At 53.2% G+C, this 55,338-nt stretch carries 51 protein-coding genes and 1 tRNA gene; 21 read left to right on the top strand and 31 right to left on the bottom strand.

Annotated features, from left to right (window positions below):
* Window positions 1-804 precede the first annotated feature (804 nt).
* Window positions 805-895: transfer RNA gene (locus tag DB48_RS13655), tRNA-Ser, on the bottom strand.
* A gap of 189 nt (window positions 896-1,084) precedes the next feature.
* Here DB48_RS13655 and DB48_RS13650 point away from each other — a divergent pair.
* Window positions 1,085-1,576, top strand: coding sequence for a type IV pilin protein (locus tag DB48_RS13650; RefSeq protein WP_041510786.1), 492 nt, complete (start codon window positions 1,085-1,087; stop codon window positions 1,574-1,576).
* A gap of 11 nt (window positions 1,577-1,587) precedes the next feature.
* Here the strand turns inward: DB48_RS13650 and yjjG are convergent, their stop codons facing one another.
* Entirely contained in the window at window positions 1,588-2,265 is a 678-nt protein-coding gene (yjjG, locus tag DB48_RS13645) for a pyrimidine 5'-nucleotidase (protein ID WP_041510785.1), read from the bottom strand.
* 163 nt (window positions 2,266-2,428) lie between these two features.
* Between yjjG and lepB the strand changes: the two genes are divergently transcribed.
* A complete protein-coding gene (gene lepB, locus DB48_RS13640; RefSeq protein ID WP_041510784.1) occupies window positions 2,429-3,112 on the top strand; it encodes a signal peptidase I in 684 nt (227 codons plus the stop codon).
* A 46-nt stretch (window positions 3,113-3,158) separates the two neighbouring features.
* On the opposite strand, the gene DB48_RS13635 is transcribed toward lepB, so the two are convergent.
* The gene (locus DB48_RS13635) at window positions 3,159-3,626 is read right to left on the bottom strand and encodes a hypothetical protein (protein WP_235375404.1); all 468 of its coding nucleotides are present in this window, start codon (window positions 3,624-3,626) and stop codon (window positions 3,159-3,161) included.
* A 179-nt stretch (window positions 3,627-3,805) separates the two neighbouring features.
* Between DB48_RS13635 and ubiD the strand changes: the two genes are divergently transcribed.
* Window positions 3,806-5,287, top strand: coding sequence for a 4-hydroxy-3-polyprenylbenzoate decarboxylase (gene ubiD, locus DB48_RS13630; RefSeq protein ID WP_041510782.1), 1,482 nt, complete (start codon window positions 3,806-3,808; stop codon window positions 5,285-5,287).
* A 134-nt stretch (window positions 5,288-5,421) separates the two neighbouring features.
* Window positions 5,422-6,120 (top strand): NAD(P)H-flavin reductase, encoded by a 699-nt coding sequence (gene fre, locus DB48_RS13625; protein ID WP_041510781.1) that lies wholly within the window; start codon window positions 5,422-5,424, stop codon window positions 6,118-6,120.
* 50 nt (window positions 6,121-6,170) lie between these two features.
* Here the strand turns inward: fre and DB48_RS13620 are convergent, their stop codons facing one another.
* The 11 genes from DB48_RS13620 to DB48_RS13570 form a co-directional block, all read right to left on the bottom strand.
* Window positions 6,171-7,451, bottom strand: coding sequence for a winged helix-turn-helix domain-containing protein (locus DB48_RS13620; RefSeq protein ID WP_041510780.1), 1,281 nt, complete (start codon window positions 7,449-7,451; stop codon window positions 6,171-6,173).
* 182 nt (window positions 7,452-7,633) lie between these two features.
* Window positions 7,634-8,482 (bottom strand): ABC transporter permease, encoded by an 849-nt coding sequence (locus tag DB48_RS13615; RefSeq protein WP_041510779.1) that lies wholly within the window; start codon window positions 8,480-8,482, stop codon window positions 7,634-7,636.
* Complete coding sequence (locus tag DB48_RS13610; protein ID WP_041510778.1) at window positions 8,482-9,405, bottom strand: ABC transporter ATP-binding protein; 924 nt, start codon at window positions 9,403-9,405, stop codon at window positions 8,482-8,484. Before DB48_RS13610 ends, DB48_RS13615 begins: the two co-directional genes overlap by 1 nt.
* Window positions 9,402-10,757 carry a nitrous oxide reductase family maturation protein NosD gene (gene nosD / locus DB48_RS13605; protein WP_052813790.1) on the bottom strand — a complete coding sequence of 452 codons (1,356 nt, stop codon included), beginning with the start codon at window positions 10,755-10,757 and terminating at the stop codon, window positions 9,402-9,404. Before nosD ends, DB48_RS13610 begins: the two co-directional genes overlap by 4 nt.
* Window positions 10,735-11,223 carry a nitrous oxide reductase accessory protein NosL gene (locus DB48_RS13600; protein WP_041510777.1) on the bottom strand — a complete coding sequence of 163 codons (489 nt, stop codon included), beginning with the start codon at window positions 11,221-11,223 and terminating at the stop codon, window positions 10,735-10,737. The genes nosD and DB48_RS13600 overlap by 23 nt, the downstream gene beginning before the upstream one ends.
* Before the next feature lie 54 nt (window positions 11,224-11,277).
* A complete protein-coding gene (gene nrfD, locus DB48_RS13595; RefSeq protein ID WP_041510776.1) occupies window positions 11,278-12,225 on the bottom strand; it encodes an NrfD/PsrC family molybdoenzyme membrane anchor subunit in 948 nt (315 codons plus the stop codon).
* 2 nt (window positions 12,226-12,227) lie between these two features.
* A complete protein-coding gene (locus tag DB48_RS13590) occupies window positions 12,228-12,932 on the bottom strand; it encodes a 4Fe-4S dicluster domain-containing protein (protein ID WP_041510790.1) in 705 nt (234 codons plus the stop codon).
* A 60-nt stretch (window positions 12,933-12,992) separates the two neighbouring features.
* A complete protein-coding gene (locus DB48_RS13585; RefSeq protein WP_041510775.1) occupies window positions 12,993-13,685 on the bottom strand; it encodes a tetratricopeptide repeat protein in 693 nt (230 codons plus the stop codon).
* A gap of 28 nt (window positions 13,686-13,713) precedes the next feature.
* Window positions 13,714-14,499, bottom strand: a complete 786-nt coding sequence (locus tag DB48_RS13580) for an FKBP-type peptidyl-prolyl cis-trans isomerase (RefSeq protein ID WP_235375403.1) — start codon at window positions 14,497-14,499, stop codon at window positions 13,714-13,716.
* 68 nt (window positions 14,500-14,567) lie between these two features.
* Window positions 14,568-14,993 carry a rhodanese-like domain-containing protein gene (locus DB48_RS13575; protein ID WP_041510773.1) on the bottom strand — a complete coding sequence of 142 codons (426 nt, stop codon included), beginning with the start codon at window positions 14,991-14,993 and terminating at the stop codon, window positions 14,568-14,570.
* A 72-nt stretch (window positions 14,994-15,065) separates the two neighbouring features.
* On the bottom strand, window positions 15,066-17,105 hold the full coding sequence (locus tag DB48_RS13570) for a multiheme c-type cytochrome (RefSeq protein WP_041510772.1): 2,040 nt from the start codon (window positions 17,103-17,105) through the stop codon (window positions 15,066-15,068).
* Between the two features lie 467 nt (window positions 17,106-17,572).
* Between DB48_RS13570 and DB48_RS13565 the strand changes: the two genes are divergently transcribed.
* Genes DB48_RS13565 through DB48_RS13555 form a run of 3 tightly spaced genes read left to right on the top strand, consistent with a single transcriptional unit; the run spans window position 17,573 to window position 20,567 of the window.
* On the top strand, window positions 17,573-19,531 hold the full coding sequence (locus DB48_RS13565) for a heme lyase CcmF/NrfE family subunit (protein ID WP_052813789.1): 1,959 nt from the start codon (window positions 17,573-17,575) through the stop codon (window positions 19,529-19,531).
* Window positions 19,528-19,965, top strand: a complete 438-nt coding sequence (locus tag DB48_RS13560; protein WP_082035640.1) for a cytochrome c-type biogenesis protein — start codon at window positions 19,528-19,530, stop codon at window positions 19,963-19,965. Before DB48_RS13565 ends, DB48_RS13560 begins: the two co-directional genes overlap by 4 nt.
* A complete protein-coding gene (locus DB48_RS13555) occupies window positions 19,962-20,567 on the top strand; it encodes a TlpA family protein disulfide reductase (RefSeq protein ID WP_041510771.1) in 606 nt (201 codons plus the stop codon). Before DB48_RS13560 ends, DB48_RS13555 begins: the two co-directional genes overlap by 4 nt.
* Before the next feature lie 121 nt (window positions 20,568-20,688).
* On the opposite strand, the gene nhaC is transcribed toward DB48_RS13555, so the two are convergent.
* Window positions 20,689-22,209, bottom strand: a complete 1,521-nt coding sequence (gene nhaC / locus DB48_RS13550) for a Na+/H+ antiporter NhaC (RefSeq protein WP_041510770.1) — start codon at window positions 22,207-22,209, stop codon at window positions 20,689-20,691.
* Between the two features lie 381 nt (window positions 22,210-22,590).
* On the opposite strand from nhaC, the gene DB48_RS13545 reads away from it, so the two are divergent.
* Together DB48_RS13545 and DB48_RS13540 are read left to right on the top strand one after the other, a co-directional pair.
* Window positions 22,591-23,169, top strand: coding sequence for a nucleoside triphosphate pyrophosphohydrolase family protein (locus DB48_RS13545; protein WP_041510769.1), 579 nt, complete (start codon window positions 22,591-22,593; stop codon window positions 23,167-23,169).
* A 226-nt stretch (window positions 23,170-23,395) separates the two neighbouring features.
* On the top strand, window positions 23,396-23,932 hold the full coding sequence (locus DB48_RS13540; protein WP_041510768.1) for a thioredoxin family protein: 537 nt from the start codon (window positions 23,396-23,398) through the stop codon (window positions 23,930-23,932).
* Window positions 23,933-23,986: 54 nt separating this feature from the next.
* Here DB48_RS13540 and DB48_RS13535 read toward each other — a convergent pair whose 3' ends face one another.
* The 3 genes from DB48_RS13535 to rhlB all read right to left on the bottom strand — a co-directional run bounded on the left by DB48_RS13535 (window position 23,987) and on the right by rhlB (window position 29,497).
* Entirely contained in the window at window positions 23,987-26,965 is a 2,979-nt protein-coding gene (locus DB48_RS13535) for a TonB-dependent receptor (protein WP_041510767.1), read from the bottom strand.
* 292 nt (window positions 26,966-27,257) lie between these two features.
* A complete protein-coding gene (locus tag DB48_RS13530) occupies window positions 27,258-28,190 on the bottom strand; it encodes a Ppx/GppA phosphatase family protein (protein WP_041510766.1) in 933 nt (310 codons plus the stop codon).
* Window positions 28,190-29,497 carry an ATP-dependent RNA helicase RhlB gene (gene rhlB / locus DB48_RS13525; protein ID WP_041510765.1) on the bottom strand — a complete coding sequence of 436 codons (1,308 nt, stop codon included), beginning with the start codon at window positions 29,495-29,497 and terminating at the stop codon, window positions 28,190-28,192. The genes DB48_RS13530 and rhlB overlap by 1 nt, the downstream gene beginning before the upstream one ends.
* Window positions 29,498-29,668: 171 nt before the next feature.
* Here rhlB and trxA point away from each other — a divergent pair, with 171 nt between their 5' ends.
* Entirely contained in the window at window positions 29,669-29,995 is a 327-nt protein-coding gene (gene trxA / locus DB48_RS13520) for a thioredoxin TrxA (protein WP_041510764.1), read from the top strand.
* 231 nt (window positions 29,996-30,226) lie between these two features.
* Window positions 30,227-31,492, top strand: coding sequence for a transcription termination factor Rho (rho, locus tag DB48_RS13515; protein WP_011864143.1), 1,266 nt, complete (start codon window positions 30,227-30,229; stop codon window positions 31,490-31,492).
* A gap of 50 nt (window positions 31,493-31,542) precedes the next feature.
* Here the strand turns inward: rho and DB48_RS13510 are convergent, their stop codons facing one another.
* The 5 genes from DB48_RS13510 to DB48_RS13490 all read right to left on the bottom strand — a co-directional run bounded on the left by DB48_RS13510 (window position 31,543) and on the right by DB48_RS13490 (window position 37,029).
* Window positions 31,543-32,454 (bottom strand): LysR family transcriptional regulator, encoded by a 912-nt coding sequence (locus tag DB48_RS13510; RefSeq protein ID WP_041510763.1) that lies wholly within the window; start codon window positions 32,452-32,454, stop codon window positions 31,543-31,545.
* Between the two features lie 242 nt (window positions 32,455-32,696).
* Complete coding sequence (locus tag DB48_RS13505; RefSeq protein WP_041510762.1) at window positions 32,697-33,428, bottom strand: fumarate reductase iron-sulfur subunit; 732 nt, start codon at window positions 33,426-33,428, stop codon at window positions 32,697-32,699.
* The gene (locus DB48_RS13500) at window positions 33,425-35,431 is read right to left on the bottom strand and encodes a fumarate reductase flavoprotein subunit (RefSeq protein WP_041510761.1); all 2,007 of its coding nucleotides are present in this window, start codon (window positions 35,429-35,431) and stop codon (window positions 33,425-33,427) included. The genes DB48_RS13505 and DB48_RS13500 overlap by 4 nt, the downstream gene beginning before the upstream one ends.
* 47 nt (window positions 35,432-35,478) lie before the next feature.
* Window positions 35,479-36,150 carry a fumarate reductase cytochrome b subunit gene (locus DB48_RS13495; RefSeq protein ID WP_041510760.1) on the bottom strand — a complete coding sequence of 224 codons (672 nt, stop codon included), beginning with the start codon at window positions 36,148-36,150 and terminating at the stop codon, window positions 35,479-35,481.
* 156 nt (window positions 36,151-36,306) lie between these two features.
* A complete protein-coding gene (locus DB48_RS13490; RefSeq protein ID WP_041510759.1) occupies window positions 36,307-37,029 on the bottom strand; it encodes a fumarate reductase cytochrome b subunit in 723 nt (240 codons plus the stop codon).
* Between the two features lie 357 nt (window positions 37,030-37,386).
* Here DB48_RS13490 and prmA point away from each other — a divergent pair, with 357 nt between their 5' ends.
* From prmA to ric, 4 genes are all read left to right on the top strand, one after another.
* Window positions 37,387-38,268 carry a 50S ribosomal protein L11 methyltransferase gene (prmA, locus tag DB48_RS13485; RefSeq protein WP_041510758.1) on the top strand — a complete coding sequence of 294 codons (882 nt, stop codon included), beginning with the start codon at window positions 37,387-37,389 and terminating at the stop codon, window positions 38,266-38,268.
* Between the two features lie 151 nt (window positions 38,269-38,419).
* Window positions 38,420-39,388, top strand: a complete 969-nt coding sequence (gene dusB / locus DB48_RS13480) for a tRNA dihydrouridine synthase DusB (RefSeq protein WP_041510757.1) — start codon at window positions 38,420-38,422, stop codon at window positions 39,386-39,388.
* A 17-nt stretch (window positions 39,389-39,405) separates the two neighbouring features.
* Window positions 39,406-39,711, top strand: a complete 306-nt coding sequence (fis, locus tag DB48_RS13475; protein WP_011864135.1) for a DNA-binding transcriptional regulator Fis — start codon at window positions 39,406-39,408, stop codon at window positions 39,709-39,711.
* A 256-nt stretch (window positions 39,712-39,967) separates the two neighbouring features.
* On the top strand, window positions 39,968-40,684 hold the full coding sequence (ric, locus tag DB48_RS13470) for an iron-sulfur cluster repair di-iron protein (protein WP_041510756.1): 717 nt from the start codon (window positions 39,968-39,970) through the stop codon (window positions 40,682-40,684).
* 49 nt (window positions 40,685-40,733) lie between these two features.
* Here ric and DB48_RS13465 read toward each other — a convergent pair whose 3' ends face one another.
* The 7 genes from DB48_RS13465 to lptM all read right to left on the bottom strand — a co-directional run bounded on the left by DB48_RS13465 (window position 40,734) and on the right by lptM (window position 45,948).
* Window positions 40,734-41,309, bottom strand: a complete 576-nt coding sequence (locus DB48_RS13465) for a HupE/UreJ family protein (protein WP_041510755.1) — start codon at window positions 41,307-41,309, stop codon at window positions 40,734-40,736.
* 93 nt (window positions 41,310-41,402) lie between these two features.
* Window positions 41,403-42,116, bottom strand: a complete 714-nt coding sequence (locus DB48_RS13460) for an HAD-IA family hydrolase (RefSeq protein ID WP_162484109.1) — start codon at window positions 42,114-42,116, stop codon at window positions 41,403-41,405.
* Window position 42,117: 1 nt separating this feature from the next.
* Window positions 42,118-43,011, bottom strand: coding sequence for a tyrosine recombinase XerC (xerC, locus tag DB48_RS13455; RefSeq protein ID WP_041510753.1), 894 nt, complete (start codon window positions 43,009-43,011; stop codon window positions 42,118-42,120).
* 7 nt (window positions 43,012-43,018) lie between these two features.
* A complete protein-coding gene (locus DB48_RS13450; RefSeq protein WP_041510752.1) occupies window positions 43,019-43,657 on the bottom strand; it encodes a DUF484 family protein in 639 nt (212 codons plus the stop codon).
* Entirely contained in the window at window positions 43,654-44,493 is an 840-nt protein-coding gene (gene dapF, locus DB48_RS13445; protein ID WP_041510751.1) for a diaminopimelate epimerase, read from the bottom strand. Before dapF ends, DB48_RS13450 begins: the two co-directional genes overlap by 4 nt.
* A 37-nt stretch (window positions 44,494-44,530) precedes the next feature.
* A complete protein-coding gene (gene lysA / locus DB48_RS13440) occupies window positions 44,531-45,775 on the bottom strand; it encodes a diaminopimelate decarboxylase (protein WP_041510750.1) in 1,245 nt (414 codons plus the stop codon).
* A gap of 5 nt (window positions 45,776-45,780) precedes the next feature.
* On the bottom strand, window positions 45,781-45,948 hold the full coding sequence (lptM, locus tag DB48_RS19940; protein ID WP_082035639.1) for an LPS translocon maturation chaperone LptM: 168 nt from the start codon (window positions 45,946-45,948) through the stop codon (window positions 45,781-45,783).
* Window positions 45,949-46,480: 532 nt separating this feature from the next.
* On the opposite strand from lptM, the gene cyaY reads away from it, so the two are divergent.
* The gene (cyaY, locus tag DB48_RS13435; protein WP_041510749.1) at window positions 46,481-46,813 is read left to right on the top strand and encodes an iron donor protein CyaY; all 333 of its coding nucleotides are present in this window, start codon (window positions 46,481-46,483) and stop codon (window positions 46,811-46,813) included.
* Between the two features lie 7 nt (window positions 46,814-46,820).
* Here cyaY and DB48_RS13430 read toward each other — a convergent pair whose 3' ends face one another.
* On the bottom strand, window positions 46,821-49,241 hold the full coding sequence (locus DB48_RS13430; protein WP_041510787.1) for a class I adenylate cyclase: 2,421 nt from the start codon (window positions 49,239-49,241) through the stop codon (window positions 46,821-46,823).
* A gap of 209 nt (window positions 49,242-49,450) precedes the next feature.
* Between DB48_RS13430 and hemC the strand changes: the two genes are divergently transcribed.
* The 5 genes from hemC to DB48_RS13405 all read left to right on the top strand — a co-directional run.
* Window positions 49,451-50,380 (top strand): hydroxymethylbilane synthase, encoded by a 930-nt coding sequence (gene hemC / locus DB48_RS13425; RefSeq protein ID WP_041510748.1) that lies wholly within the window; start codon window positions 49,451-49,453, stop codon window positions 50,378-50,380.
* Window positions 50,381-50,382: 2 nt separating this feature from the next.
* Window positions 50,383-51,114 (top strand): uroporphyrinogen-III synthase, encoded by a 732-nt coding sequence (locus DB48_RS13420; protein ID WP_041510747.1) that lies wholly within the window; start codon window positions 50,383-50,385, stop codon window positions 51,112-51,114.
* A 54-nt stretch (window positions 51,115-51,168) separates the two neighbouring features.
* Window positions 51,169-52,311: a uroporphyrinogen-III C-methyltransferase gene (locus DB48_RS13415; protein ID WP_041510746.1), complete on the top strand. Its 1,143-nt coding sequence runs from the start codon at window positions 51,169-51,171 to the stop codon at window positions 52,309-52,311.
* The gene (locus DB48_RS13410; protein WP_041510745.1) at window positions 52,308-53,474 is read left to right on the top strand and encodes a heme biosynthesis HemY N-terminal domain-containing protein; all 1,167 of its coding nucleotides are present in this window, start codon (window positions 52,308-52,310) and stop codon (window positions 53,472-53,474) included. The genes DB48_RS13415 and DB48_RS13410 overlap by 4 nt, the downstream gene beginning before the upstream one ends.
* Before the next feature lie 290 nt (window positions 53,475-53,764).
* A partial coding sequence (locus DB48_RS13405) for a retention module-containing protein (protein WP_160290150.1) occupies window positions 53,765-55,338 on the top strand: 1,574 nt, incomplete at its 3' end.

Raw genomic sequence — 55,338 nt, 5'->3', positions numbered from 1 at the left:
TAATTGTAGAATAACTACTTATCTAAAAATCCTGCTTTGTTCTCAAGCGTTTTTCCTGCGCTATTTCTGATCACATGTTTACTGTGATTGGTATAACACGGCTCCATAGGACAGAATGAAAAGCGCCGACAAGGCAGTGCCCAGCACTCGAAAGCTAGAACGAAAAAAGGCTTCCCTTTCTGGAAGCCTTTCCTCTTAAAGTGGCAAAGAGATAGTCGGGCACTCTGTTGAAAGGCATTAGCATTAGGAACCTTGGGTTCAAATAATCCCGATAGTCAGTCTTTAAGTATTTACTCGCTAGAACGAAAAAAGGCTTCCATTTCTGGAAGCCTTTTCTCTTAATATGATAGAGAGATAGCCAGATTTAAATATTAGGAACCCGGCTATGACTCAAATGCTATATGCTAGATAGCACCAAGCCCGCTATAAAGCGGGCTTGGTTAATGTGGCAGAGGGATAGCCGGATCTAAACATTAGGAACCCTGGGTTCAAATAATCCCGATAGTCAGTCTTTAAACATTTACTCGCTAAAACGAAAAAAGGCTTCCATTTCTGGAAGCCTTTTCTCTTAATGTGATAGAGAGATAGCCAGATTTAAATATTAGGAACCCGGCTATGACTCAAATGCTATATGCTAGATAGCACAAAGCCCGCTATAAAGCGGGCTTGGTTAATGTGGCAGAGGGATAGCCGGATCTAAACATTAGGAACCCTGGGTTCAAGTGATCCCGATAGTCAGTCTTTAAGTATTTACTCGCTAGAACGAAAAAAGGCTTCCATTTCTGGAAGCCTTTTTTCTTAATGTGGCGGAGAGATAGGGATTTGAACCCTAGACGGGCTATAAACCCGTGCCGGTTTTCAAGACCGGTGCATTCGACCACTCTGCCATCTCTCCGAACGCCGAGAATAGTAAGGAAATGGACTTTAAATGTAAAGCCTAAATTTCACTAACTGAGCAACAAATAATCCATTAAGGCATTTTTCGACAACAAATGCGTTAAAAACAACCTTTTTAAGCTTGTTTAGGGGATAAAATGCTCGCTCAGGGTGTAGTATAAACACAAAGAAAACTGCAGGTAGCAAGATGAAACCTAACGGATTTACCCTAATTGAACTTGTCATCACAGTGATCATACTGGCGATTCTGGCAACGATAGCCCTGCCACGCTTCATCAATATCCAGTCCGATGCCCGCGTTGCAGCCCTTCAGGGACTCAAAGGGGAGATGAGCGGCACCCTGCCCCTGGTCTTCACCAAGGCGAACCTGGAAAACCTGCAGACTCAGGCCAGCACCAATATCAGCCTCAACGGCGATCTGGTCGAGCTTGCCTATGGTTACCCCTCCGCCGACTCGGCCCACGCCTGGGCACTGTTATTAGAAGCCACCTTTGCCGATGCGGTATTCAATGCCGACGATCCGGCCGATTGGTACTTTCACAATAACAAGGCCGAGCCTTTTATCCGCTTCATGCACCCAAGCAGGAAATCCAGCGGCCAAAACTGCTACCTCAAATACACTCAGGCCCTGAGTACTACCCAGGGCCCGACCTTCGAGATTGTCGATTCAGGCTGTTAGCCCGAATTGAATTAGCCTTTAAGCAGCAGGTGTTGTAGCTCGGTGAGTGAAGTCACCTGATAGTGTGGCGTTATCCCCTCGGGTGCGGGCTGACTGGCAGGGTTCAGCCAACAGGTATCGAACCCGGCATTGAGCCCACCCTGAATATCCGAATGAGGGTTATCCCCCACCATCAACACATGCTCCCTGGGGGGATGAGCCATCTGCGACAAGGCGTGTTCAAAGATCGCCACGTCGGGTTTGGCAACGCCAACCTCTTCGGAGATCACCACGGGCGAAAAGGCATGCAGCAAGCCGGTGCGTTCTAGGCGCACCGTCTGCAGGTCGGTGAAACCATTGGTAATGATCCCCATCTTCACCTTGCCATAGAGGGCGTCCACTAGCTCGGCGGCGCCGGGCAACAAGGTACAGATATCGGCCATGGCCGAAAGAAACGCCGCGTTGAGATGCTCGGCGGTCACAGAGAGCTTCTCGGCCCAACGCTCGAAACGAGTCACCTGCAGGTGGCGGGCGCTGATCTTGCCGTCTTGATAATCCACCCACAAAGGCAGATTAACCGTTTGATACTCTTCGAAATCGCTAAGGGTGAAGTCCACACCGAAACGCGAAAACATCAGCTGTAATCCTTTAAAGGCGTCGAAATGAAACAGGGTTTCATCGGCGTCAAATAATATCCACTGGTACTTCATTCTCTCTCCATGGGATGGCCTCAGGACAAGTGGATGCACTATATCAATGCCACGCTGAGCAGAGCAAAAATATTTGCTTACGCTTATACGCTAATGCGGTTGGAACCACTCGGGCAAACAAGCGTCTGACTCTGCAAGACACTTTACTTTCCAAGGAGTTGGTATGCTAAAAAAAGTGATTCGTTCTATAAAACAACATCGCCAGTTCATCCTGTTTATCGGCCTGATGCTGGTGTTTCGCAGTGCCGTCGCCGACTGGAATCATGTCCCCAGCGGCTCCATGCTGCCCACCATAGTGCAGGGAGATCGCATACTGGTGAACAAGATGGCCTACGATCTGCGTCTGCCCTTTACCCATATCAGCCTGATGAAGCTGGCGGATCCAGAGCGTGGCGACATCATCACCTTCGACTCGGCCGTGGCCGACAAGAAGCTGGTCAAACGCATCATAGGCCTGCCCGGTGACACACTGGCCATGCGCAACAATCGCCTCTACCTGAATGGTGAGGCCTTAAGCTACCAAGAGACGCCCAATAACACTGACGAGCAGCAAGTCTTTGGCACAGAAAAACAAGCCTATAGCGAACGGCAAGAAGTCCTTCCAGGCAAGCCTCACACCATCAGGCTCAATGCCCAACCGTCTAGACTTGCCAATTTTGGTCCTGTGACCGTGCCCGAGGGGCAGTACCTGGCCCTTGGTGACAATCGCGACGCCAGCGCCGACTCCCGCGTCATCGGCTTCGTCCCCCGCGAAGAGATCACCGGCAAGGCCCATAGAGTCGCCTTCTCCAACGACCCGGAACACTACTACCTATTCCGGCCAGAGCGTTGGTTGCAGCCACTCTAAAGCCTAAAGCCTAAAGCCTAAAGCCTAAAGAGTTAAGCCGCGGCGCCTACTTTACAATCCGGTAGCTGTCGCTATTCCAGTCGTAGACATACTCAACGCCTTGCCATTCGTATACCGTCCTACCGTCCTTCACCTTCACTCTGGCATTGGCTGGCAGGCTATGAATCGCATCGCTCTGAGCAAGGCTAGTGGTCACCCGCTGTGGTGGTGCGATAGGTTTAGGCTCCCGGCGCTTACGCGGCTGATAGCGATAGGGGTAACGCCAGTCGTCTCGCCAGTAGCCCCAGTCATTGCGCCAGTAGCCATGGCGCCAGTAGGGAAAACCTGTGCCTATACCGACTTGCCAGCGCCAAGGGTCATAGAAGTCCCGATGCCAACCAGGGCGATAGCCCCACCCTAGACCTACGTATGGATTCAGCTCATATTTGTCTGTCTTCAGCGCCCAAGCGTCGGTAGCAATCGGCGGCAAGGCACCAAGCCACAACAGCCCAGCCAGGAGTAATAAAGGGTTCACATTAAGCCTCATCTTGCCACCTCATGCCCGAGAGATTCACCGCATCTTACCCTTAATTATACGCCCTGAAAATCTTGCCATGCCGGGGTCGCAAAGCCGGTGTAAGGCATTTGGGAATAACGCCCATAAATGGTATAGTGCGCGCCATATCACATTTTTCTCAACGCGAGTATTTCCAAATGAGTTTTAAGGATTTACGCAGTTTTATCGATCACCTCGAAGCCAATGGCGAGCTAAAACGCATTAGCCACCCCGTCGATCCCCATCTGGAGATGACAGAGATCGCCGATCGTGTGCTAAGAGCCAAGGGCCCGGCGCTGCTGTTTGAAAATCCTGTCGGCAAGACCATGCCGGTATTGGCTAACTTATTTGGCACTCCCAAACGCGTCGCCATGGCCCTGGGCAAAGAAGACCCGCTCGCCCTACGCGATGTGGGTGAGCTGCTGGCCTTCCTCAAGGAACCCGAGCCGCCACGCGGCTTTAAAGACGCCATCGCCAAGATCCCCATGTTCAAGCAGGCGCTAAACATGCCACCCAAGACGGTACGCAATGCTCCGTGTCAGGAGGTTGTGGTCAGTGGCGATGAGGTGGATCTCACCAAGCTGCCCATTCAGCACTGCTGGCCCGGCGATGTCGCCCCCTTGGTCACCTGGGGACTCACCATCACCAAGGGACCGAGACAGAAACGCCAGAATCTGGGGATCTACCGCCAGCAATTGCTGGGCAAGAACAAGCTGATCATGCGCTGGCTGGATCATCGCGGCGGCGCGCTGGATTTCAAAGACTTTAAGGCGCAGCATCCCGGCGAACGTTATCCCGTGGTGGTGGCCCTGGGCGCCGATCCTGTGACCATACTTGGCGCCGTGACGCCAGTACCCGATGCCATGAGCGAGTACGCCTTTGCCGGTCTACTGCGCGGCGAACGCACCGAGGTGTGTAAGGCGCTGAGCTGCGATCTCGAAGTGCCCGCCACCAGCGAGATCATCCTCGAAGGTTATATCGAGCCCGGCGAGATGGCCGAAGAAGGGCCCTACGGGGATCACACGGGTTACTACAACGAGACCGACGAGTTCCCTGTCTTCACCGTGACCCATGTGAGCCACAGACGCGACGCTATCTATCACAGTACCTACACCGGCAGGCCACCCGATGAGCCCGCCATGTTGGGTGTGGCACTGAACGAGGTGTTCGTGCCTATCTTGCGCAAGCAATATCCGGAAATCGTCGACTTCTATCTGCCGCCCGAAGGCTGCTCCTATCGCATGGCGGTGATCTCCATCCGCAAGCAGTATCCGGGACATGCCAAGCGGGTGATGATGGGCGCCTGGTCCTTCCTGCGCCAGTTCATGTACACCAAGTTCATCATCATAGTGGATGAAGATGTCAACTGCCGCGACTGGAACGATGTGATCTGGGCCATCACCACCCGGATGGATCCCAAGCGCGATACCGTGATGATAGACAACACGCCTATCGACTACCTGGATTTCGCCTCCCCGGTTGCCGGACTCGGCTCTAAAATGGGGATGGATGCCACCAACAAGTGGGAAGGGGAAACCAATCGCGAATGGGGCACCCCTATCGTCATGGACGAAGCGGTCAAACAGAGGATCGATGCGATCTGGGATGACCTGGGCATAGACGAAGCGCCAACGCTATAATCAATATCAGACATAAACTAATCGTCTGAATTTTAAAAATAAATCAAAGAAGTTAACCCTTTGAATACTTGAACAATTTAATCAGGTATTCAAAGGAGCTAAACCTCCACAGAGAGGGTCTGAAAGGAAAACGAATGAACACCATACGCTGTAAAGTTGAACATGTTACCGCCTTTAATGATGCCGTCTATCAGGTAGCATTAACCCCAGAAACCAGCTTCGAATTTAAGGCTGGTCAGTACCTTTGCGTCGTAATGGGTGAAAAAGATAAACGTCCCTTCTCTATCGCCTCTGCGCCAGGCCAGGAGCAGATCGAGCTGCACATAGGTGCCGCCGTCAGCGAGAGCTACCCCATGCAGGTGGTCGAGCGCCTGCAGCAGAGCGAATATATCGACATCGAAGCGCCGGGCGGCGAAGCCTTCCTACGCACCGACAGCCATAGACCCCGCCTGCTGATCGCCGGCGGCACAGGTTTCTCCTACATCAAGAGCATAGTCGAACAGGCGATCGCCCTTGGGCAGAATGTTGAGACCACCCTCTACTGGGGCTGTCGTAATCAAGACGCCATGTACTATGAGTCGCTGGCACGCCAGTGGCATCAGGATCACCCCTGGCTACATTTCGTGCCAGTGGTAGAAGAGTCGACGCCAGAGTGGCAAGGCAAGACGGCCAACCTGTTGGCGCAGATCAAGCAAGATTATGTCAGCCTCAACGGCTATGACATCTATATCGCCGGTCGTTTCGACATGGTCGGCGCGGCGCGCGAAGTGTTCCGTGAGATAGGCGTCGAAGAGCAGCACCTCTACGGCGATGCCTTCGCCTTCATCAAGTAATGCTATCGCGCTAGCCCTGACCTTTAAGGTCGGGGCTTATGCCCTCACCGTCAGAGGGCTACCTTCTCATACTTGGTCCAGGCGACCAGACTGCCAAGCAATGGCACCACCCAGACCGCAGTGCCGTTGTCGGCATGTATTCGCATGTAAAACAGCTCCTCGTCGCGAATATTATGTTTACGAATCTCACGATAGAAGTGCATCGCCGAGTCACTCACCACCTCTGGCATGATCAGATCTTTCTGCCTGACCTTAACATAAAAGACATCCACATCCAGCTGACCAAGCTGCTGACGATACTGCTCGAACTCGCCGCGGATCTGATACTTAATCGGCGTGGTCAGGCAGTCCTGATCCGTAATACAGGCGCGGGAGTAAAACTTACCACTGAGAGGTTTGTCGTACACTAGGGAGATCCCTAAGTCGGCACGTACCAGCAACTCGTCTGCCACCGGAAAATAAATATCACCATTGTAGTGATGTTCCACCAGCTCACCTTCGGCCTCGCTAGGGGGGATCAGGATACGGTTGTAGCGGATCCTATCTTCCATGCGCTTACTCAGCTCGACAAACTCCACCATGTTGAGGCCGGCAGGCTTCAGGTCGATTTCGGTCAAATTGATGATCTTATCTCGGCGACACTCGCCGTTGTCACCCAGGTCGCATACCGCTACCGAATAGTGGGTGCCATCGGTAAAGGCGAAACCACCAAAATGATTAAATCCCTCAATGCTATTGCTCTCGGGCGCAATATGCTTCTGCCAATTGGAAGGATGTAGACTATCGACCCCTTTAGGGTGGATCAGCGTCAGTGGCCGCTTGGTTCCCCCTATGTTCAGATTGATTTCACTGCCTGACACCCACTTGGCCGCATGTTTCATCACCTTATGATAATCACTCTGATACCAGAGGGTGGCCACAATCCCCAGCACAATCAAGATGCCGCTAATCTTAACCATCAAGGAAACATCGATCAGCGCATCTTTGATCGACTCTGCATCAGTCACCGCCAGCATGGTGACACGGGATTTAGGTGAGACATGTAGCTGGTAGCCACGCCGGGCGACCGTTTTCAGTTGAACTTCGGGGAAAGGCTCCAGCTTCTTGCGAAGAGTGCTGATGCATTGTGTCAGCGAGGTCGCCGCCACCACACGATCGGGCCAGCCAACGGCGATCAGCGCTTCTTTATCACAGATGGCATCAGGCTGAGACAATAGGTGCGCCAACACCGCCGACTCGGAAAAGCTCAGCCCTATGGTGGCACCACAGGTGCGATCATGCAGTTGGTGCGCCTCATCATCGAACTCAAGATATGGCGTAATTTTTAACACCTGACACCTCAATAATTCCTAATCATCAATTAGAAATATCTTATTGTTATCTTTGATATTTTATTAATGTCCCTACAAAATTAACGTGATTATTCACTCAAATACTGCGCCAGGATTTCAGGCAGCCACGAAGAATGTGAACTACCGCCCAAAACCCTGCCCCAATATACTGCGGCTAAGCACTACACTAACTTGGTGATAAATACGCGGCGAGTCCAAAACAGAAGCAGCAATGGCCAGGCAACGCAGGCCCCCAGCAAAAGCGGCAAGCTCCACTCATACTGAGCCAGCAGTCCAAGGCTTCCCAGAGGGGCACCAGCACTCACCAGGTTAATGGCGCGGTAGAGATCGGTTGGATTTAGCAAGATAAGCAGGTTGACCAACCATTGGCTGCCATAGCCGAGATCGGCCACCAAGAGCGCCAACAGCAGCAGATCATAGATAAGCACCAGGGCAAACCAGAGTCCCAATAGACTCCCTACCGCTCTGGCCTTTTCTGCCGATTTCAGGCTCACCAGGTAACTGATCAGAATGAAGATTGTTGCCAGCAGGCAGCTACTGGCAATCAAGAGCACAAAGGCCGACAGTATCTCCTCCCAGGCCTCACCACGACCAAACAGCATCAAGATTGCGGCGCTACTGCCGTAGCTGCTGGTAATGGCAGCAAATGTCACCGTACAGTGGGCCAGCAACTTACCGACAAGGATCTGCGACTTACTCACCGGATAGGTAAGCAGTAAGCAGAGAGTGCCCGCCTCCTCCTCCCCCACAAAGGCATCATGACTGAGCAAAATCGCCGCCAGGGGGATGATAAACACAGAGACAGTGGTCAAGGATGCGATAACGCTACTTAGGCTAGGTAAGGCTAGCGTGCCGCTGACGGCGCTGCCGGCAAAAGTCATGCTCAACGCCAAGACCCAGAAGATGGCAAAAACCACCAGCACCCAACGATTTCTGAGGCTGTCTTTCAGCTCTTTGTTCGCGATCACCCAGATGAGGCCGAGGCTCGGCCGCTTAGCTATGGTCAGCATCAGATATCTCCCGGTGTCAGGCTCAGTCCCAGCTCGTTTAAAACCTGCATCTGAGCCATTTTGGCATGGTACACCTGCGCCAGATCCGGGGTGCTCACCTTAACATCATACAGTTGGCACTCTAAGATCAGATATTTCATCAACACCTCACGTTGTGAGACAGGACAATTTAAGCCGCCGTCTGCGTAAAAAGATTTTAATAGGGGATGGGTCGCTACCAGGCTATCCAGGCGTGGATGCTCTACGCGTAGGTTCATGTTGCCGCTGTGCAGCAGTTCGTCGAGCGTACCGAAGGCAAGTCTGCGCCCTCTGCCGAGAATTAAGGCCAGATCCAGCTGCGATTCCACCAGCTGTAGTTCGTGGGTACAAACAATCACCGTACTTCCCTGTGTAACCAGCTGTTTGATCTTGTGATAGATAAACTGCGACGCCTGCGGATCGAGCCCCACAGTAGGCTCATCCAGCAGCAGCAACCTGGGCCGGGCCAGAATAGCCTGAGCAAATCCCAGGCGCTGTTTCATCCCTTTGGAGTAGTCCTTAACCGACTTGTGCTGCGCATAAGCCAGGCCAAACTCCTCCAGCAGCCGATTCACAGTCTGTTTTGAGATCCCCTTTAACGCCGCAAAATAACTCAGTACCTCATGGCCGGTTAACTTGTCGTAAAAACTAATGTTCTCGGGAAGATAGCCTATTTCAGTCATGGCACCCGATGTCGTCACCGCACGCCCGAATACGCTCACCTCGCCCGAGGTAGGACGCAATAGGCCTAGAATCATCTTGATCAGCGTCGACTTGCCCGCACCGTTATGGCCCAAGAGCGCCATCAATTGGCCGCTCGGCAGCGAGAAACTCAGTTCATTCAGGGCGCAGCGCTCATCAAAGAAATGACTCACCTGCCTCACACTCACCGCTATCTGACTCATAGTGCCTCCCCGATATGCGGCACGAAAGCATTTAACGGCACCATCAGAGGATAGCTGTCTACCACGCCCGCAGAATGCTCGTCTTGTATCTGGTTATCCAACCATTTCAGTAACTTCACTATGGGGCTCTCCATTAAAAACCTTGCCTCCGGATACAGCCAAAACAGACGATCCAAATTATCATTGGGCAGATGCTGACTGTCGCCTATACCATCACCGTCGAGATCCCAGCCCTGATAGTCGCTCCAGTAATTTCCCCGGCCTTGAAAGCTCCACTCTACTCGCTGTTCCCCCACGTAGCGCACCTGGGTCGTATTCGCTAAAAACTGGTTTTGATAAACGGCATTGTCTTCACCGCCTAGCGCCATGGCGATGCCAATCTGATTACCTGTAACTGAATTGCCGATGATTTGATTGCGTTGAGCGCCGTATACAAACAAGCCTTTGCCTTCGCTAAACAGATCGCCAGCCACACTATTGGCCATCTGGGTCGCCTCAATCTGATTGGCTTGGATCTTGGCGTCATGGGTAAGATTGAGCAGCACCCCAAACTCCTGGGCGTGCTGCACTGTGTTTGCGATCAAATGAATACCCTGCGAGTTCATCAGGGCGTAACCACCACTCACCCGAGTCGCCAGGTTGTCCATGGCTTCATCCTGTTGGGTATACATATAGTGCAGGCCATACTGCAGATTGGAGAGATGATTGCTATAGATGCGGCTGCCTATACCCGACTCAAGGTAGATACCATCACGCACCTTGCTGATACGGTTGCCGCGAACAGTAGGATGATTCACCTTCAGCAGATGAATCCCATCGCCGCGATCCAGCAAAAATGTCTGCTCATCTCCCTGTATTTGATTATCCAGCAACCTAAGGTCGCTCACCTCGCTGGCGTAAACACCGAAACTGGGACCGACAAGGCGATTGGCAATAATCGCCACGTCGTTTGCGCCGGGCATCAGGCGAATGGCGGCATCCTTCTCATAGAGATCCTGCCCCCAGTGCTGCACTGTCACCCGGGTAATACTTACCCCCGGCGCACTGACCACGATTGCCGAACCGACTCCCTGAGCATCGAACACCACGCCAGGCGCGCCGATGAGGGTCAGGGGCTTTTCGATGTGAAAGTGCCCCCGATAGAGCCCAGGTTTTAGCCGTATCTCTGCGCCTTGGGGCATGGAGGCCAACGCCGAGTGTAACGTCTCGCTGTCCACCACTGTGACGTGCCGAGTCCCGCCACTGGATTGTGCCAGCACTGGCGCCATAAACAGTAAACCACACAGGCACAGGCCCAATGACTGAGCCAACACAGGCCAAAGGCGTTGCTTAGTCAGTCGAAAGTAACTCAAGAGTGATCTCGTCATATTTGAACACGGCGCCGCCATACTGGCGGGCAAACTCTTCGGCCGCAGTGAGAGTTGAGAAAGGAGCTACGGCAACACCCATCACCGCCTTACGATTGGATCCATAGACATACCAGGCCTTGGTAGCATCGATGAAATGCTCATCGTCCGGATACTGCCAATCTGTTGCCGCCATATCGTGCACCCAAAGTGTCTCGACCTGACGTCGATTCTCGGGCTGCAGGGCAAACATAAACATGTCACGGGTCGAACAGAACTTAGGTTGCAGCTCTCCCCCCTTAAGATGCAGGCTCCCCTTAGGGCCGGGATACTGCTTCACCATCATGCCGCACATGTGACAACGTTCATGGGCGTCGATCATCAGACTCGCGTGACTATGAGTGTCGCTCTCGGCCGCGCCGCACCCCGACATAAACAAGGAACAAATAAAAATGAAGATAAAGGCTCTCATTGTGTCTCCTAAACGGATAATCAGCCCCTGTCACACAGGGGCTGAGCTAAAGGATCAAATCGCAAAGTTTTGACCGGCGTAGAGGATGAACATCCTCAGGCACATCATGCCGCTCACGGCGCACAGGCCCGAGAGGTAGAAGGCCTGGGCCGAATGACTGAATTGCTTACCTGTGGCGAAGTTCAACAGCAAGGGGCCGCCAAAACCCACACCCACGACACCCAGCCAGAACACCATAGACCAGCTGCCGCTGTGGAAGGCCTCGAAGGCACTCTGCGCGCCGGCATTGCCAGTGGCCAGTGACATGATGATCATGAAGAGGAACAAGGCCTCGGCAAACATGATCGGCCACTCGGCGCCGTGCAAAATCTGCATGTCGCTGCTGTGTCTATCTTCCTTAAACAACCCAACCGCCAGCATCTTGGCCGCCGCCGCACCGGCCGACAGACCAGAGGCCACAAACAGCGCAGGCAACACCGAGGTGTTGATGATAGGGAAGCGAATCAAGGCTGAGATTAAGAAGCCTGTATAGGCACATACGGCCAGCGCCAATAGCAACACTAAGGTTTCACTCGCCCGTCGCCAGGGTCTTAACCTGTCGATAAGCGGCAGCAGCGGCGCCAAAATAGGCTGGCGACGGATCTCCTCCTCCAGGGCAAACAAGGCGATCAAGGCGACCAGCGGGATATAGGCCGACAAGGCGATCACCCCGACAGACATCACGGAGTTGAGGTTGTAGTAGACCAAGATACGCCAGAAAAACAGCGGATTGGTCAGGTCCAACACCAGACAAAGCATGCCCAGAGCTATGGTCACGAAGGCAATTAGCGCCGATGCCTTGAGGAAGGGGGTGTTAACGCTCTGCTGTTTATAGAAGCGAATAAACAGCGCGACCGACAGGGCACCGCCCGAGATACCGGCAAAAAACAGGTACACGGCAATGGGCCAGGGCCAGGCAACCCCTTCCGACAAACCTATGGTAAATCCGAGTGTTCCGTCCATCTCTATACCCCCAACTTAACGATAGGAATGTAACGTAGGCTCGGTTCGGTCCCCAGGTGGGCCTTAATTCTTACCGAATCCTTCACCGCCAACAAACGGCTCACATAGGAGTTAGGGTCGTTGGCATCGCCAAAGATCAGGGCGTCGTAACGACACTCCTGCACGCAGGCTGGCAACTCTCCCTTGCTTAATTTGCTCTCGAGGCAGAAGTCACAGTTATCGGCCACATCCGTCTCACTATTGATATAGCGCGCGTTGTAAGGACAGGCGGCGATACAGTATTTACAGCCGGCACACTTACTGGCATCCATGGTGACTATGCCTGTGTTGGGATCTCTGTGAGCCGCCCCCGTTGGGCACACAGACACACAGGGGGCATTCTGACATTGCTGACAGGAGACCCGCACATACTTACGCTGGCAATCGCAATCTGTCTTGCCACAATGGGGGCAAGCCTGCCCCGCAACGGCAGATGACTGCTGCTCCAGTATCACTCGCGAACGTCCCTCGGGCAGGTTGTTGGCCTTATTACAGGCCTCCTTACAACCGCCACACCCCACACATTTATTTTGATCGAACACCATCACATAGTGTGGCGATTCGGTTTGAGCAGTCTGCTCCTTAACGCTGCAGCCCAAGGGCGCCAACATCAAAGAGCCGGCTCCTAAGCATTTCAGGAACCTCCGTCTCTCTATATTTTCACTCACAGCATCCTCCATCCGTCGGCACGCATGCCGACCTCATTGAATCTTTCATCTTGGTGACTTTTACTCAGATGCAGTCACGGTACGGTTAGCCATTTTCTGCTCAGCGTTGACAATCGCACTGTTAATCGATGCTCGGTTTATGTTGGGGTTATCACTGTCCAGTAACTGTTGCCAATAAGCGATCGCCTGTTGAAAATCCCTATTCAAATAAGCGTGGGTCGCCATCAGCAGCAGTGACTGCACTTCCTTAGGATCGAGCGCCAGCGCCTGAGATATTGCAATCGATACCTCCAGACTCATGGCGCGGTTATCACGGTAATAGAGCGCCGTCGCCTTCATGCCAAACAGCTCGGCGTCGGGCGCTATTGCCAGTAATTTGTCTAGTGTCGCTACCGCATCGCCATAGCGACCACCTTCGGCGTAGGCATTGGCCAGATTGAGCAAGGCAAGCCTATCGAGGGGGGCATCATCTAAGATACGCGCATTCTTGTTGATATCGGCGGCAATCAGGTAGTCGATGTTTTCGTCTATCTGGCCTGTGTGCCAGTCGTTAAAACGCCCCAGCAGACCATAGAGGGTCAGTGGTATCAGCAGTAGCATGCCTGTCACCCAAATTGGTGTCTGGATCCGCTTCCTAGCAGGGATGGTCGCATCACCGGCCTTGGCATTCGCCGCCTGGATGAAATAGTGGCGCCAAACAGGCGCAATAAAACAAACAAGCGTGACCGCCATGGCAAACACTAAATGATTCATAACAAGCACCTACTGCCGATAACCTAACCTAGTGACCCATGCCCATAATGCCGCCCATGCCCATACCACTTAGCCCCATGCCATGGGTATTTTCGCCAGGAGCCTCAAGCTTGAGCAGCTCAACATCGAAGATCAGGGTCGAACCCGGTGGGATAATCCCCACCACCTCTTTGCCGTAGGCCAACTCGGCAGGAATGGTCAAGCGATAGGTGGAACCCACGGGCATCAGGGCTATCCCCTCTTTCCAGCCATCAATCACCGACATTAGGGCGAAACGATTGGGTTCATCGCGCTCATAAGAGTTATCAAATTCGGTTCCATCGAGCAGCTTACCTACGTAGTGAACCGTTACCACGTCAGACTCGACAGGTTTAGGGCCATCGCCTTGCTTCAGCACTTCATACTGAAGACCCGATTCGGTTACCGTCACCCCAGCCTTGCTCTTGTTACCTGCCAGATAGGCTTGTCCCTCGGCCAGATGCTTGTTGGCCAAGGCCTCCAGCTTGGCGCTCTTGGCATTGTTGAGCCACTCGGCGCGGGCGTTGAGATGGGTCAGTATCTCCTCATTGGACATCTTGCCCTCACCCTTGAGGGCATCGACGACCCCTTTGACCACAGTGTCGATATTGACCTGGGCACCTAAGTCGACCTGGTTATAGATCTTGCCCGATATGTAATGGCCCACGGACGCACCTAATGCATAGGAGGCATCTTCGACCTCCTGAGGCGACTCGCTGGCCACGGCAAAGAATGACCCACTCAAGGCCAGGGCTAAGGTGGTAACACGACAAGATTTCAGTAGACTCGCTTTCATATTCACACTCTCGATCATCTATTGCTCAAAATGCTTACTGTTCAAAAAGTTATGCAATGATTTGTTTATTATGGTTTTTCAATGGCTCGACCCGACAGGCGCCAGCCATAGATCCCATCGTGCATCTGCATCACATTGGTGTAGCCCAGCTTCATTACCTGATGGGCGGCGATCTCGCTGGCATTACAAAGGCGATTGGCGCAATAAAACACCATACGCGCCGCCTTATCTTCCGGCAGCAGGGTCTTCCAGTTATCGACATTGAAGTAGACGGCCCCAGGGATATACCCCTCGGCCCAAAGCTCTAAGGTATTGACGTCGAAGAAGTAAACATTCCCCTCAGCCAGCAGGGCTTCGGCCTGGGCCAGACTAATAGTGTGCAGGCTATGTTCATACCTGTGAGCCGGTGCCATCTCGGCGCCGCCGCCCGCCTGACTGCATAGCGGAGTCAAGCCCAACAGCAAGGCCAAAGACAGGCCTATTCTCGATTTCATCTTCTCTCTCCCCTAATACCCGGCGCCTGGCGTGGCGCCGGGTGGTTAGTCAATCACGTTATTGTGAGAGAACTAGTTCGCCTTGGCCGAATAGCCACTGCCATCTAAGATCTTCTGCGCTTGAGTCACATAGGTCAGCGCGGCATCCAGACGCTTCTGGCTATAACGGAAGCCATGAACACCCCAAGAACCATCTTGCTTGATCAGATCCACTGTGGCCTGAGCCTTCTCCGCCAACATCAGCACCTGAGTCTTGTCTTCGGTAGACAACTTAGTGACCTCAAGCAGCTGATCGATACGCACCAGCGCCTGCTCAACCTGACCGAAGACCTCTTTGATCGGCTTCTGCCACTTCATGACTTCACCGTAGATCTCCAGCTGATCCTTATAGTGCAGGCCGGTTTCTAGCTCAGATTGGAACTGGCTGTGACAGCCCTTGTTTTCCACCACATCGTGGTCAGAAATTGAGGTGCGGGCACAAGACCACATGAGATCCAGGTAGGTACGTCCCTCCTCGTTCTTGGCCACAGTCCAGCCTTTAGCCGCATCAGGTCCCTGAGTTCTAGGCGCTCCCTCTGGTGGGTTGAGCGTCTTGCGCACAGGGTCGACATCAATCTTCCACATGTGTGACTTACGAACGGCGTCGAAGCCTGCTTGATCGGGGAACTGCATCGCCTTGAAGTTTTCACAGCTACCCATGTTTGGCATGTGACAGCTCTGACAGGTCTGGTTGGCGTGAGTGTCTGTGTTACTGGCTATCACAGTCTGCGCCTCGTGACAGTCCTTACAGTCTTTCTTCAACTTAGGCTTAGTGATACCCGACAACCAGGAACCATCGGTGACCTCGTGAGGGTCGTGACAGGTGGTACAACGCATGCCTTTCTCATAGTGCGCCGAACCATACATCTGTGAGCCTTCGGTACCACAAGAAGGACATAGCGACTTCATCTTCACGCCAAAGGCCAATTCAGGTTTTTCCTGTGCGGCTGGCGTCTCGGCCATGACAGGATCGTATTGGAAGCGTTGATGACAACGTTCGCAGTTAGACTGCATACCGCCAGTACCGCCATCTAGGTGGCCACCAGCACCGTGGCACTCCTCACAGGCAATGCCCTTACTGATGGTGTGTTCCTGCAGCTTCTTAGGATCGCCCAGGGCATCGAAGTACTCTTGCTGAGACTTAAAGTCGAACTTGAAGGTATGACAAACTTCGCAATAAGAACTTGCTGGCTGGAACAACATCTCTTTACGGTACTTGGCGCCGTAAGAGCTCATGCCCCACTGATGAGACCCCGAGTCACCATATGCAGCTAAGGTGGTAGGGAACTCAGGGATCACGGCGTTGATCTTCTTAGCCATCTCAGGGGTTAACCACTCGGCCCAACCACGAGAAAACTGGTTAGCACCGGCAACCATCTTGCCGGTACCATCCTTCAATAAGCCGCCTTCGATATGGTAAGAGCCACGCACCAACCAGGCATCGATGAAGCCATATTTGGTTCTGGGCGTACCCACGGTCGCATAGATCACATCCGGCGTGATGCCGTCGGGGAGAATAGAGGTGTCTTTAGTGCCATACATTGTCTTGTTGAGGTCGTTGTCCACCTCGGGATGTTCCCCAGGGAAACGAACTGTCTTGGCATGACGTGAACGGCTCCACTTCTCATACTGGGTCGCATGACATTCGGCGCACTTTTCCGGGCCGACAAAATTGTTGGGAAAATCCAGGATAGACTTGGCACCTAGCCTGTACTGTACGGCTCTGGGTTTACCCACTTTCTTGCTGTAGTCAGGGCTATGGCCGGTATCCAGATACTCTTCGCCACGATCACTGACATGATAATCGCCAACCAGATTGCCCGCTTCCTGGTATTTGAACATAGGGTGGTTTTCAAACAAGAAGTCAAATAACGCGGCTTCTTGAACTACATAGTCCTGAAGGGTTTTGACGCCGTTGACTTTTTCCATGCCCTGATAGTTTGCGATCGCGCCTTTGGCAGTTTCGCCCATCTCAGGCACGCTGTTGTATTTACCACCAGCAGCGTTCACATTGGCAATGGCACCGAAACAAAATAGCGCACTCAAGGCTACCTTGTGTTTCCATCGTCTCATCATTCACTCCTAAATATTTTTAGTTTTATCTGTTTATGCTTAATTCCAGATCGGCTCATCCTTTTCGCTGACGGGAATTAAAGGGAATAAACCTCATCGTTAACCGAACGACTTTACAGCTGAGCAGCTTCAGTATTTTTCACAGACCAAAGACAAAAAAGTTGAGCTGGCGCACAGGGAAAAAACCATGAGTTGTGAACAGATATAAAACAAATAAAAACATAGGTTTAAATGTTTTCAGTGTTTTCTTTTTTAGTTCTAAAACCGGTATTTTTAGATCTCAAAAAACCTCAAGTCGCTTTTTGAGTTATGAAAAAGATTGAGGGAGAAAAGGGGTAAAACGGACCCTGCCACAGCTCACAGAATTCATGAAGAAGTTCACCTAAGGTTAGGCTCAATCAGAGACAAACTTACCCATCACTATTAGTTAGACGAATCATTTTGTTCGATTGGTTTAAGGCGAGGCGATGAACGCAGAAATTGGCTTATTACTTCTTACTATCTCACTGACGCTATGCTTGCTCATGGCCGCGATGCCTGTTGCGCAGGCCTGCCGTTGCCGCGTGGCACTGCAGGACTACCTGTCTCTCTTTATTAAGCTAAACACGCTGGCGCAACTGGCTAGCCTATTGATCCTCGTTTTCCTCTTCCTGGATAACGACTTTTCTGTGGCATACGTGGCCAATAACTCCAACAGCCAACTGGCCAGCCTCTATAAGGTCGCCGCCGTCTGGGGAGGACACGAAGGTTCTATGTTGTTTTGGGTTGCCGCCATCGGCATTTGGAGCTGGGTGATCAGCTTGAAGTCCGATGCCACCGCGCCCTTTTTTCACTACCTTCACGCGGTCCTAGGTGCGATTCAAGCCGGATTAATCGCCTTCCTCCTCATAGGTTCAAATCCCTTTGCCAGGCTATTACCCGGCATCCCAGTCGAAGGGCGGGATCTCAACCCCATACTGCAAGATATCGGTCTTATCCTGCATCCACCTCTGCTATTTGTGGGATATGTGGGGCTGGCTGTCTGTTTCGCCGCGGCTGTCGCCGCCTTGTTAGACAATAGCCAATCTATGAAGCATCACTGCCGAGTGATGCGCCCCTGGGCCATTCTGGCGTGGGCCATGCTAACCGGTGGCAACGCCTTCGGCTCCTGGTGGGCATATAACGAACTGGGCTGGGGCGGATGGTGGTTTTGGGATCCGGTCGAAAACGCCTCGTTTATCCCCTGGTTAGTCGCCACGGCGCTAATGCACTCACTCATTTTAGGCGAGCAAAGGGACAGGTTTCACGGCACCAGCCTGTTTCTCGCAATACTCGGCTTCAGTCTTTGCCTGCTGGGCACCTTTCTGGTTCGCTCGGGCGTGGTGCAGTCGGTACACGCCTTTGCTGCCGATCCCCTGCGTGGCGCAGCCATGCTCACCCTGTTCGCTCTGGTTTCTATCTGCGGCTTTACCCTGCTGCTGCACAGATTACCAAAACTCATCAGACCGATAAGCACTCAAGGGCTGAGCCGGGAAAACCTGATGCAACTTGGCAACCTATTACTGCTGGTTGCCGCGCTCTCCATCTTGCTGGGCACCTGCTATCCATTGCTGTATGAAGTCGTCACGGGGCAAAGCATTTCGGTGGGGGCGCCTTACTTTAATAGCCTCTTCATTCCATTAACTGGGATCGTCAGTCTCTTCATGGGCGCCGCCCCCTTGATGGGGTGGCAGGCATCGCGTCAAGATGCGATGAAACCACTCGCGCTGCTGGCATGCATCTGCATAGTGGTCAGCTTCAGCCTCAATTATCTAATGCTGGGTGAAATAGATGCTCACTTTATGCTCGGCAGCTTCGCCAGCCTCTGGCTGGTCTCCTGTACAGGCCTGTATGTACGTAATCATCTGAGAAAAATGACGCTCCCTGTCGGCAACAGACGCTTTTACGTCATGTGTGTAGCCCACCTAGGTGTGGCGTTGAGTATCTTAGGCGCCACCTGTTCAAGCTACTTTCAACAGGAAGAGCTACTGAGGATGGGACCAGGTCAGGGGAAGGTCGTAGCGGGCTATACCTTTATCTACCAGGCAACAGAAACGGTCTCGCACACAAGCTACAGTGCGCTACAGGCCAAGATAGAGGTGAGAGACAAACGCGATCAGCATCTGACCTATCTCTATCCGCAGCGCCAGACCTTTAATAGCAACGCCATGCAGATCTCCGCTGCGGGGATCCATCGTAGCCTGTTTGCCGATCTCTATATCTCCATGGGCAACCAACTCAGCGAGAAGGAGTTTTTAATCCGCATCAGCTACAAGCCACTCGTCGGCTGGATCTGGATTGGCGCCCTCATCATGATGTTTGCCGGTCTCAGCCTGTTGCGCCCGAGCGACGCCTGCAGACAAGCCCGCGTGTCGCCCCCTCAACTCGCGGTAAAAGGAGCCCGATGATGACAAGCATTAAGCGACTAATTCTACTTGGCGTCACGCTCACACTGCTCCTCGGGCAGGCACAAGCAGAGGTGCAGACTAACACCTCCTTGCAGGCACCGGCGGTGCTAAAGCGCCAGGCCATAGAGATTGCAGCCACCCTACGCTGCCCCATGTCCACCAATCAGAACCTGCTGGACTCACAAAGCCCGATCGCCAGCGAACTCAAGGCGGAGATCTATCTGCAACTTGAACGGGGCAAGACGAGCGATGAGATTGTCGACTTTATGGTCGCCCGTTACGGTGAGCGGATCCGCTATATGCCCAGCCTGACATCGGGTACCGCACTCCTCTTTTTTATGCCGCTCGGGCTGCTTGCCGCCGTCCTATTCTGGTACCTGCGACAAATGCATACGCGCCGACCATTACCCCATAGTCAGGAACACAGATCATGAGAAAATTACCACTTCCCCTGCTCGCCTTTAGCCTAATGACGCTCAGCCTACCTTCCCTGGCTGTCATGCCAAGTGCCAAGGTGTATGACACAGGTGAAAACTTACCCAAGCCAATGATCATGTCGCGCTTTGTGGAGATGACCAGCGCCCGCAAGGTCGACGAGGCCACATTCGAGGATCTCAATGGTCATCAGGTGAAGCTGAGTGATTATCGAGGCAAACTAGTATTAATCAACCTCTGGGCTACCTGGTGCGCTCCCTGCATCAAGGAGATCCCTATGATGGATAAGATAAGACGGGACAATCTCGACAAAGATCTGGTAGTGCTGCCCCTATCCATCGACGAGGCCCATGGCGAGGTCGCGGCCTTTCTGGCCCGCCATCAGCTGGCAGGCTACCCGACGCTAATCGACCCCAAGCAGCAGGTGGAAACCATGCTGCCGGCCAATATTGTTCCGGCCACCTACGCCTTCGATGGCGAGGGCAACTTGGTCGGCTTCTTACGCGGTTACCTCGATTGGGGGGATAAGGCGGTTCAGCCCTATCTGGAACAACTAACTGCTAAGTACGCCAACCCTGACACGGCAAAAAATCTTCATTAAGCAATCGCGTCATTCGGCGCCGTACCCACCATCACACTTTATTGCTCCCGCCCGGCATCACGCCAGTCACTTCGCCGGGCGGATTTTTTTAATCCGGCTCAAAGCGGGTTATGCCGCCAAATTAAGCCACGGCCTCCATGGCTTCACTCTCTGCCAGTCGCTCAATCTTGATGTCATAGTGGGCGTACGCCGCGCTGATGAAGGGACAGATGAGATTGAAGAAGGCGAAAGGCAGATAGGCGATGGTGGCCACGCCTAAGGTGCTGGCCATGTAGGCACCGCAGGTATTCCAGGGCACCAAGGGACTGGTGATGGTGGCCGAATCTTCCAGGGCACGGCTCAGGTTAACCGGTGCCAGGCCATGTTTTTCATACTCGACCTTGAGCATACGACCCGGCAGCAAGATGGCAATAAACTGATCGCCTGTGATCAGGTTAGCGCCGATGCAGCTGGCCAGGGTGGTGATGATCAGGCTGCCACTGGATTTCACCAGACGTAGCACCCCTTGCAGCAACCTTTGTAGCAGGCCGGTTTTCTCCATCACGCCACCGAAGGCCATGGCACAGAGGATCAACCAGACGGTATTGACCATGCTGCTCATGCCGCCGCGGCTCAGCAGGCTGTCGAGCGTCTTATCCCCCGTGTTGGCAGTATAACCATCGAACATCGCCACCCAGATCCCCTTCACTAGGGCGACCATGGTGGGCAGGCTGTCGTCGTTGACGAACTTGATCACCCCGTCGAACTGGAACAGCGCCGCACAGATGGCACCGGCCAAGGTGCCGAGAATCACGGTCGGGAAGGCGGGCAGCTTCTTGTAGGCCAGCACTAAGACCACCAGCAAGGGCAGCAGCAGATGCAGGCCCGGGTAATACTGAGCCTCGATGCGTGACATGGTCGCAGCAAGATCCGTCACCGCGCCGCTGCTGTCGCTGCTCAGGCCGATAAACAGAAAGCCTGTCAGGGCCAGCAATATGCTCGGCGTGGTGGTCCACACCATGTGGCGAATATGACCAAACAGCTCACTACCGGCGACGGCTGGCGCCAGGTTGGTGGTGTCGGACATGGGCGACATCTTGTCACCGAAATAGGCGCCACTGATGATGGCACCTGCGGTTATCTCGACGCTGAGCCCCATGGCACCGGCGACGCCAATCAGCGCGATACCTAAGGTACCGGCGACCGTCCAGGAACTGCCGATACTCAAGGCCACAACCGCGCACAGCAGACAGGAGGCGGCGTAGAAGTAATCTGGGTTTAAGATCTTCATACCGTAGAAGATCATGGTGGGCACTGTGCCGGCCAAGATCCAGGTACCGATCAGGGAACCGACCGAAAACAGGATCAACAAGGCGCCCGTGGCCAGGGAGACGCTCTTGACGATCCCCGCCTCCATCTCCTTCCAGCTATAGCCGTTCTTCACCCCGATAACCAGGGTGATACAGGCCGCCATGATAAGGGCAATCTGATTGGCGCCATAGGAGCTGTCTGAAGAGAACAGATACACTGATGCCGTTAACATGCAGACCAAGGCAAAAATGGGGATCAGGGCATCTAATAGCGTCGGCTGCTTGTGTGTGGTGCCCGACGCGGGACTCGAATCTCTGCCAGGCTGTTCTGGCGACTGCGGATGAGAGGTCATGGATAATCCTTATTATAATTATGGGGTTTCCTATTTTTCTCCCCGCCATCACACCGGCCCTATTAATTCGGGCATCAAAGGTTTAATCCTCAGGCGGGCCGAACATAGTTACACATTTTTAACAATCCAGTCCAGACCGGCCTGGGATGCCGATACGCCCAAGGCGCGGCAAAGCCATGCCGTTGAGCGTATAAATTCATCACTAAGGCGGTTTTGAGCGTGGTTATGCATCTATTGCACATATATTCTGGCTTTTAAAAGGATGAAAAAAGTCCCTAATACTCGCTGACTTTGCGCCTGGAAGTCAGCTTTCAATTACTGCGCCGTTAAATTAAAATTGCCGCCACGCATTTAGACATTCAAGACCCAGAAGGCACACAGATGAAACTGACCGCACTCGATCAGCCCCTTTACGACCACCTCTACCGCGACATCCACCAGTTCCGCTCTACCTTCGATCTGCCTATCGAAGATGAGACCAGCCTGGATGAGCAGGCCGATACCCTGCACACCTCTTTGGCGATCGAGGAGTTAACCGAGCTGGCCGAGGCTGACAGCCGCGTCGAGCAGGCCGATGCCATCGTCGATTCGGTTTATGTACTCATGGGCCGCCTGGTACATCTGGGGGCTAAGCAAGTAAATGATCGCCTGGAGATCAGCTATGTGATCGATCTGCTGCTGCATGTCGCCAAGAACCGCGACATCGACTTCATCCGCTGCTGGGACGAGGTACATTCGAGCAATATGAGTAAGGTGTGCCGTAACGAACAGGAACTGCAAGAAACCATCGCCCACTACGCCAAGCAGGGTGTAGAGATCATCGGCAGTCGCAAGGGCGACTTCATCATCGCCAAGTGCGCCAAAGATGTGGAGATGGCCGGTAAGGTGGTGCGTCAGGGTAAGGTGCTCAAGTCTGTCTACTATCGCCCAGCGGATCTCGCCAAGCTAGTCGCCGCCTAACCACCTCGCGCCCCGCAGGGTTAACACCTTGTTGCCGATAGCGGAAAAATTCTGCAATTTAGCGACAAATGTGTGAAGCCCTGCGCCAAGCAGACCATCATGGCGTGATCCAGTTAACAGCTCGCCGCATTGGCGCTACTCTCGGTGCAACTTAGATGATTGAATAGCATCAGAATGAAATGAATGCTCAATTCTGGTTTTTGTCTACGGGCCTGAGGTACTATTTATGACCAATAATATTAAAGCATTACTTGCCACCACAGCGCTGTTCTTTAGCACTCAGGCACTGGCAAATAATGGCTGTGCATTTGATGAGAAGCAGGAAGGCTTTATCGCCACCTGCAGTGAGGAGAAACAGGAAGTGATACTGACAGGCGAAGTACAAGCCCAGACCTTAGTCACAGAGCTTGACGATTTCACCCAGGGTTATAAGAGCTATCAGGTCGACGAGGCTGCCATCGCGCCAATCAAGAACCTACAGACACCAACCGAGATCGTCGTCATCATCGGCACCTGGTGCCCAGACTGCCACCGTGAGACCCCGCGTTTTATCCGCATCATGGAGGCGGCCAACAACGCCAACATCAAGGTGACTTACATAGGCGTGGATCGTAAGAAACAAGACCCCGAAGGTCTGGCGGCCAAGTATGACTTTACCCGCATCCCAACCTTCATCGTGAAGCAAAATGGCGAAGAGATTGGCCGTATCGTTGAGCGCCCAGAAACCTCACTCGAGGTGGACTTGGCGAAGATCCTCAACTAAACCCGCTTCAATAAAAAAGGCCGCAGATGCGGCCTTTTTTGATCTTAATCCCGATTAAAAATCGTAGCGTATTGATGCACGTACATATCTTGGCGTCTGGAAGCTGTCGGCATAACCGTAGCGAATGTTCTTATCGCCACTGTCTAGCTCATACTGCTCATCCACACCTGTGATGCCGTCGAAGTTAAACAGGTTGTACACGTTCAACTTGAAGTTCAGGCGTCCCGCGGTGTCGAAATCCATGGTGTAAGACAGGTTCAGATCTATGTTGTAGACCCAATCTGTGCGACCCATGCTACCACGCGGTGCCGCCTCGCCATTGGCGTAGAAAGATGAGGCGCCGTACCAGTCACGACCATAACAGGTGCCGTCGATGGCGATCGCCTTCACACAGTAACCCTGATCTGCCGGATGCAGGCCGAAGGCGTTGATCGGACGACCCGACTGCAGGTAAGAGTTAAAGCCGACACTCAAGTCATCAGTGATGTGATACACACCATAGAGCTTGAAGTTATGGCGTCTGTCGTTAGGCAGATAACCATCGCCATTATCCATCAGCTCTGGGTAGTCGAATGAGGTGGTCCACCCCGGATCGGCCTGCTCGTTGTCCGAGCGTACCAGACCCTCTGTGTTACCTTCACTCTTAGACCAGGTATATGAACCGTTGAGGGTAAAGTCTTCGGTCACATTACCGCTAAAGCTCAGCTCGACCGCCTTATAGGTACGCGTCGCCTTAGGGAAGCCCATCTGATCTGCGGTCACGTTTACCGTTTCCTTCACACCATCGCCGTCGACATCATAGTGGATCTCAGTACCTATGCCTGGGTTGGTTAGGGTTGGGAACCAACCACCGACGAAGTAATCTTCGGCGCTGGTCTCACCATTGCCGGCATACCAGGAAGAATCGTAGTTTTCCTTGATCCACTGGTTCATACCATAGTTAAAGGACACGTCTTCAATCGACTGCTTAAGGTCGCGATAGACACCGCGAATACCCACGGCCCAGTCGTCGTTGAGCTGCTGCTGGAAGCCCAGGGCAAACTCATCCGAGTACATAGACCCAGCCTTGTTGTTAAACAGCTGGTCGGCATCTGGCACAGTGCCATCGGCCACCACGCGGCGAGAGATCTCATCCCCCAGGATTGGCGAGCCATCGGCATTCACACCATTAAGATGGCTGACGATGTGCGAATCGTAGGCGGCAGAGGCCATACGCAGGTTGGTGTTTGGCGATACCGGCTGGAAGTAACGGCCATAGGAGGCGTAAACCTTACTTGAACCGTCACCGATCACATCCCAGGTGACGCCTAGGCGTGGGGCAAACTGACCATCGAGATCGACATACTTGTCGCCAGAGCCTGTGGTGTTGCTGAACTCGCTGTAACGCACGCCGGCATTGACTGTCACAGTATCTGTGACCATCCAGGTGTCAGACACATACAGGGCGGTGTGCACGTTTTCTGTCTCACTCGCCTTACCCCAGATACGCAGATCCGCGTATTCCGTGCCTTCGGCCAGACCATAGGCGTTATCGGCACCTGCGGTGTAATACTCATACCAGCCGTCACCGTGCGGTGTGTAGAAGTCGGCGATTTCGAGGCGCTCATAGTCATAACCGGCGCGCAGCGTGTGATCGCCAATGACCCAGTCCAGGTCGATACGATAGGTAATACGCTTATCTTCTGTCTCGGAAGAACCATAGCCAACCCAGTCACCCAGACGCTGATAGCTACCGGAACGGTAATCTTCATAGGTGGACTGATCTAGGGTGCCCGAGTTGTCCTTGGTGGATTGCGTGATCTCACCGTACATGGCCGACAAGGTGATGTCGTCGGTCAGATAACCCGTATATTGGGCGTTCCAGCCTATGCCGCCATAGGTGCTCTCGGTAAGACCGATGGCATCACCACGGCTACCATCCTCTGCACGGCGATACTGAGTGCTGGCATAATCCCCTTCGTTGCTGAAGGCCATCACGCCAATTGAGTGATCCTCGTGAATGAACCAGTCCACCTTGGTAAACCAGCGGTTGGTATCCCACTCTTTGTCACGCAGCGTGGTCTCGCCATAGGCGGTCGACTCTTCGCCATAAGGGTTCCACAAACCATAGAAGAAGAGCTTGTCTTCGATCAGTGCACCCGAGGCCCAGAGGTTATATTCGGTTTCCTGCCAATAGGCATCTGAAACGGTTTCTATGCTGCCATCGTCTTTCATGCGCGGCATAGGTTCGGCCAGGGCATCGGGCGCAACTTCAGCCTTGGCACCAAATTGCCACTCGTTGTCACCCGACTTGGACACCAGGTTTACGACGCCACCGATGAAGCGACCATATTCGGCCGACACGCCACCTGTCTGTACCTCGGTTTGCGAGATGGCTTCCCAGGGCAGATCGATATCGCCCATACCTTTACGTAGGTCGGTAATATTCAGTCCGTTCAGGTAGTAACCGTTCTCGGCCACCGAAGACCCGGCAATGGCCACGCCACCGAAACCGTTATCGCCCGCTACTGCGCCAGGGCTCAGCAGTGCAATGGAGGTGGAGTCTAACTCTACCGGTAGCTGGTTGAGCTCTTCGATAGAGATCACCTGGGAGTTAGTGGTGCTCGAGGTATCTACGCGGCTGATGCGGGCGCCGGTAACCGCGATGCGCTCCACTTCATTGTTCTGTGCATCCAGTGCCACATCGAAGGTCAAGGCATTACCCACGGTCACGGCAACGTGCTGCTCTTGTACCTGATAGAAACCATCCTTAACGATAGTGATGGTGTAATTACCGATCGGCAGACCCTTCAATGAAAAGCTACCGTTGGCGCCCGTAGTTGTCTCCTTGACTATGCCTTTGCTTTCGTGACGAATGATCACCTTGGCATTATTCACATCGGCGCCGACAGCACTTGTGATATGCCCTTTAATCGTGCCCAGACCATCGGCCGCCATCGCGGCTGGCGCAGACATCATAAGTACCGAACCGACAGCGATTGCCGCCAGGGTCTTTCTCGGGACAAAACGCTTAGTAGCGTTACTTCCTGACATAAGTTTTATCTCCCTTCTCTTTATTATTTTGCTGACGTCCGAGGCAATGAATTTAAGGTTTTATGGGTACAGCCCCCGAACGCAACAAAAACATAACACAAAAGACATATTTTATACAATCTTCAATATACAAAAGTTCTTCATGCAGAGCAGTTGAGAGGGAGACAGGCAATGCCGGTTCGCAAGCCTATGAAAATAATTAGATTATTTGAGTTTCGTCAGGGAAAGGAGGAGAGATACCGAAGGCTAAGGGCGTTAATTCAATGTTGGCCATCGCCAAGCTACGATGGCATTAGGCGGGTAAAACTCGCTGGGCAAGTTGATGCAGCACGCCTTCTCTCAGGGCCCCGCCGGAGAGGTTGAGGGACTGTATGTCGAGTAGATTAAACAGGGCCGATAAGATGGCTAAGCCAGCGGCGAAGGTAGGTGCGCGCTCGCTATGCAGGCCGCGAATGTCTCTCAGGCTCACATCTGTCTGCGCCAGCACCTCGCCCCTGAGATCACTGAGCACCGCCGGGGTGATGGTTTCACTGGCGCCGCGATCATTTAGTAGCTCCACCACAGACTGCACCGTACCCGAGGCGCCGACCACACAGTGCCAGCCATAATCGGTCAGCTGTCTGCGATAATCCCCCAGGGCGGTTTCGACCTGATGCTGAGCCGCATCGAAATCCAGTTGCTGAAATGGGAAGCTGTTGAAGAATTTATCGTTGAAGGTGACGCAGCCCATGGGCAGGCTGGTCTTAAGCAGCACCTTATTGCCATCCCCTATGATGAACTCGGTACTGGCACCGCCGATGTCGATCACCAGGCGTCGCCCCTCGCCCTGGGTGGTAGCAACCATCCCCTGATAGATGAGCTCCGCCTCACGCAGGCCAGAGATGATCTCTATGGGTTGTCCCAGGATAGGCAGAGCGGCCTCACAAAAGGCCTCGGCATTGCTGATACTGCGCAGGGTCGCGGTGGCGATAACGGCAATATGCTCGCGACTGACCCCGTCCTGGTCCAGCATCTGCGAAAACATCTGCAGACAATCCAGGCCACGGTCGAACACCTCGGGGCTGAGCACGCCATCTGCACCTATCCCCTCGGCAAGGCGTACCTTGCGCTTATACTTGGCCACTACGGTCGGCTTGCCGGCACGGGTTTGCGCCACCAGCATGTTAAAACTATTCGAGCCTAAGGTAATGGCCGCATACAAGGGACTGACGCCAGAGTGCTTCATTAACTGTGTCTACGGGTCCTGTCGTGACGTCTTGGACGAGCACCTGGACGGCCACCCTGAGGTTTACCGCCACCCGAACGACCCGCTGGACGTGGCGAGTGCTTACGATGAATTCGCACCGGTGGCGGAATATCATCAAGCAGCGCTTCGCTGTCGTAGTTAGTCACAGGGATGCTATGTTGAATATAGCTCTCGATAGCCGGCAGGTTCAGGGCGTACTCTTCACAAGCGAAACTGACTGAGACCCCTTTCTGACCCGCACGTCCGGTACGACCGATACGGTGCACATAGTCTTCACAATCATCGGGCAGGTCATAGTTATAAACATGAGACACGTCCGAGATATGCAGGCCGCGCGCAGCGACGTCGGTGGCCACCAGGATATCCAGCTCACCCTTGGTGAACTGCTCAAGAATACGGATACGTTTCTTCTGCGGCACATCGCCGGTAAGCAGGCCAACCCTGTGACCGTCACCTTCCAGGTGGGCCCAGAGGTTTTCACAGCTGTGCTTAGTGTTAGAGAACACAATCGCCTTCTCTGGCCAATCTTCTTCGATCAGGCTCAGCAGCAGGCGCATCTTATCTTCCATCGACGGATAGAAGATCTCTTCGGTAATGTTCTTGGAAGTCTTCTCGCTTGGCGCGATCTCGACCTTCTCAGGATCATTCATATGATCGTAGGCCAGCTCCTGCACCTTCATCGACAATGTTGCCGAGAAGAGCATGTTCAGACGATCGTTGGCATCTGGCATGCGTCTGAAGAGGAAGCGAATATCTTTGATAAAACCGAGATCGAACATGCGATCGGCTTCGTCCAACACCACCGCCTGAATGGCGCTGAGGTTGATCACCCCCTGACGCACATAGTCTATGATGCGTCCGGTAGTGCCTATAAGGATATCGACCCCTTTATCCAACACCTTACGCTGTACTTCGTAGCTTTCGCCGCCGTAGACAATACCCACCTTCAGGCCGGTATGCTTCGCAAGCAGCTCTGCGTCCTTGGCGATCTGAATAGCCAGTTCGCGGGTCGGTGCCATCACTATGGCTCTAGGCTGGTTGAGTTGACGTCCGTCGGGGATAGGTGTGGTTAAGAGATGATTGAAGGTGGCGACCAGAAAAGCCAGGGTTTTACCTGTACCCGTCTGCGCTTGGCCTGCGATATCTTTATGTTGGAGTAAAATCGGTAATGATAATGCCTGGATAGGCGTGCAATATTCAAAGCCGCTTTCGACTAGTGCCTGTTGTATCTCTGGATGCAGAGAAAAGTCGGCAAACTTTTGATTAGTTAAATGTGTTTCGCTCATAGCGCAAGCATACCAGTTAGGGTTGCAATAAGGAACTCGATCGTTTGAAATAACGGCTAATAAAAAAAGACCGTTGAAAGCCGCGAATAACTCTTGAAAAGCGAATTTCAGACCCAATATACAGGTTAAGCCATTAACAAACCAGCAATGGCACCCTAACTGGAGAACATCATGAGCGATAAAATTATTACCCTAAGCGACGACAGCTTTGAAAACGACGTTTTAAAATCAGACCTCCCAGTCCTCGTTGATTTCTGGGCAGAATGGTGCGGCCCTTGCAAAATGATCGCCCCTATCCTGGATGACGTTGCAGACGAATATGCCGGCAAGGTAACTATCGCTAAGCTAAACGTAGACCAAAACAACGCCTCTCCGGCTAAGTACGGCGTACGTGGCATTCCAACACTGCTTATGTTCAAGAATGGTGAGCTTGCCGACACTAAAGTAGGCGCCCTTTCTAAGACTCAACTGAAAGAGTTCATCGACGCACAACTATAAATGCATCGATCCCTATGACATTTTTGTCATAGAAAGTGATTCTCGACACAGCTTAGTCAAGTAATTGTGTCGAGGGTCGCTAAATTTCTAGACGCCCTGCTCCTATAGTGCTACTTTAATAACCAGAAACTTTCTCATTAACCACACCTCGCTATTTCGATTAATATCCAAACAACTTTATGCTATTAGTCCTAGAATAGCTTTGTCTCGCAATATACAAGACCCACCACAATGAATTTATCAGAATTAAAAGAGAAGTCGATTTCAGACCTGGTCATTCTGGCCCAGGATATGAAAATCGAGAACATGGCCCGAGCCCGCAAACAGGACATTATTTTCGCAATCCTTAAAGCCCACGCCAAAAGCGGTGAAGATATTTTCGGTGGCGGGGTACTCGAAATCCTGCAAGATGGTTTTGGTTTCCTTCGTAGCGCAGACGGTTCTTACCTTGCAGGTCCAGACGATATCTATGTTTCACCGAGTCAGATTCGCCGCTTCAACATGCGCACCGGTGATACCATTTTTGGTAAAATCCGTCCCCCGAAAGAAGGTGAACGTTATTTCGCGCTACTGAAAGTCAGTGAAGTAAACTTCGACAAACCCGAAAACTCCCGCAGCAAGATCCTCTTCGAAAACTTAACCCCACTTCACGCAGAAGAACGCATCCGAATGGAGCGTGGTAACGGTTCGACCGAAGACATTACCGCCCGTATTCTCGACCTCTGCTCGCCTATCGGTAAGGGCCAGCGTGGTCTTATCGTGGCACCGCCGAAGGCTGGTAAGACATTGCTGCTGCAAAACATCGCCCAGAGCATCACCTACAACAACCCTGAAGTTGTGCTCATGGTACTGCTGATTGACGAGCGTCCGGAAGAAGTGACCGAGATGCAACGCCTGGTGAAAGGCGAAGTGGTTGCCTCGACCTTCGACGAGCCAGCCAGCCGTCACGTACAGGTAGCCGAAATGGTCATCGAGAAGGCTAAGCGTCTGGTTGAACACAAGAAAGACGTAGTGATCCTGCTCGACTCTATTACCCGTCTGGCACGTGCCTACAACACAGTGATCCCATCATCTGGTAAGGTACTGACAGGTGGTGTTGACGCCAACGCACTGCATCGTCCTAAGCGCTTCTTCGGCGCGGCACGTAACATCGAACACGGCGGCAGCCTGACCATTATCGCCACCGCGCTGGTCGATACGGGCTCTAAGATGGATGAAGTGATCTACGAAGAATTTAAGGGTACGGGTAACCAGGAACTCCACCTGTCTCGTAAGGCCGCCGAGAAGCGTGTCTTCCCTGCCATCGACTTCAACCGCTCGGGTACCCGTCGCGAAGAGAAGCTGACCACACCGGACGAGCTACAGAAGATGTGGATCCTGCGTAAGATCCTCAACCCGATGGACGAAGTCAGCGGCATGGAGTTCCTCATCGACAAGCTTGCGATGACCAAGACCAACGAAGAGTTCTTCACCGCAATGAAACGCGCTAAGTCCTAAAATCTTAAGACTTTAGCAATAAAGAAAAAGCCGCAAACATGCGGCTTTTTTTATACCTGCTCGGCAAGCCTCTGGGCGCGCTGAGCACAGCGCTGGCGCAGCTGATCCCTCAGGGTCAGCACCAGAGGCGTCACATGTTGCCGTCCTGGGCAGACGAGATAGAGATCGGCGCTCTCGCCACTGTACTGAGTCAATAGTGGCACCAGGGCGCCACAGGCCAAATCATCCGCCAGGTCCAGTGATGACTTGTAGACGATCCCCTTGCCCGCCAGCGCCCACTTGCGGGCCACCTCGGCGTCGTTACAGGTGCGATTGCCCGACACCCTCACCCTATGTGTCTGACCGTCGCGATAGAAGCACCATTGGTCATGAGTCTTCTCATCTAACATGAAAAACAAGCAGTTATGCTTCTCCAGATCGCTCAGGGTTTCGGGGCGACCATGACGGGCAATATATTCCGGTGAGGCACACAAGATGCGCTGGGCCGAGCAGATCTTAAAGGCCACCAGGCTAGAATCTTTCGGGGTGCCGCTACGCAGGGCGACATCTATCTTGTCGTGATAGAAGTTGGTCAGGCTGTCGGCGAGATGCAGCCTCAGCTGCAACCTGGGATATTCGTCCATCAGGTGATCCAGCCAGGGCAGAATATAGTTACGTCCCGCATCAGACGGCAGGGCGACGCTCAACTTGCCGGCAATCTGCGACTTGGCGCAGGCCAGCGCCTGCTCCCCCAGGCGCAAGTCCTCCAGTGCCCGGCGACAATAGCTCAGGTAGCGCTCGCCGGCATCGGTCAGGCGCAGGCTTCGGGTACTGCGGATAAAGAGCACGGTATCCAGCTCCTTCTCCAGCCGCTTCAGGCTGGCGCTGGCCACCGCCGCGGAAATCTCCAACTCCACAGCCGCGCCGCTCAGGCTGCCACAGTCGGCGACCCGCACAAATAACAATAGATCATTGACCTGCATGACTTACTTCCTCGCCCTCTTACCGCATCTCTCGCGAAGCTTCTCTTTTGTGCGCCTCACTTAATGAGCCCCTTTTTAAGAGCCCTTTTTTATTCGCTTCAGTTAAGCATAGACTGGCTAAAAACCTTACCTTTATCAAAATATTTTTGATAAAAGGCAGACAGAGAGACAATAAAAAAGCCTGCATGGGCAGGCTTCTTTAGGTATTACGCAGACGCTTTAGCACTATCGGCTTAGAGCCTTTAGACCAAGGCGGTCGCCATCTTGCGTCTGAGGTAGGCGATCTGCTGCATATGGGGCAGATCCTTAGGGCAGTTGTCCTGACAGCCCAGCAGGGTCATACAACCAAACACCCCATCCTGATTACCGATCACATGGTAGAAGTCTTCCACGCTGCGGGCATCGCGACTGTCGAGTTCGAAGCGGGCGATCTTCATCATGCCCACGGCGCCGACGAAGGTGTCGCGCATCTGCTTGGTGGCACAGGCCGAGACACATACACCGCATTCGACGCAACGCTCCAGCTCATAGAGCTTGGCCGCCTCCTCGGGATCCATGGGCGCCTCGATGCGATGAATGTCGACCTCGTCGTTTCTCGGATGCAGCCACAGCTTGAGACGCTCCGCCAGTTCGCGCATAAACTTGCCCGTGTTGACCGAGAGATCGCCGATCAGCTCGAAGCCCGGCAGCGGCATCAGGGTGATCTCGCCCTTGGGATACTTGCTGGTCAGGGTGCGGCAGGCCAAGGTGGGATAGCCGTTGATCACCATGGCGCAGCTGCCACAGATCCCGGCGCGGCAGACGAAGTCGAACTGCAGCGAGGGATCCTGCTGTTCCCGCAGCATGTTGAGCGCGATAAACACCGTCATGCCCGGCGCCTCTTCCAGCTGATACTTCACCATCTTAGGCTTATCGTCCGGCACCTGAGGATCATAACGGAAGATATTAAAGGTTAGTGTACGACCCTGACTCATTTGCTCTCTTCTCCAAGCTGCTGACTGTTTCCGAGCGGCTTATCATGCAAACGCTCATTCTTCTCTCTAAGGGATTCTGGTACCTCGAACGGCATCAAGGCGTGCTGGCGCTCGTGACGATCGGCCTCTTCTCCCAGGTTACTCAAGATCTCGGCGATCTGTTTCTCACGCTTCTCGGTATCCGGATGGGCGATGGCATTGTTGATACCATAGCCACGATAGCCAGGCGGCAGCTCCATCTTCATCACGTCGAGCGCTTCATAATCCAGCTGCGGGCGCGTTGCATCGGCGCTCGGCCAGGAAGAAAGCGTGCGGTTGAGCCACTCTTTATCGTTACGCTGTGGATAGTCTTCGCGGGCATGGGCGCCGCGACTCTCGGTGCGCGCCTCGGCGCCGCAGGCCACCGTCAACGCCACCTTGATCATACGCTTGACCCTCAGCGCCTCCACCAGCTCTGGATTGGCATGACGCTTCTTGCATTTAAGGCCGAGGTTACGCGAACGGAGCAGCAAGGCTTCCAACTCCTCGACCGCCTTGGTCAGCTCAGGACCATTACGGAAGATCCCCACGTAATCCATCATGATGCGCTGCATCTCGCGCTTAAGCTCATAGGCCGACTCACTGCCCTGGCCTTCGACTAGGCTGTCTATCTCATCGCGCACCTGAGCCACGAAACGCTCGGCCAGTGCGGTATCTATCTCGAGTGTGTTCTCCTCGCAGAAATCGGCGACATACTTGCCGATAATCATGCCGCCCACCACGGTTTCCGCCAACGAGTTGCCCCCCAGACGGTTGAAGCCATGCATATCCCAGCAGGCGGCTTCACCCACACTGAACAGGCCTTTTAGCTGAGGACTCTGTCCCTTGGCATCGGTACGTATACCGCCCATAGAATAGTGCTGAGTTGGACGCACAGGGATCCAATCTTCGGCGGGATCTATGCCGAGGAAGTTCTCACAGATCTCCTTCACCTCACGCAGATTGGTCTCCACGTGCTTGCGCCCCAGCAGGGTGATATCGAGCCAGAGGTGTGGCCCGTATGGGCTATCGACCCCCTTACCCTTGCGCATATGTTCTGTCATGCGGCGAGACACCACGTCCCGCGAGGCTAGCTCTTTCTTCTCCGGCTCATAGTCGGGCATGAAACGATGGCCATCTTTGTCTCTGAGCAGGCCGCCGTCACCACGGCAACCTTCTGTGGTCAGGATCCCCACGGGCACGATGGCGGTCGGATGGAACTGCACCGCCTCCATATTACCCAGTGTCGCCACGCCGGTTTCCAGCGCCAACGCCTGGCCTATCCCCTCGCAGATGATCGCATTGGTAGACACCTCGTAGATACGGCCATAACCGCCGGTGGCTATGGTGGTGGACTTGGCCACATAGGCACGCAGTTCACCCGTGATAAGGCATCTGGCCACCACCCCATGGCAACGCTTGCCATCGTGGATCAGCGCCAGCGCCTCTACTCGCTCGTGCACAGGAATGTCGAGTGAAATCGCCTTGTTGTCGACGGCATAAAGCAGCGAATGGCCGGTACCGTCTGCGGTATAACAGGTACGCCACTTCTTGGTGCCGCCGAAGTCACGGGCGTTGATCAGGCCATGGGCCTCTTCGGCTTCTTCGATGGTGACCTTCTCGGCATTCACCACCACCTGTCGTGGCCCCTTGGTGACTCGCGTCCAGGGCACGCCCCAGTTTGCCAGCTCACGCACCGCCTTGGGCGCACAATGCGCAAACATGCGCGCCACTTCCTGATCACAGCCCCAGTCCGATCCCTTTACCGTATCCTGGAAATGGACGTCTTCATCATCTCCCATGCCTTTGACGGTATTCCCCAGGCTGGCCTGCATGCCGCCCTGGGCCGCGGCCGAATGAGAACGCTTAGCGGGGATCAATGACAGCACCAGGGTATCCAGGCCGCGTTCCTTCGAGGCTATGGCGACCCTCAGTCCGGCCAGTCCTGCGCCCACGACTAAAGAATCGGTATATATCAGTTTCACACTTGCTCCTTACGAGGGATAAGAGATCAAATTTAGCTTCTAAGTGATTAGCTGGCGTAGGGCAGGAAGGCGAGCAGAGACGCCAGACCTATGACCACAAACACCACACTCACTATGGTTTTTATTTTTCTAATTCGGGCGCGGGCATCGATGGCGCGTTTTGCTCCCCACTTGATGGCCACACGATAGATGCCGATGGCGGCATGTAACTCGACGCACAAGAGCAGCGGCAGATAGACCATCCAAACCCCTTGGTTCCAGATACGATCGGCGCTGCCAACCGGACCTATGGTTTCTGGTGCACTACCGATCAACCACAGATGCACAGGCAACAGCAGGAAGATGCCCACTCCGGTGATCGCCTGCCACACCCACAGCTTGGTATCGTCGTGGTGGATCACGCTCATCTGCTGACGTAGCGCCCGCTGCTGCTGCAGGTTAAGCGGCATCTTGTGAACCGCAACCAGGACATGTATCAAGGCCAATAACGCCACTATGATGGCGATACCCGACACCACCCAGGGATAGCCATGACCATCGGCGCTGAGAAAACTCAGCTCCATGGTGCGCGCCACAAAGGTCATGGCATCAGCTCCCAGGAGGATCGAGGAAACCAATACCAGATGTGTCCAGAGAAACAGTGCCAAGATGACGCCCGAGACACTCTGACTCATATCGAGCCAACCGCTTACATTATTATTTTTCTTCGCCAGCGACATAGGCACTCCTGTGAATAGTGGGATAAGGGGCAAGACAGTGCAAAAGCTAAAAATAGTTAGCCATAATGTCGCTCACAAACCCAACAAAAACCGTGAGATAGATCAAAACAAAACCCTATACTTTATAGTTTGCTAATCTATCTCGCGCCTACACAGTTAAGGCACAAACGGCGTAATTGGCAACACCAGTGATCTGCCTATCATGATGTAAGAGATAAGGCTGAGGATCCCAAGCGTCATCAGATAGATGATCAAGACCTTGATCGCCTTTCTCAGTCCCTTGCGATGACGGATCAGTCCCCACTTCACCGCCACGCGGTACAGGCCGATCATGGCGTGCACCACCACGGCGGGCAGCAACAGGGCATACAGCAGCCAGGCATTGGCGTGATAGACGCGTTCGGCCGACAGGTGCGGACCAATTTCTGGGTTGGTGATCATGGTAAAGATATGCACAGGCGCCAGGAAAAACAGGATGAAGCCCGTGACCAACTGCCAGAACCAGGCATGGCTATCCTTATGTTTAATCCCCTGCATGTGATTACGCAGTGCGCGCCATTGGCCCAGCTGCGCCGGGAAGCGACGCAGAGCCACCGCCGCATGCAGCATCACCACCACCATGATAAAAATGGAAAATACCTTGGTCACTATCGGCATGCCATGGCCATCACTGCTAAACATGCCGCCTTCGAGAAACTGCACCACCTGATAGAAGGTCTCTTTACCAAAGAGGATGCTCGACTCGAAGTGCAGATGCGCCAACAGGAAACATCCCAGTAAGATGCCGGTGGCACTCTGTATTCTGTCAGCCTTGGCCGACCAGGGACTGCCCAAAGCAGCGTAATGTGTGTGTTGGTACTGCAAGCTGTTAACCTTCATGATCTTTCTGCGCCTAGTCTCGGGATCTACACCATACCAACAAGTTTTGAGCTGCCTATACGGATGCCTAAAAAGCGTGAGACACCTCACCATGCCAAGGTAGAACATTTGACGCCGATCACAAACAATATGCCAACAACAAAACAAAGGTAAAACCAATTAACCACTATTAATCAGTAATTTAAACAACCATTTCAAACAATACAATCAATGACAAATCGGTAAAAATAACCAATTGAATTTAGATGCTAATTCCCTCAAATCTCAGTTTCAGCACAGATTCCTCGGCCTTTGCCTTAGGCTTGGTTTACAATAGGGCCATTATTGAACTTATATTGACCTTAGAGAGAAGATCCCATGGCCTGGATCCAGTTAAAGATAGACACAGATAACCAACACGCCGAGCAACTCAGCGACATGCTGATGGAGCTGGGTTCGCTGTCGATCACCTACGAAGATGGTAAAGACACCCCGATCTACGAGCCTAACCTGGGCGAGACTCCGCTATGGAGCCATACGGTGATCACCGCCCTGTTCGAGGCAGACTATGATCTGGCGCCTGTGGTGGAGATGCTTAAGCTACAGCCTTATTTAGGCGCAGACTTTAGCCACAAGATAGAACAGGTCGAAGACAAAGACTGGGAAAGAGAGTGGATGGACAACTTCCACCCCATTCAATTTGGTCGTCGCCTATGGATCTGCCCAAGCTGGCGCGAAGTCCCCGACCCAGACGCAGTCAACGTCATGCTGGATCCCGGCCTGGCCTTCGGTACCGGCACCCACCCAACCACGGCCCTGTGCCTCGAATGGTTGGACAGCCTAGACCTAAAAGATAAAGAGGCGATCGATTTTGGCTGTGGTTCAGGCATTCTCGCCGTCGCAGCGCTCAAGCTGGGCGCCGCCAAGGTTACCGGTATCGACATCGACTACCAGGCGATCGAGGCCTCTAAGGCTAACGCCGAACGTAACCATGTGGCCGACAAGCTAGCCTTGTACCTGCCAGAGGACCAACCGGCCGATCTTAAGGCGGAAGTCTTGGTTGCCAACATCCTTGCCGGCCCGCTACGCGAACTGGCACCGCTGATCGCCGAAAAAGTACAACCGGGCGGCTTGCTCGCACTCTCTGGTCTGTTAAAGGAACAAGCCGACGAGATCAGCCAGCATTATGCCCAGTGGTTCGACATGGACGCACCAGCTCACAAAGAAGATTGGAGCCGCTTGACAGGCAGACGTAAATAGGGGTAAAAGCCAGCGGCCGCAAGGCCGCCACAGACTTCTCAGCTCGCAAAAGTCAAGCAAAAAAGTTGCTCTCAGGTCATTTATTGACCTTTTCACCGGCTTGAAAAAGGCGTACTATAGCGCCCCTTTGAAGCGCAAGGTGTAATGATTAATGCAGATTGGACCCTATCAACTGAAGAATCAGCTGATCGTGGCTCCTATGGCAGGAGTCACCGACCAACCCTTCCGAAATCTCTGTTTACGCTACGGTGCCGCCCTGGCCGTATCGGAGATGCTTTCGTCTAATCCCGAGGTGTGGGACACAGACAAGAGCCGACAGCGCATGGCACACGCTGGTGAAGATGGGATTCGCTCAGTACAAATTGCAGGTGCCGACCCCGATATGATGGCCCATGCCGCCGTTGTCAACGTACAACAGGGCGCACAGATCATCGATATCAACATGGGGTGTCCTGCAAAGAAAGTGAATAAGAAGTTGGCAGGTTCGGCACTACTGCAGCAACCAGAGCAGGTAAAAGCAATTTTACAGGCTGTCGTTGCCGCTGTGGATGTACCCGTCACCCTGAAGATTCGCACAGGTTGGGCACCAGAACACCGAAATGGCGTTCAGATAGCCCAAATTGCGCAAGATTGTGGCATTGCCTCGCTCGCGGTCCATGGCCGTACGCGACAATGCATGTACAAAGGCGATGCCGAGTACGACACGATTCGTGCGATTAAACAGAATGTCTCTATTCCAGTTGTCGCAAATGGCGATATCTGCACTCCAGAGAAGGCACGTCACGTGCTGGACTATACGGGGGCAGACGCCGTGATGATAGGAAGAGGCGCTCAAGGACGACCTTGGCTATTCAGAGAGATCCAACATTACTTGGAAACAGGTAATAAGCTAGCGCCCATTGAAGTGGACGAAAAGCGTCAAGTGATGCTGGAACACCTCAAGAATTTATATGCATTATATGGTGAATACAAAGGGTTACGTATCGCCAGAAAGCATGTTGGATGGTATCTGGACCAAGAAGCGCAGAGATCTTTCAGAGCCGACTTCAATCGGCTGGAAACTGTTGAAGAACAACGTTCCATGTTGGAGCGTTATTTTGATGAATTAGTAAAGAATTAATAAAGAGCAGAATACGAATGTTTGATCAGACAACTCAACCAGAAGCTCATCAGCTTACCGTAGGCAAAATCGAAACCGCTAACGGCACTATCAAGCCTCAGTTACTTCGTGACGCAGTGAAGCGTGCGGTAACTAACTTTTTCGCTCAAATGGACGGCCAGGAAGCCGAAGAAGTTTATGAAATGGTGTTATGTGAAGTTGAAGCACCTCTACTAGATATCATCATGCAACACACCCGTGGCAACCAGACTCGTGCTGCCAACATGCTAGGTATCAACCGTGGTACTCTGCGTAAGAAATTAAAGAAATACGGCATGAACTAAGACCTTCTTAGTTAGCTGTATTAAACGGGCTCACCAGCAATGGTGAGCCCGTTTTGCTTTCAGCCACTTAATGCAAGCCCAACCGTACGAGCCTTCATTCTATTCCACCATCTCGTGCTAGCGCCTTAGCGCACAAATCATGATCTGCCTCAACAAACCCGACTAAATTACTCAAGTTTACGTTGAATTTAATCGGCAATCTCTCTACCATCAAAAACACGCTTATTAAATACATCTTTTTAATGTTGGAGTCACCATGTCTTTATCTACACAGTCCCCACTGGCCTCAGAATTTGCCGACGAGACGGTTGGCAGCTTAGTGGCTGGCGACTTTCGCCGTGCCCATGTATTTAGCCAATTTGGCATCGATTTCTGCTGTGGCGGCAAGCGCACCCTGGCAAAGGCCTGTGATCGAGCGGGCATAGCACTGGTTGAGGTAGAGGCGGCGCTCCAGGCGGTTAAGGCTGAAGGGATGCAGGAAGATAGTCTGAATCAACTCCCTCTCGCCGAGTTGATCGACTATATCGAGACGACCCATCATGACTATGTTCGTGAGAAAGCCCCCCTGCTGATCGAATATAGCCAGAAGATGGTACGCGCCCATGGCGAACATTATGACGAGATCAAACCCTTTGCGGGTTGGGTGCGTGCCCTGATAGAAGATCTCATGCCCCATCTGATGAAGGAGGAACAGATCCTGTTCCCGGCTATCCGCGCCATGGCCAATGGCGAACAGGTCAGCGGCTGCTTTGGTCACATAGGCAACCCCATCAACGCGATGGAACATGAGCATGATGAGGCCAGCGAGATCGTCGAGCGCCTGAGAGCCCTCACTAACGACTTTACCCCGCCGGCACACGCCTGTACCACCTGGCGTATCTGCTATGCCAGCCTAAAAGAGTTTGTCGCCGATCTGCACCAGCATATCCATATCGAGAACAACATCCTTTTCCCTAAGACCCTGGCTATTTAAAAGGGCTTCTCTCGGGGCTCTGCCATCGGAGCCCCGCTATACCAAGCCTTTAAAATCCGGCGATCAGGTAACCACCCACCAAGGCAATCACACCACCGCTGAGGCGCAGAAGCGGCAGCTTACGGCTAAGGTGTTGCATTATGATGCCGAGCGCCACGCCTAACAAATGGATCACCGCAGTACCAGTGAGGAAACCTAACGCATAGAGCACTGGGCTGGCTAACGCCGGCATCTCGGCACCGTGAGCGTGGCCATGAAAGATGGCAAACAGCCCGACAAATCCCATGGCGAGCAGCAGCGGAATCTGTCGCCCTAAGGCGATCGCCAGACCAAGCAGCAATACAGACAAGGCAATCCCCAACTCCACCAGTGGCAGCTCTACCCCATAGAGTCCCAGTATTCCGCCAAATAGCATGAAGGCCATGAAGGCCAGCGGTACGGTCCAGATCGCTCGCCCACCCAGCTGAGTACTCAACAGGCCCACGCTAAGCATGGCCAGGAGGTGGTCAAAGCCCAATACGGGATGATTAAAGCCTGTCATGAAGCCGGCACCATGAGTGATGCCATGAGCAAATACCGGCGTTGTCCACGCCAGCAGCAATAGGGGAAGTAACCTTGTACGCATGAGTCCTCTCTATCCTTGAAATGATAGCGCTGACAATAGAGGAAATAAGATTAATGGACTGTGACGCCTAGCTAAAAAGTATAAATAAGTGCCCTAGTCAATAAGCGCTAGGAGAACGTCCAAACTGCTACAGGTAATATGAGGGAGTTGCCCCTGGGCGTTTTTCTGTGGCTCCCGTCCGACCGCAGGGTTGAGCCAGGCAGATTGACACCCCGCTCGGCGCGCCCCCTGAACATCGGCCTTAAAGCTATCGCCCAGGTGTAAGAGCTGATCACAATCGATATCGAGCCGATGACAGGCCTGGTAGAACATATCGGGATAGGGTTTCATGCGGGTGCCATTGCCTGGGTGCAGAACAAACTCAAATAGCTCGCCTAAACCAATGCGATGAGCGTCCACATTGCCGTTAGTGATCCCCACCAATCGATAAGATTCGGCCAACCTGGTGAGCAGTGCCAACACCTCAGCTGGGACCCTAAAGTCTGAGCGCTGCTCCACAAAATAGGCTAAGGCCTGCTGCGCCGCCTCTGCTGCGACTTTCCTGGCATAACCTAAGGTCATCAATCCCTGCTCCAGCGTCGCCAGACGCGCGGCCGAGGTGTCATGGGCCAACATGGGCGCTTGCTGGATAAGCTGGCGCTTCAAGGCCTGCCAGTCGTCCAGGCCCCAATCTTGGGTTACCGGATGCTTCTCGGCCAGGTAGCTCAGCAGGCGCCTCTCGGCCGTCATGATGATGGGCCGATTGTCATACAGGGTATCGTCCAGGTCGAAGCTGATCGCCTTGAAGGGGCGCAGACCTATGGCCACACTAACCATTGCCACCTCGCTTCTTGGCCCTAGGATGGGCGCCGTCATAGACCTTGGCAAGATGTTGAAAATCCAGGCTGGTATAGACCTGAGTCGTCGACAGGTTGGCGTGGCCAAGCAGTTCCTGCACCGCCCTGAGATCGGCACTGGATTCCAGCATGTGAGTCGCGAAGGAGTGACGCAGTTTGTGGGGATGCACCCGGGCATTTAACCCCTGCTGCTGACCCCACTTGTTTAGCCTGGCCTGAATGCTTCGGTGGGCGAGGCGTTTACCCTTGGCGGTCACAAACAGGGCATCGTCCTCACAGGGCAGGCTTGCTCGCACCTTGAGCCAGTCGTCGATGGCAGTCAGCGCCATGCTACCTATGGGCACGATACGCTCCTTGCTGCCCTTACCCATGACTTTCACCTGATGCTCACCGCTGGCAATATCCCGGGTATCCAGGGCCGCCAATTCCGCCAGGCGCAAGCCGGATGAGTAGAACAGCTCCATGATCGCCTTGTCTCGCAGCGCTAAAGGATCGTCTCCCTCGATAGCCAGAAGATGGGTCACAGAGTCGAGATCCATGTTCTTAGGCAGGGGCTTTTGCTGTTTGGGGGCGCTGAGGTTAAGGCTGGGATCTTTACTGATATAGCCCTCTTGCAGCAGATAGTGACAAAACTGCTTAAGGGCCGAAAGCGTCAGGGCGATTGAGCGAGGCCCGAGCCCCTTACGGTGCAGCTTATTGAGCACGGCTTGCAGCTGCTCGTCACTCACCTCGCCCCAGGCAAGATCTTGAGGTAAGAGCTCGCCGAGCCGGTCGAGCTCGAAGCGATAATTTCTGACCGTGTGGGGAGAGAGCTGCCGCTCGTTCGCCAGAAAAGAGACAAATTCCTTCACCCAGTCGACAGACATAGCGATATCACAACTTAGGTAGCAGGTGATCGAGCAACTGTTTTAACTGATCCAGCAAGAGGTTATCCATTTCGGGATGAAAATGCATAGGGTCCTGGCTGGCGATGGCAAAGATCACCTGACCACACTGCTGTGACAGGCGAGACAGCGCCACCGAGCCCACTTCACAGCCAAACAAGCGCTTGGATTCGGTTTGAGTGAGTCGGCCAAAATAGTAACCCTGTTTCAGGCGCTCACTCCAGATATTCGACAATTCGCTGTCGATATCATGAACGGTGATCAGTCGCACATGGGTAAACTGAAACTGCTGTTGTAATTCGCTCGACAATATCTGTCTCAAGTCGCCCAGGTCTTCGGCCTGCAACAGCTTGAGCGACAAGGCGGTATTGAACATATAGATCTGTTCGTTACGCGAGGCCATGGCCAGTAGCGAGGTGATCTCCTCTTCGAGTTGCGTCACCCTGGCTCTCAGCATCTCCTGGCGACGCTCCACCAGAGAGACGGCGCCGCGCTGCTCATGGGGGATTCGCATCGCGAGTAGTAACTCTGGGTAGCGGGCGAAGAAGTCGGGATTGTCGAGCAGATACTCGCGGATCAAGACTTCATCGAAGGGCAACTCGGCTTTTTTGTTCATCGCATCATTCATTGCTGTATCTGTCCATCGTATACATGTTCAGCAGGCCCCGTCATCCATAGGGGCTTACCCTCGCCTTCCCAATTAATGGTTAAGCTACCACCGGGCAGGTCGACCCGCACGCGCCTGGCCAGCTTGCCTTGCAACTGCCCCACGACCACGGCCGCACAGGCACCGCTTCCACAGGCCAAGGTTTCGGCCGCGCCGCGCTCATATACCCTAAGTTTAATATGGTTTGCATCGACCACCTGCATGAAGCCCACGTTCACCCCCTTGGGGAAACGCTCATGCTTGGTCAGCAAGGCACCGATCCGCTCGACCTCAGCATTCGCCACGTCATCGACCTCGAGCACGCAGTGGGGATTACCCATAGACACGGCGCCACACAAGAAGGTTTGCATCCCCTCTGGCTGCTCGGCCTGCAACAGGTAGGTCTTTTCCGCCTTCTTGGCGTTGAAAGGAATCTTGCTGGGTTCGAGCACAGGGATACCCATGTTGACCGTGACGCTACCGTCGCGCTCCAGCCTCAGGGTCATCTTGCCCGATGAGGTGCTGACCTTAATCTTCTGCTTATGGATCAGCCCTTTGCTCTTGACGAAGCGTGCAAAACAGCGGGCGCCGTTGCCACACTGTTCGACTTCGCTACCATCGGCATTGAAGATGCGATAGTGAAAGTCCAGGTCAGGATCATAAGGCGGCTCCACTAACAGAAGCTGATCGAAACCTATGCCGAAATTGCGATCCGCTAAGCGCTTTATCTGCTCGGGCGAGAAATAGACATTCTGCGTCACGCCATCGACCACCATAAAGTCATTGCCTAAACCATGCATCTTGGTGAAATGGATCAAAAGTGTTTTCCTTCAATAAATAACCGGCCTCCCTTGCTTAAGGGAGGAGTTGTTCACCTTGCCACAATTGAGCGATTTTTTCTCGCTCTCTCACCAAATAATGACGATCGCCATCCACCATCACCTCGGCGGCGCGAGGACGGGAGTTATAATTTGATGCCATGGTAAAGCCATAGGCGCCCGACGAGCGCACCGCTAGAAGATCGTTTGCGGCGATATTGAGCGCCCTGTCTTTACCTAAGAAGTCGCCAGTCTCACACACTGGGCCCACCACGTCATAATGACGGGTCTCACCCGGGCGAGGCACCACGGGAATGATCTTCTGCCAGGCGCTATACAAGGAAGGACGGATCAGGTCGTTCATCGCACCGTCGACCAGAGCAAAATTCTTATCGGCATTCTCTTTCAGATAGAGCACCTGAGTCACAAAGATACCGGCATTTGCGGCGATGGCGCGCCCCGGCTCGAAGATGAGTTTCAGGTCGCGTCCCGCGAGCTTGGCCAGTAAGGCACTAGCATAGGCACTTGGCTCAGGCGGCTGTTCACCATCATAGGTCACGCCCAAGCCGCCGCCCACATCAAGATGAGCAATCTTAACGCCCTGCTCTGCCAGGCGGTCGATAAGGGCTAACATGCGATCCATGGCATCGAGGAAGGGTTGCAATTCGGTCAGCTGTGAACCGATATGACAATCGGCGCCCTTCACCGCCAAGCCAGCTAATGTATTGGCCCGCAGGAAGATCGCCTCGGCTTCCTCCATGGCGATGCCAAACTTATTCTCTTTAAGACCGGTGGAGATATAGGGATGGGTACCGGCGTCCACATCAGGGTTCACCCGCAGCGACACAGGCGCGACCTTACCCAGCCTCAGGGCGACCTCGTTTAGCTGCTCAAGCTCAGCGGCCGACTCGACGTTAAAACAGTAGATCCCCGCCTCCAGCGCCATCTCCATCTCGGCAACCGTCTTGCCGACGCCGGAAAAGACCACCTTACTCGCCTCTCCACCTGCTTCTAATACTCGAGCGAGTTCGCCGCCGGAGACTATATCGAAACCACTGCCCAGCCGTGCTAACACATTCAACACCGCCAGATTCGAGTTGGCCTTTACCGCATAGCAGATCATGTGCGGATGGTCGGCGACCGCCTTATCGAAGGCATGCCAGTGACGCTCTAACGTCGCGCGCGAATAGATATAGAGGGGGGTGCCATAGGTGTTGGCCAGTTCGGCAACGGCACATTGCTCGGCATGGAGCTCGTCTTGTTGATAAAGAAAGTGATCCACTTGGCTTAGTCCTTATTGTTCTTCTGCTGGGTTGCTGATGTGGGCTGTTCCACCTGCGCCTTCTGGTTGTCTTCCTGTTCTGGCGATTTGTACAGAGGCCCCTTCTGTCCGCAGGCACTCAGCACAACACTCGCCAACAACATAAACAAAATCGGTTTCATCTTATTCAACATCAGACATTCCAGTATCGAGGGGATCACACACGGTAGCCAAGGGCTCCGCACCTTTTTTAATCATGTTTCTCATGATTGTATGCGCTATCTAGGCTAGAGGGGAGAAAAAGATGATTTTTACCCCAAACAGGATAAATCCCCGCTAAAGCCTATAAAAATCTATATTTCATATGTCTGCCATCATCAGGAAAAAACGAATTCCCTAAGCGGTACAGGCAGGCATTATCACCATCAAACAGTGTGCTCACCCGGCTTGGGACTCGCCCTTGCACAATCAATATAGAGGCTATCTGATGTTTGCAGAGATAGGGTTAAAACGTCAAGCTTAACCCAGACTAAAAACCCCGAATATGAATATTTTTATTCATTCTCGTGCCAAGGGCAGCCAGCCCTTATCCCAGAGTGGTAAATGAAACTCCTGTTCCACATAAAAACCTTAACTGCACCCAGACCTGGCCAAAGTTAGATATTTAGTAAAATTGGTATTACTATGTGGGCTCTGCAACAACCCACTCCACTGAAGGATGCCCAGATGGCAATGACAGATTCCGAGTACCATAAGCTCGCCGACGAAATGTTTAACGCCCTTGAAGATGCCATAGAGAACGCAATCGATGAGCAAGATGCCGATATCGACATCGATGCCTCAGGCAATGTTTTGCAACTCGAGTTTCAGGACAAGTCCAAGATCGTCATCAATAAGCAAGAGCCCCTGCATCAGATCTGGGTGGCGACACAGTTTGGCGGATACCATTTCTCTTACGTCGATGGCAAATGGTTAGATGAGCGCAGCGATGCAGGCGAATTTATGCCCTTCGTGCTCGCCTCTATCCTGCGTCAGGGTGGTATAGCGCTGAGCCTATAATCCGGCGTTAAAATTCGATGGCTGCCTCATCGGCGTTGACCCCAAAGGGCTGCGCCTCCAGTCGGCCATCGACTCTTACCAGACGGAAAAACTGCGGTAGATTAAAGCGTTCGTTATCCAGATAAGAGTCGGCAAAGGCGTGATGATGGCTCACCTGACTCACCAGCTCCTCCAGGTTATTCCCCGGCTGAACATAATGATTCAGCTCATTTTTTTCATCGAGCACAAACACGTCTATCCCTTCCTTCCCCGACCGCAGGAAGTATTGAATCGCACCTATGGCGGCAAAATCTTGGATCACCTCAGGGATCTTACTAAAAGGCTCGTTGCCGAGATCCGGCCGCGGCAGCTCCAGCATACGTTGCTTGGAGAGTCGCTGATAGAAGGCCGTTGACTCACTCAGATCCTGATACACCATGCCCTTAGAGTTGAAAAACAGGCCATATTTAATGCCACCCACCTGAAGCGGATGCACCATGGTCGACGAGGTTTTCGCCTTGGTACACATGCGATTTGCTCTGTGAACCAGCTGGCTGATGCTGCGCTCGATCTGCGAACTCAACCGGCTGGAACAGCTCACCACATCCACCTTCACCGGCTGGGGCGCCCTCTGCATGCCGGGCGTAATATGAACCAGGGCATCTAAGATGGCCTCGTTGCCTTCAAAGTGATGGCAATGCCATTCTCCCCAACTGTTTTGGCAGATCACATCCAACGACTGCACCATGTTTTTATGATGGCGCCCCATGGAGAAAATATTGGCATTCATGTAGTCGAAAATGATCTCCTGCCCCCGCCACAACTCGGTCTCGTCGCGATTAAAATTAATCAGAAACAGCAGCTGGCGAAAATGCCATGGCTGACACAGATCCAGCTTGGATGCCCGCCAGCGACGCTCCGACATGATAGTTGGCAGACGCTTGGCCGCCTTGGTGAGCGCCCTGTCACGCCCCTTACCCTCGCCGAAGGCATACCATTGTGTTTGAGCGGTCGACACACCATTCAGGCTGGCCCAAATCAATAACTTAGCCTTACTATGAGAGTGGAATACCGCGCGATTCCCCATGAAGTTTTTCGACTCTGGCGTGCAGCGATAGAGGTAATATTCCTTGGAGTTGTGGCTATAGATCACCGTCAGGTGCGCCTCGGCCACGGATCGCGTCCAGAGCCGATTGAGGCTGATGATCTGCCTATCATCCTCACTAAAATAGGTGTGTAGCTTACGGGTCAACAGGCCCAGCTCGGAGATCTTCAGGCTGTCGCTCAGCTTGTTGGCCGAGGCAAATTGCAGCAGGGTCTGATAGCAGCCAAGCATCAACTCATTGAGTTGTTCGTTGAACCACTGTAACTGGCCACAGTGCCAGCTGGCGCACTGATCTAAGGTGCGCAGCAAATTGTCAGACCAACCCCAACGCGTCACTAGCGACTGCAACTTGTAGTAGCGCCAGTCTTTAGGGTGTTCGACGACCGTCAGCCTGATACCACATTTCAAATAGAAACACCGGCGTACAATCTCGAGGCGCCGCCTATCCCCCTTGTATTCCAGATAATGTTCGATCGATTGATACAGCAGAAAATAGGCATCGTTGAAGGCCGAAAAATCCCCTGCCAGGGTGCGCTGCCACACCTGGGTGGTCACCAGATTACTATTGGGATAATCGCTGGCATAGGCCTCCAGCAGCATTACCTTGAGCAGCGCCTTATGGGGTTTATCCAGTCCTTTATAGAGCTGCCACAGGGAGGCGCCAAAGTACTCACTGGCGGGTAAGTTACTCACGTCGCCCAGGAAGAGATGACTCTCTATCGCCTCCGCCCCCGGCCACCAGGCGACCCGCTTACCGCCGAGGCAGATGTGGCTGCGGTAAAACTCTTCGAGCAGCAACCAGTGCTGCACACTGCCACTGTTTTCACAGCCGAGGCTGGCAGCCTGATATACGCCTTCGCCACTACTGGCAAGAAACTGTTTCGGATGAACCAGATAGATATTCACTTCGAGGTCATGTTGGCCAAACCAGGCCGTCAGTCGCTGGGACTTTTCCTGCAGGGAGGCAATTTCATCTTCGGCCAGGGTCGGGTCATACACCAACCAAACGTCGATATCACTCTTAGGGTTCTGGCCAAAACTGGCGGTGCTGCCCATGGTATAGACGCCATAGATGGCACTCTGCTGCTGGTGAATCACCTGTGGCTCGCTGAGCCCAAGGGTGTCGCAGGCCTCGAGGGCATCATCACTGGGAAAGTATTCGAATATGCCGCTAGGCGTCATGGGGCCGTTGTAGCCGGGATAGTCGCTACGATGATAATGAAACAGCACAGGGATCAGTTGCATCAAATGACGCTGCAGGGGCGTCAATATGGCAAGCGCACGTGCTAAACGTACCTTGTTTAAGCGCTCCGCCGTTGCGATAAAATGCTCTTGCTCTTTCAATTTCAAGCAACCTAGTCAATTTAGCTCACCTATAGCATGCTAACAGCTTAGACAAAAACAGCAAGTATATGAGAGCTGGATCACACTTTTTCCTCATGGCGCTAAAACGGTAAACGGGTGAACTTCAAAGAATCGACAGGCATTTCTTACATATAGCAATAAGCAATGTTAGCATTAGCGCAACTATGGCCTCTGATGGAATATCGAGCATGTCTCAAAACGTCATTCGTATCGCTACACGTAAAAGTCCACTGGCAATGTGGCAAGCTGAATTTGTTAAAGCCGAACTAGAAAAAGCCCATGAGGGATTGGTCGTCGAACTCCTACCTATGAGCACCAAAGGGGATGTCATTCTGGACACACCATTGGCAAAAGTAGGTGGTAAAGGCTTGTTCGTTAAAGAGTTGGAAGTTGCCATGCTAGAAGGCAAGGCCGATATCGCCGTGCACTCGATGAAAGATGTGCCGGTCGACTTCCCCGAAGGCCTGGGACTGCAGGTGATCTGCGAGCGCGAAGATCCACGTGATGCCTTCGTCTCTAATACCTATAAAAATATAGAAGAGTTGCCACAGGGCGCCATCGTCGGCACCTCGAGCCTGAGACGCCAATGCCAGATCCGTGCGGCACGTCCTGACCTAGAAATTCGCGACCTGCGCGGTAACGTCGGCACTCGTCTGGCGAAACTCGATGCCGGTAACTACGACGCCATTATCTTGGCAGCCGCAGGCCTGAAACGCCTGAAACTTGAGGAACGTATCGCCAGCTTTATCTCGGCGGAAGACTCGCTACCTGCTAACGGCCAGGGCGCCGTGGGTATCGAATGCCGCACCGACGATGAGCGCGTCAAGGCACTGTTGGCACCACTCGAACATACAGAAACCCGCTATCGTGTCATCGCCGAGCGCGCCATGAACACTCGCCTTGAGGGTGGCTGCCAGGTACCTATCGGCGCCTACGCCGAAATCGACGGCGACACCCTGTCGCTACGCGGCCTGGTGGGTAACCCAGATGGTAGCCAGGTGATCCGCGGCGCGACCAGCGGTTCTAAGCAAGATGCGGAGCAGCTGGGTATTGCACTGGCCGATGAGCTGCTGTCTAAAGGCGCCAAAGCCATCTTAGATGCGGTATACGCCAAGTAAAAATGAAGCTACTACTGACGCGCCCAGAAGGGCGCAATCAGTCTATGGCCGAGGCATTGTCACAGCGTGGCGTGCCTTTTACCATAGCGCCGTTACTTCAGGTCGTCGCTAACGACGCCGCCGACCATGAGCACAAGAAAAAGCTATTTCATCAGTCTGATATCATCATCTTTATCAGCACCAACGCGGTAGAGTATGCCGATATTGCCCTAACGTCAGATTGGCCGAAGGATAAACAATATTTTGCGGTCGGTCAGGCAACCTACGCCGCCCTGCAAGCCAAAGGCATTACCGCCACCGAGGCTCCCGAGTCTTGTCAGCAAACCGAAGGCCTACTCACCTTACCTTCACTCCAGGCCTTAACGGCTAAGCGGATCACCATAGTCAGAGGCGTTGGTGGCAGAGAAGTCCTGGCTAGTGCACTAGCAGAGCGAGGGGCACAGGTGGACTACTGGGAGGTCTATCGCCGCGCCTGCCCTGAATTCGATCCCAGCACCGCCTTTGAATGGCAAGCGCAAGCGATTGACACCATAGTCATTACCAGTGGTGAAATTCTGGCTAACCTAATTACACTTGTACCTAAAGAATTATTTGCTTGGCTGCACGCATGTCATATTATAGTGCCCAGCGAACGTGTCTATGACCAAGCCATCGCGGCAGGTTTTACACGGGTCACCAATGCAAAAGCAGCAAACCGCGACGCAGTACTCACAGCCTTAGGTTTACAGGATTAAACCTTCTTACTCAGCTGCTCGCCGATGTCGCCCTCGTCTTCAAGGATCTGCCCAATGGACAAAAATACCCAAGAGAGTAAAGCGGTCGCCACCACAGAGCACGATGAGTCTATCGATGCGACCTTTACCGAGACGCCACAGGCCAAATCGACGGCCCCTCAGGAGGCCAAGCCTCCTCAGTCTAGCGGCGGGGTTTCCTGGGGGTTTCTCTTTAATCTGGTATTTATCTTGTTGCTCCTATTTGCCACGGCAACAGGTGGTTTCTACCTGTATCAGGAGTTAACCCAGCAACAGGAAAAGACGGCCGCGCTGGCTAAGCAGTTGCAACAGGGTCTCGACGACCCGCGCACCCGCATCACCCATCTGGAACAGCAGCAACGCACCTCAGAAAATCAATTTGATCAAAAACTTGCCCAGCTACAGGCTAAGCAGAGTGAGGTGCAGGACCAGGTCAACAAACTGGCTCAGCGTAATCCTAATCATTGGATGGCAGAAGAGGCCAAGTATCTGGTCAGAATGGCAGGCAATAAACTTTGGTTAGAGAAAGATCCCCAGACGGCGCTGAGTCTGTTAGAGGCCGCCGACGACCGCATCGAAACCATGAAAGATCCTTCGCTGACGCCGATCCGCAAAGCCCTGGCACGGGACATGAGCGATGTCGCCGCCATCAAGAGTACCGATGTCGCCGGCACAGTGCTTAGCCTAGACACCATCATTGAGCGCCTGCCGAAACTAAAGGTTAACCGTAGCGAATCCAAGATCAACGCCAGAGACGATTCCTTGCAAGTCACCGAGTCTATCGACGACTGGCAGACCAACTTGGCCAAGTCCTGGCAGGCACTCATCGAAGAGTTTGTCATCATACGCAAGCGCACTACTGATCCAGCTCCCCTATTGGCACCCGATCAACAATGGTATCTTGTTGAAAATATTCGCAATAAACTCCTACAGGCCCAGTTGGCCCTATTCCGTCAGGATCAGGTGAACTATCGTCAGTCGGTAACCCTCGCCAGAAAGTGGATATTCCAGTATTTCGCTCTCGACGATAACAAAACCGAGCAGACACTGGCCGCCCTGGATGCCTTGGCCACGCTGGAAATCCAGTCGCCCACCATAGAACAATTTGCCACCACGCCGCTGCTACAGCAACTGGTCTCAAACGGCAGCCTGATTAAAGATCGGGAGACATCGCTATGATAAGAGCCTTGATCTACCTGGTAATCGTCATCATAGGGTTAATCGCCAGCCCCTATCTGTCCTGGCTAAAGGGCTATATCTATATCGCCATCGGCGACTATGAACTGGAAACCAGCCTAGTATTTGCCATGTTTGCCGCCGTCATGTTTTACGTGGGCCTGGTCTTGCTGGAAATGCTGGTCGTCTGGAGCGTGAACCTGGTCCTAAACAGCCGTCTGTTACCGGAAAAGTGGCGCCGTAAGGCGGCCAGAAAACATACCCTGACCGGTGCCCTGGCGTTGGCAGAAGAAGACTGGTCTACCGCCGAGAAAGCCATGGCCCGCGGGGCTGACAAGGGTGAGATCCCGGCTTTGAACCTATTAGCTGCAGCCCGCGCCGCCCAACATAGAAATGATCATGACGCCCGCGACCATTACCTCAACGAGGCGGCAAAAGACCCCGCCGCATACAAGGCTGTACTCACCACTAGGGTTAGATACCTGCTACAACAGGGTGAACTCAGCCGGGCACGCGCACTGCTGGACGAGCTCAATCCAACCAGCAAGAGTAAGCCGCCTGTGTTAGGGTTGGCGCTCGATCTCTACCGTGCCCAGGAAGATTGGTCAGCCCTCAAGCTGTTGCTTCCCATAGTTAAGAAGCGCGGGATTATCGACGAGACAGAGCATCAGCAGCTCAACGCCGAAGTGAATCTGGCCCTGCTCAGGCAAGCTGCCGGCCAGAACGAACAGGCATTAGAAAAAGCCTGGCACTGGCTTAGCCGTGCAGAACGCAAACAAACCGAGTTTATTGCACAATATGCCCTGGGCCTGGCCAAATTCGAGCGTAGAGACGAGGCGATCAAGCTCTTGATGAAGCAGGCAAAACAGCAGCCGACGCAGGCGATCTTCGACGCTCTTCCCCAGGTGTTAACCCCCGCCGATCTCGACGCAAGAAAGCAACTTTTTGAACTTGAGAAGAAACTCGGCGAACAGACCGAATACCAAGCCTGTATCGCCGCCCTGTATGATCAGAGCAAGGAGTTCAGAGAGTCACAGAAATGGTGGTTAAGAGTCTGTCAACAATCCCCCACTAAACAGCGTTGGTTGGCGCTTGCCGAGGCCTGCGAACACCTGGGAGAACAGAATCAAGCGCTACAAAATTACCGTAAAGCGGCAATTTTTTGACGCTTTCTTATACTGTTTTTAGATAAGAAACCACCATCACTGGTGGTTTTTTGTTTTTAAAGGAGTCCCCAACTTGCTTCCTTCCATATAACCCTCTCTAAAACAATCAATTAGTTGTACTTTTATCAAAACACTGTATTTGCCCCTATTTTTCGCTTAATTGCCGCTATTTGACAGCTATTCAATGCCAACCACACTTAAAGAGATAAACCAGGTGGATATACCAATAGCAAGCGCAAAACAGAACTCTTTTGCTCTTGATTTTACACTTAGTAGAGCGAGAAATGATTATGGGTGCTTCAATCACAACACAGGATGCAGTAGTTGTTAACCTTGTAGGCGAACTCAAGGTTAAAGATGAACAAGGAAATATCAGAGAGGTAAAAATAGGCGACCTGATCCATGCCGGGGAGCAACTTATATTTTCACCCAATGTTAAGTTTAATCTTGAATATGAAGATGGCTCATCAACGACCCAAGCCAACTTGATGCAAGATACACTTAATCAAGACACAACGCTCAGCAATGCTACCAGCCAGGGACAACAGAATGACGCCGCGCCCGAAACCGATACGCCAGTAGCTCTGGATCCCGAAATCGCCGCGCTGCAAGCCCAGATACTAGCCGGTGATGATCCGACCCAAGGACTGCCAGAAACAGCGGCCGGAGCCGGTACTGGCGGTAATGAAGGCGGATCCGACTTCGTCTCCGTCGGCAGAGCCGGCGATGAGACACTTGCCGATGCGGGCTGGGACACAACAGGTTTCCCACTGACATCGGATACCACGGTTGAAGAAGTGATCATTCCCGAGCTTCAACCCACGCCAACAGTATCCTCTGCGACCTTCTCGCTATTTGAGGCCAACCTGGCGCAGGGCAGCTCACCGTCTGCCCTATTAACCAGTTTTGCCAACAGTATTCAAACCGCAGCAGATGCAGGCATTAGTAGCCTCACCATTAATGGCATCAACATCATTAGTGGCGGCCAATTTGCCGGTCCTATAGTGATCAATACTCCAAACGGTGTCCTCACTATTACAGGCTTTGACAGCGCATCGGGACAATTTACCTACGACTATGCTTTCAATAGCGCAGCCGATCACAGCGCAGGCGATCAACTGCAATTCCTGTTCAACATCGAACTGATCGATAATCAGGGCGCTGTCGCCACAGGTACCATTACAGTCAATATTATCGACGATCAACCTACAGGACTCGCCGACAGTAACGCCGTCACAGAAGATGCGGCTACCGTGGCAACAGGCAACTTGCTCGTCAACGACACCCTGGGTGCAGACTCAGCCCAGGTTACAGCCGTCACCAATAGCCAAGGCACCTCCATCAACCTTGGTGATACCAATAGCATCCAAGGCCAGTTCGGGGTACTCACCCTGTTTGCCGATGGCAGCTATAGCTATCAACTCAACAATGGCTCCAACTCAGTACAATCACTTGCGCTCGGTGAGCAAATAACAGAAACCTTTAATTACCTGCTAACCGACAGCGACGGCGACGCGGTACTCGTCCCACTGACCATTACCATCACGGGTACTAACGATCTCCCAATACTGACAATTGACGGCCTAGGTGGCGTAATAGAAGATGCCAGCAACCCTAACCTGACCGACAGCGGCGCACTGAGCTTCACCGACGTGGATGTCAACAACACCCACAGCGTCACCGAGGTCTACAACAATGACATCAGCTGGAGCGGTGGTGACCTGACCAACGTACTCAGCGCCGGCCAAATCCAGAGCCTCATCGATGGCTTCAGCGTCGACAGCGACAGCTGGGATTACAGCATCCTGAACAGTGATGTGCAGTTCCTCGCCCTAGGTGAGACCATCACCTTAAGCTTCGAGGT

Source organism: Shewanella sp. cp20 (assembly GCF_000832025.1).
Lineage (GTDB): Bacteria > Pseudomonadota > Gammaproteobacteria > Enterobacterales > Shewanellaceae > Shewanella.
This window is presented reverse-complemented; position numbering and strand designations above follow the sequence as displayed.

What these genes read in the sequence shown, in the direction of transcription:
- DB48_RS13650 (WP_041510786.1), top strand. Translation starts at nt 1,085, where the DNA reads ATGAAACCTAACGGATTTACCCTAATTGAACTTGTCATCACAGTGATC.
- yjjG (WP_041510785.1), bottom strand. Translation starts at nt 2,265, where the DNA reads ATGAAGTACCAGTGGATATTATTTGACGCCGATGAAACCCTGTTTCAT.
- lepB (WP_041510784.1), top strand. Translation starts at nt 2,429, where the DNA reads ATGCTAAAAAAAGTGATTCGTTCTATAAAACAACATCGCCAGTTCATC.
- ubiD (WP_041510782.1), top strand. Translation starts at nt 3,806, where the DNA reads ATGAGTTTTAAGGATTTACGCAGTTTTATCGATCACCTCGAAGCCAAT.
- fre (WP_041510781.1), top strand. Translation starts at nt 5,422, where the DNA reads ATGAACACCATACGCTGTAAAGTTGAACATGTTACCGCCTTTAATGAT.
- DB48_RS13615 (WP_041510779.1), bottom strand. Translation starts at nt 8,482, where the DNA reads ATGCTGACCATAGCTAAGCGGCCGAGCCTCGGCCTCATCTGGGTGATC.
- DB48_RS13610 (WP_041510778.1), bottom strand. Translation starts at nt 9,405, where the DNA reads ATGAGTCAGATAGCGGTGAGTGTGAGGCAGGTGAGTCATTTCTTTGAT.
- DB48_RS13600 (WP_041510777.1), bottom strand. Translation starts at nt 11,223, where the DNA reads ATGAGAGCCTTTATCTTCATTTTTATTTGTTCCTTGTTTATGTCGGGG.
- nrfD (WP_041510776.1), bottom strand. Translation starts at nt 12,225, where the DNA reads ATGGACGGAACACTCGGATTTACCATAGGTTTGTCGGAAGGGGTTGCC.
- DB48_RS13585 (WP_041510775.1), bottom strand. Translation starts at nt 13,685, where the DNA reads ATGAATCATTTAGTGTTTGCCATGGCGGTCACGCTTGTTTGTTTTATT.
- DB48_RS13580 (WP_235375403.1), bottom strand. Translation starts at nt 14,499, where the DNA reads ATGAAAGCGAGTCTACTGAAATCTTGTCGTGTTACCACCTTAGCCCTG.
- DB48_RS13575 (WP_041510773.1), bottom strand. Translation starts at nt 14,993, where the DNA reads ATGAAATCGAGAATAGGCCTGTCTTTGGCCTTGCTGTTGGGCTTGACT.
- DB48_RS13570 (WP_041510772.1), bottom strand. Translation starts at nt 17,105, where the DNA reads ATGAGACGATGGAAACACAAGGTAGCCTTGAGTGCGCTATTTTGTTTC.
- DB48_RS13565 (WP_052813789.1), top strand. Translation starts at nt 17,573, where the DNA reads ATGAACGCAGAAATTGGCTTATTACTTCTTACTATCTCACTGACGCTA.
- DB48_RS13560 (WP_082035640.1), top strand. Translation starts at nt 19,528, where the DNA reads ATGATGACAAGCATTAAGCGACTAATTCTACTTGGCGTCACGCTCACA.
- DB48_RS13555 (WP_041510771.1), top strand. Translation starts at nt 19,962, where the DNA reads ATGAGAAAATTACCACTTCCCCTGCTCGCCTTTAGCCTAATGACGCTC.
- nhaC (WP_041510770.1), bottom strand. Translation starts at nt 22,209, where the DNA reads ATGACCTCTCATCCGCAGTCGCCAGAACAGCCTGGCAGAGATTCGAGT.
- DB48_RS13545 (WP_041510769.1), top strand. Translation starts at nt 22,591, where the DNA reads ATGAAACTGACCGCACTCGATCAGCCCCTTTACGACCACCTCTACCGC.
- DB48_RS13540 (WP_041510768.1), top strand. Translation starts at nt 23,396, where the DNA reads ATGACCAATAATATTAAAGCATTACTTGCCACCACAGCGCTGTTCTTT.
- DB48_RS13535 (WP_041510767.1), bottom strand. Translation starts at nt 26,965, where the DNA reads ATGTCAGGAAGTAACGCTACTAAGCGTTTTGTCCCGAGAAAGACCCTG.
- DB48_RS13530 (WP_041510766.1), bottom strand. Translation starts at nt 28,190, where the DNA reads ATGAAGCACTCTGGCGTCAGTCCCTTGTATGCGGCCATTACCTTAGGC.
- rhlB (WP_041510765.1), bottom strand. Translation starts at nt 29,497, where the DNA reads ATGAGCGAAACACATTTAACTAATCAAAAGTTTGCCGACTTTTCTCTG.
- trxA (WP_041510764.1), top strand. Translation starts at nt 29,669, where the DNA reads ATGAGCGATAAAATTATTACCCTAAGCGACGACAGCTTTGAAAACGAC.
- rho (WP_011864143.1), top strand. Translation starts at nt 30,227, where the DNA reads ATGAATTTATCAGAATTAAAAGAGAAGTCGATTTCAGACCTGGTCATT.
- DB48_RS13510 (WP_041510763.1), bottom strand. Translation starts at nt 32,454, where the DNA reads ATGCAGGTCAATGATCTATTGTTATTTGTGCGGGTCGCCGACTGTGGC.
- DB48_RS13505 (WP_041510762.1), bottom strand. Translation starts at nt 33,428, where the DNA reads ATGAGTCAGGGTCGTACACTAACCTTTAATATCTTCCGTTATGATCCT.
- DB48_RS13495 (WP_041510760.1), bottom strand. Translation starts at nt 36,150, where the DNA reads ATGTCGCTGGCGAAGAAAAATAATAATGTAAGCGGTTGGCTCGATATG.
- DB48_RS13490 (WP_041510759.1), bottom strand. Translation starts at nt 37,029, where the DNA reads ATGAAGGTTAACAGCTTGCAGTACCAACACACACATTACGCTGCTTTG.
- prmA (WP_041510758.1), top strand. Translation starts at nt 37,387, where the DNA reads ATGGCCTGGATCCAGTTAAAGATAGACACAGATAACCAACACGCCGAG.
- dusB (WP_041510757.1), top strand. Translation starts at nt 38,420, where the DNA reads ATGCAGATTGGACCCTATCAACTGAAGAATCAGCTGATCGTGGCTCCT.
- fis (WP_011864135.1), top strand. Translation starts at nt 39,406, where the DNA reads ATGTTTGATCAGACAACTCAACCAGAAGCTCATCAGCTTACCGTAGGC.
- ric (WP_041510756.1), top strand. Translation starts at nt 39,968, where the DNA reads ATGTCTTTATCTACACAGTCCCCACTGGCCTCAGAATTTGCCGACGAG.
- DB48_RS13465 (WP_041510755.1), bottom strand. Translation starts at nt 41,309, where the DNA reads ATGCGTACAAGGTTACTTCCCCTATTGCTGCTGGCGTGGACAACGCCG.
- xerC (WP_041510753.1), bottom strand. Translation starts at nt 43,011, where the DNA reads ATGTCTGTCGACTGGGTGAAGGAATTTGTCTCTTTTCTGGCGAACGAG.
- DB48_RS13450 (WP_041510752.1), bottom strand. Translation starts at nt 43,657, where the DNA reads ATGAATGATGCGATGAACAAAAAAGCCGAGTTGCCCTTCGATGAAGTC.
- lptM (WP_082035639.1), bottom strand. Translation starts at nt 45,948, where the DNA reads ATGTTGAATAAGATGAAACCGATTTTGTTTATGTTGTTGGCGAGTGTT.
- cyaY (WP_041510749.1), top strand. Translation starts at nt 46,481, where the DNA reads ATGGCAATGACAGATTCCGAGTACCATAAGCTCGCCGACGAAATGTTT.
- hemC (WP_041510748.1), top strand. Translation starts at nt 49,451, where the DNA reads ATGTCTCAAAACGTCATTCGTATCGCTACACGTAAAAGTCCACTGGCA.
- DB48_RS13420 (WP_041510747.1), top strand. Translation starts at nt 50,383, where the DNA reads ATGAAGCTACTACTGACGCGCCCAGAAGGGCGCAATCAGTCTATGGCC.
- DB48_RS13415 (WP_041510746.1), top strand. Translation starts at nt 51,169, where the DNA reads ATGGACAAAAATACCCAAGAGAGTAAAGCGGTCGCCACCACAGAGCAC.
- DB48_RS13410 (WP_041510745.1), top strand. Translation starts at nt 52,308, where the DNA reads ATGATAAGAGCCTTGATCTACCTGGTAATCGTCATCATAGGGTTAATC.